General features: G+C 63.5%; 51 protein-coding genes and 1 tRNA gene (1 of these 52 only partly in view). 28 read left to right on the top strand and 24 right to left on the bottom strand.

From position 1 onward, the window contains the following. The 3 genes from clpB to rluD form a co-directional block, all read right to left on the bottom strand. Positions 1 to 191, bottom strand: partial view of an ATP-dependent chaperone ClpB gene (gene clpB / locus J9885_RS19670; protein ID WP_210550495.1) — the start only. It extends 2,383 nt beyond the left edge of the window; only the first 191 of its 2,574 coding nucleotides appear in the window; the start codon lies at positions 189 to 191; its stop codon lies beyond the left edge, outside the window. A 168-nt stretch (positions 192 to 359) separates the two neighbouring features. Next, positions 360 to 1,097, bottom strand: coding sequence for a peptidoglycan editing factor PgeF (pgeF, locus tag J9885_RS19665; RefSeq protein ID WP_210550494.1), 738 nt, complete (start codon positions 1,095 to 1,097; stop codon positions 360 to 362). Positions 1,098 to 1,208: 111 nt separating this feature from the next. Then, complete coding sequence (gene rluD, locus J9885_RS19660) at positions 1,209 to 2,189, bottom strand: 23S rRNA pseudouridine(1911/1915/1917) synthase RluD (protein WP_134694287.1); 981 nt, start codon at positions 2,187 to 2,189, stop codon at positions 1,209 to 1,211. Between the two features lie 116 nt (positions 2,190 to 2,305). Between rluD and J9885_RS19655 the strand changes: the two genes are divergently transcribed. After that, complete coding sequence (locus tag J9885_RS19655; RefSeq protein WP_043764005.1) at positions 2,306 to 3,061, top strand: outer membrane protein assembly factor BamD; 756 nt, start codon at positions 2,306 to 2,308, stop codon at positions 3,059 to 3,061. A 73-nt stretch (positions 3,062 to 3,134) separates the two neighbouring features. On the opposite strand, the gene J9885_RS19650 is transcribed toward J9885_RS19655, so the two are convergent. The 4 genes from J9885_RS19650 to yqhD form a co-directional block, all read right to left on the bottom strand. Then, positions 3,135 to 4,427: an L-serine ammonia-lyase, iron-sulfur-dependent, subunit alpha gene (locus tag J9885_RS19650; protein ID WP_134694286.1), complete on the bottom strand. Its 1,293-nt coding sequence runs from the start codon at positions 4,425 to 4,427 to the stop codon at positions 3,135 to 3,137. Between the two features lie 320 nt (positions 4,428 to 4,747). Beyond that, positions 4,748 to 6,232 (bottom strand): Re/Si-specific NAD(P)(+) transhydrogenase subunit beta, encoded by a 1,485-nt coding sequence (pntB, locus tag J9885_RS19645; protein ID WP_210550493.1) that lies wholly within the window; start codon positions 6,230 to 6,232, stop codon positions 4,748 to 4,750. Between the two features lie 11 nt (positions 6,233 to 6,243). Next, positions 6,244 to 7,770 (bottom strand): Re/Si-specific NAD(P)(+) transhydrogenase subunit alpha, encoded by a 1,527-nt coding sequence (locus tag J9885_RS19640; protein WP_043764008.1) that lies wholly within the window; start codon positions 7,768 to 7,770, stop codon positions 6,244 to 6,246. A 506-nt stretch (positions 7,771 to 8,276) separates the two neighbouring features. Further along, the gene (yqhD, locus tag J9885_RS19635; RefSeq protein WP_210550492.1) at positions 8,277 to 9,440 is read right to left on the bottom strand and encodes an alcohol dehydrogenase; all 1,164 of its coding nucleotides are present in this window, start codon (positions 9,438 to 9,440) and stop codon (positions 8,277 to 8,279) included. Positions 9,441 to 9,558: 118 nt separating this feature from the next. On the opposite strand from yqhD, the gene J9885_RS19630 reads away from it, so the two are divergent. Together J9885_RS19630 and J9885_RS19625 are read left to right on the top strand one after the other, a co-directional pair. After that, entirely contained in the window at positions 9,559 to 10,482 is a 924-nt protein-coding gene (locus J9885_RS19630; protein ID WP_134694283.1) for an AraC family transcriptional regulator, read from the top strand. After that, a complete protein-coding gene (locus J9885_RS19625; RefSeq protein WP_210550491.1) occupies positions 10,483 to 10,986 on the top strand; it encodes a lipocalin family protein in 504 nt (167 codons plus the stop codon). Between the two features lie 276 nt (positions 10,987 to 11,262). Here J9885_RS19625 and J9885_RS19620 read toward each other — a convergent pair whose 3' ends face one another. After that, positions 11,263 to 12,174 carry a LysR substrate-binding domain-containing protein gene (locus tag J9885_RS19620; protein ID WP_043764012.1) on the bottom strand — a complete coding sequence of 304 codons (912 nt, stop codon included), beginning with the start codon at positions 12,172 to 12,174 and terminating at the stop codon, positions 11,263 to 11,265. Between the two features lie 103 nt (positions 12,175 to 12,277). Here J9885_RS19620 and J9885_RS19615 point away from each other — a divergent pair, with 103 nt between their 5' ends. Then, a complete protein-coding gene (locus tag J9885_RS19615; RefSeq protein WP_210550490.1) occupies positions 12,278 to 12,874 on the top strand; it encodes a LysE family translocator in 597 nt (198 codons plus the stop codon). Between the two features lie 54 nt (positions 12,875 to 12,928). Here J9885_RS19615 and J9885_RS19610 read toward each other — a convergent pair whose 3' ends face one another. Further along, complete coding sequence (locus J9885_RS19610) at positions 12,929 to 13,756, bottom strand: alpha/beta hydrolase (RefSeq protein ID WP_210550489.1); 828 nt, start codon at positions 13,754 to 13,756, stop codon at positions 12,929 to 12,931. Between the two features lie 343 nt (positions 13,757 to 14,099). After that, positions 14,100 to 14,176: transfer RNA gene (locus J9885_RS19605), tRNA-Trp, on the bottom strand. Positions 14,177 to 14,378: 202 nt separating this feature from the next. Here J9885_RS19605 and J9885_RS19600 point away from each other — a divergent pair. From J9885_RS19600 to J9885_RS19580, 5 genes are all read left to right on the top strand, one after another. Continuing rightward, positions 14,379 to 14,921 carry a hypothetical protein gene (locus J9885_RS19600; RefSeq protein WP_210550488.1) on the top strand — a complete coding sequence of 181 codons (543 nt, stop codon included), beginning with the start codon at positions 14,379 to 14,381 and terminating at the stop codon, positions 14,919 to 14,921. 99 nt (positions 14,922 to 15,020) lie between these two features. Next, positions 15,021 to 15,215 carry a hypothetical protein gene (locus J9885_RS19595; RefSeq protein WP_167576489.1) on the top strand — a complete coding sequence of 65 codons (195 nt, stop codon included), beginning with the start codon at positions 15,021 to 15,023 and terminating at the stop codon, positions 15,213 to 15,215. After that, positions 15,196 to 16,116, top strand: a complete 921-nt coding sequence (pyrB, locus tag J9885_RS19590) for an aspartate carbamoyltransferase (RefSeq protein WP_043764030.1) — start codon at positions 15,196 to 15,198, stop codon at positions 16,114 to 16,116. Before J9885_RS19595 ends, pyrB begins: the two co-directional genes overlap by 20 nt. Before the next feature lie 16 nt (positions 16,117 to 16,132). Next, on the top strand, positions 16,133 to 16,597 hold the full coding sequence (gene pyrI, locus J9885_RS19585) for an aspartate carbamoyltransferase regulatory subunit (RefSeq protein WP_043764016.1): 465 nt from the start codon (positions 16,133 to 16,135) through the stop codon (positions 16,595 to 16,597). 214 nt (positions 16,598 to 16,811) lie between these two features. After that, positions 16,812 to 17,303, top strand: coding sequence for an ArgR family transcriptional regulator (locus tag J9885_RS19580; RefSeq protein ID WP_043764017.1), 492 nt, complete (start codon positions 16,812 to 16,814; stop codon positions 17,301 to 17,303). A gap of 131 nt (positions 17,304 to 17,434) precedes the next feature. Here the strand turns inward: J9885_RS19580 and J9885_RS19575 are convergent, their stop codons facing one another. The 4 genes from J9885_RS19575 to arcA form a co-directional block, all read right to left on the bottom strand. Then, positions 17,435 to 18,841, bottom strand: coding sequence for a YfcC family protein (locus tag J9885_RS19575; RefSeq protein ID WP_210550487.1), 1,407 nt, complete (start codon positions 18,839 to 18,841; stop codon positions 17,435 to 17,437). Positions 18,842 to 18,964: 123 nt separating this feature from the next. Then, on the bottom strand, positions 18,965 to 19,969 hold the full coding sequence (gene argF, locus J9885_RS19570) for an ornithine carbamoyltransferase (RefSeq protein ID WP_042025270.1): 1,005 nt from the start codon (positions 19,967 to 19,969) through the stop codon (positions 18,965 to 18,967). 72 nt (positions 19,970 to 20,041) lie between these two features. Beyond that, entirely contained in the window at positions 20,042 to 20,968 is a 927-nt protein-coding gene (locus tag J9885_RS19565; protein ID WP_210550486.1) for a carbamate kinase, read from the bottom strand. Between the two features lie 61 nt (positions 20,969 to 21,029). Next, complete coding sequence (arcA, locus tag J9885_RS19560; protein WP_043764021.1) at positions 21,030 to 22,250, bottom strand: arginine deiminase; 1,221 nt, start codon at positions 22,248 to 22,250, stop codon at positions 21,030 to 21,032. Positions 22,251 to 22,997: 747 nt separating this feature from the next. Here arcA and J9885_RS19555 point away from each other — a divergent pair. Beyond that, complete coding sequence (locus J9885_RS19555; protein ID WP_134694276.1) at positions 22,998 to 23,174, top strand: hypothetical protein; 177 nt, start codon at positions 22,998 to 23,000, stop codon at positions 23,172 to 23,174. Between the two features lie 768 nt (positions 23,175 to 23,942). Here J9885_RS19555 and J9885_RS19550 read toward each other — a convergent pair. The 7 genes from J9885_RS19550 to J9885_RS19520 form a co-directional block, all read right to left on the bottom strand. After that, a complete protein-coding gene (locus tag J9885_RS19550; RefSeq protein WP_210550485.1) occupies positions 23,943 to 25,676 on the bottom strand; it encodes a methyl-accepting chemotaxis protein in 1,734 nt (577 codons plus the stop codon). A 58-nt stretch (positions 25,677 to 25,734) separates the two neighbouring features. Then, a complete protein-coding gene (mglC, locus tag J9885_RS19545; protein WP_043764024.1) occupies positions 25,735 to 26,745 on the bottom strand; it encodes a galactose/methyl galactoside ABC transporter permease MglC in 1,011 nt (336 codons plus the stop codon). Between the two features lie 14 nt (positions 26,746 to 26,759). Continuing rightward, on the bottom strand, positions 26,760 to 28,280 hold the full coding sequence (gene mglA, locus J9885_RS19540; protein ID WP_043764025.1) for a galactose/methyl galactoside ABC transporter ATP-binding protein MglA: 1,521 nt from the start codon (positions 28,278 to 28,280) through the stop codon (positions 26,760 to 26,762). Between the two features lie 54 nt (positions 28,281 to 28,334). Then, positions 28,335 to 29,321 (bottom strand): galactose/glucose ABC transporter substrate-binding protein MglB, encoded by a 987-nt coding sequence (mglB, locus tag J9885_RS19535; RefSeq protein WP_043808467.1) that lies wholly within the window; start codon positions 29,319 to 29,321, stop codon positions 28,335 to 28,337. Positions 29,322 to 29,539: 218 nt separating this feature from the next. Next, positions 29,540 to 32,614 carry a beta-galactosidase gene (locus J9885_RS19530; RefSeq protein ID WP_210550484.1) on the bottom strand — a complete coding sequence of 1,025 codons (3,075 nt, stop codon included), beginning with the start codon at positions 32,612 to 32,614 and terminating at the stop codon, positions 29,540 to 29,542. Between the two features lie 185 nt (positions 32,615 to 32,799). Further along, a complete protein-coding gene (locus J9885_RS19525; RefSeq protein ID WP_210550483.1) occupies positions 32,800 to 32,940 on the bottom strand; it encodes a hypothetical protein in 141 nt (46 codons plus the stop codon). 336 nt (positions 32,941 to 33,276) lie between these two features. Continuing rightward, positions 33,277 to 34,281, bottom strand: a complete 1,005-nt coding sequence (locus J9885_RS19520) for a substrate-binding domain-containing protein (RefSeq protein ID WP_210550482.1) — start codon at positions 34,279 to 34,281, stop codon at positions 33,277 to 33,279. 216 nt (positions 34,282 to 34,497) lie between these two features. On the opposite strand from J9885_RS19520, the gene galE reads away from it, so the two are divergent. The 6 genes from galE to bacA all read left to right on the top strand — a co-directional run bounded on the left by galE (position 34,498) and on the right by bacA (position 40,856). After that, positions 34,498 to 35,511 carry a UDP-glucose 4-epimerase GalE gene (gene galE, locus J9885_RS19515; protein ID WP_210550481.1) on the top strand — a complete coding sequence of 338 codons (1,014 nt, stop codon included), beginning with the start codon at positions 34,498 to 34,500 and terminating at the stop codon, positions 35,509 to 35,511. A gap of 49 nt (positions 35,512 to 35,560) precedes the next feature. Continuing rightward, positions 35,561 to 36,607, top strand: coding sequence for a UDP-glucose--hexose-1-phosphate uridylyltransferase (locus J9885_RS19510; protein WP_210550480.1), 1,047 nt, complete (start codon positions 35,561 to 35,563; stop codon positions 36,605 to 36,607). Then, positions 36,604 to 37,752, top strand: a complete 1,149-nt coding sequence (gene galK, locus J9885_RS19505) for a galactokinase (protein WP_210550479.1) — start codon at positions 36,604 to 36,606, stop codon at positions 37,750 to 37,752. Before J9885_RS19510 ends, galK begins: the two co-directional genes overlap by 4 nt. Next, the gene (locus J9885_RS19500) at positions 37,749 to 38,759 is read left to right on the top strand and encodes a galactose-1-epimerase (RefSeq protein ID WP_210550478.1); all 1,011 of its coding nucleotides are present in this window, start codon (positions 37,749 to 37,751) and stop codon (positions 38,757 to 38,759) included. Before galK ends, J9885_RS19500 begins: the two co-directional genes overlap by 4 nt. 22 nt (positions 38,760 to 38,781) lie before the next feature. Beyond that, on the top strand, positions 38,782 to 39,777 hold the full coding sequence (locus J9885_RS19495; protein ID WP_210550477.1) for an aldo/keto reductase: 996 nt from the start codon (positions 38,782 to 38,784) through the stop codon (positions 39,775 to 39,777). A 263-nt stretch (positions 39,778 to 40,040) separates the two neighbouring features. Then, positions 40,041 to 40,856 (top strand): undecaprenyl-diphosphate phosphatase, encoded by an 816-nt coding sequence (bacA, locus tag J9885_RS19490; RefSeq protein ID WP_210550476.1) that lies wholly within the window; start codon positions 40,041 to 40,043, stop codon positions 40,854 to 40,856. A gap of 64 nt (positions 40,857 to 40,920) precedes the next feature. Here the strand turns inward: bacA and J9885_RS19485 are convergent, their stop codons facing one another. The 3 genes from J9885_RS19485 to J9885_RS19475 form a co-directional block, all read right to left on the bottom strand. Next, positions 40,921 to 41,586: a ChrR family anti-sigma-E factor gene (locus J9885_RS19485; RefSeq protein WP_210550475.1), complete on the bottom strand. Its 666-nt coding sequence runs from the start codon at positions 41,584 to 41,586 to the stop codon at positions 40,921 to 40,923. Next, complete coding sequence (locus J9885_RS19480; protein WP_210550474.1) at positions 41,579 to 42,148, bottom strand: sigma-70 family RNA polymerase sigma factor; 570 nt, start codon at positions 42,146 to 42,148, stop codon at positions 41,579 to 41,581. Before J9885_RS19480 ends, J9885_RS19485 begins: the two co-directional genes overlap by 8 nt. A 120-nt stretch (positions 42,149 to 42,268) precedes the next feature. Further along, positions 42,269 to 42,835 carry an LON peptidase substrate-binding domain-containing protein gene (locus J9885_RS19475; protein WP_043764042.1) on the bottom strand — a complete coding sequence of 189 codons (567 nt, stop codon included), beginning with the start codon at positions 42,833 to 42,835 and terminating at the stop codon, positions 42,269 to 42,271. Between the two features lie 314 nt (positions 42,836 to 43,149). Here J9885_RS19475 and argS point away from each other — a divergent pair, with 314 nt between their 5' ends. The 12 genes from argS to nirC all read left to right on the top strand — a co-directional run. Next, on the top strand, positions 43,150 to 44,895 hold the full coding sequence (argS, locus tag J9885_RS19470; protein WP_210550473.1) for an arginine--tRNA ligase: 1,746 nt from the start codon (positions 43,150 to 43,152) through the stop codon (positions 44,893 to 44,895). A gap of 3 nt (positions 44,896 to 44,898) precedes the next feature. After that, positions 44,899 to 45,747: an SPOR domain-containing protein gene (locus J9885_RS19465; RefSeq protein WP_210550472.1), complete on the top strand. Its 849-nt coding sequence runs from the start codon at positions 44,899 to 44,901 to the stop codon at positions 45,745 to 45,747. A 185-nt stretch (positions 45,748 to 45,932) separates the two neighbouring features. Continuing rightward, positions 45,933 to 46,466, top strand: coding sequence for an ATP-dependent protease subunit HslV (gene hslV / locus J9885_RS19460; protein ID WP_134694266.1), 534 nt, complete (start codon positions 45,933 to 45,935; stop codon positions 46,464 to 46,466). A 54-nt stretch (positions 46,467 to 46,520) separates the two neighbouring features. Next, the gene (gene hslU / locus J9885_RS19455) at positions 46,521 to 47,849 is read left to right on the top strand and encodes an HslU--HslV peptidase ATPase subunit (RefSeq protein ID WP_134694265.1); all 1,329 of its coding nucleotides are present in this window, start codon (positions 46,521 to 46,523) and stop codon (positions 47,847 to 47,849) included. A gap of 161 nt (positions 47,850 to 48,010) precedes the next feature. Further along, positions 48,011 to 48,643, top strand: coding sequence for a TetR/AcrR family transcriptional regulator (locus J9885_RS19450; RefSeq protein WP_210550471.1), 633 nt, complete (start codon positions 48,011 to 48,013; stop codon positions 48,641 to 48,643). Next, the gene (gene hlyD, locus J9885_RS19445; RefSeq protein ID WP_210550470.1) at positions 48,640 to 49,608 is read left to right on the top strand and encodes a secretion protein HlyD; all 969 of its coding nucleotides are present in this window, start codon (positions 48,640 to 48,642) and stop codon (positions 49,606 to 49,608) included. Before J9885_RS19450 ends, hlyD begins: the two co-directional genes overlap by 4 nt. Further along, positions 49,605 to 51,377: an ATP-binding cassette domain-containing protein gene (locus J9885_RS19440; RefSeq protein WP_210550469.1), complete on the top strand. Its 1,773-nt coding sequence runs from the start codon at positions 49,605 to 49,607 to the stop codon at positions 51,375 to 51,377. The genes hlyD and J9885_RS19440 overlap by 4 nt, the downstream gene beginning before the upstream one ends. Further along, positions 51,374 to 52,489: an ABC transporter permease gene (locus J9885_RS19435; protein WP_210550468.1), complete on the top strand. Its 1,116-nt coding sequence runs from the start codon at positions 51,374 to 51,376 to the stop codon at positions 52,487 to 52,489. The genes J9885_RS19440 and J9885_RS19435 overlap by 4 nt, the downstream gene beginning before the upstream one ends. 2 nt (positions 52,490 to 52,491) lie before the next feature. Next, the gene (locus J9885_RS19430) at positions 52,492 to 53,580 is read left to right on the top strand and encodes an ABC transporter permease (RefSeq protein ID WP_210550467.1); all 1,089 of its coding nucleotides are present in this window, start codon (positions 52,492 to 52,494) and stop codon (positions 53,578 to 53,580) included. Positions 53,581 to 53,880: 300 nt separating this feature from the next. Beyond that, a complete protein-coding gene (gene nirB, locus J9885_RS19425) occupies positions 53,881 to 56,427 on the top strand; it encodes a nitrite reductase large subunit NirB (RefSeq protein ID WP_210550466.1) in 2,547 nt (848 codons plus the stop codon). Next, positions 56,427 to 56,744 carry a nitrite reductase small subunit NirD gene (nirD, locus tag J9885_RS19420; protein ID WP_195879425.1) on the top strand — a complete coding sequence of 106 codons (318 nt, stop codon included), beginning with the start codon at positions 56,427 to 56,429 and terminating at the stop codon, positions 56,742 to 56,744. The genes nirB and nirD overlap by 1 nt, the downstream gene beginning before the upstream one ends. A gap of 51 nt (positions 56,745 to 56,795) precedes the next feature. Further along, positions 56,796 to 57,423, top strand: a 628-nt coding sequence (gene nirC, locus J9885_RS19415) for a nitrite transporter NirC (RefSeq protein ID WP_210550465.1), incomplete at its 3' end; no start/stop codon positions are given.

Below are 57,423 nucleotides of genomic sequence, written 5' to 3'. Positions count from 1 at the left end.
AGGCGAGAACGCAGGGCATTGATGTCCATCCCGGTCAGGGTCAGCAATGGACGAATGGAGCCGCCATCCTGGTTGATCAGGGCAGACATCAGGTGGACGGGTTCGATGAATTGATGGTCACGGCCCAGAGCCAGAGACTGGGCATCGGAAATAGCAATCTGGAATTTGCTGGTCAGGCGATCGAGGCGCATTGCACTCCCCCTTCAAACAGACGCCGCTTGCGCGGCAACGACATAACTTTCTGAGATGAAAGATGAGGCCCGTACGGACTATTTCAAGGGGTGAGTCTGGTTATTTTTTCTGCAGATGCAGGCGTGAGGGGATCACGGCCCCTTGGCAAACAAGGGGCCGCTGAGTGTTTATTCGGCCAGCCAGATAATCGAGGCCATGCGGCCGGTCTGGCCGTCGCGACGATAAGAGTAGAACTGCTCGCTGTCGCTGAAGGTACAGCATTCGCCGCCATAGATGGCGGTGACGCCGGCGCGGGCGAGGCGCAGCCGGGCCAGCCGGTAGATGTCCGCCAGCCACTTGCCCTCGTTGGGGGATGGCACGAAGGCCGCCACCGCCTCGGCCTGCTCCGCCAGAAAGGCGTCGCGCACCTCGCCACCCACCTCGAACGCCGTGGGGCCGATGGCGGGGCCGAGCCAGGCCAGGATCTCGGCCGGCTCGCAGCCCATGGCATTAATGCTCTCCTCCAGCACACCGGCATGCAGCCCGCGCCAGCCGGCATGGGCGGCGGCTACCCGGGTACCGGCGCGATCGCAGAACAGCACCGGCAGGCAGTCGGCGGTCATCACGATACAGGCCAGCCCCGCTTCATGGGCGCAGGCGGCGTCCGCATCCGGCGCACGCTCATACCGGTCGCTGACCGGATGCACGGCGATGCCATGCACCTGGTTGAGCCAGTTGAGGGGGCCAGGGATCGCGGCTTCCTGCTGCAGCCGGGCCCGGTTGGCCTCGACACGCGCGGGTTCGTCCCCCACGTGGGCCCCCAGATTGAGGCCGGCGAAGACCCCCTCGCTCACGCCCCCGTCCCGGGTGGTCGACAGGGCCCTGACATTGCCCGGTGCGGGCCAGTCGGGTTGGATCCAGTTCATCTGCGACTCCTTCACTTCACGAATATGAAAACGGGGCTCCTAGAGAAGGAGCCCCGCTTGATGCGTCATCCAGACCCGCTTACGGCAGGAATCGACGCAGGTCCGACGAAATCAGTTCCAGACCAGATCGTCCGGATTGGCCAGGGTGTCGGCCCGCAGCACTTCCATCAGCTCCACCATGTCCTGGGGCGTGGGGGAGTGCCACTCCATCACTTCACCCGTGATGGGGTGGGCCAGCTTCAGCATGGTCGCGTGCAGCGCCTGGCGGTGGAAGTTGCGCAGGGCCTGAGTCAGCTCCGGGGTGGCATTGCGCAGCAGGCGAAGGCGGCCACCGTAGGCCGGATCCCCCACCAGGGGATGCTTGATGTGAGCCATGTGGACACGGATCTGGTGGGTACGACCGGTTTCCAGACGCAACCGCAGACGGGTGTGACCACGGAACTTCTCGTGCACCCGGTAGTGGGTGACGGACTCGCGGCCATTGGGCACCACAGCCATGTGGGTACGCTGGGTCGGGTGGCGGCCGATGGGGGCATCGACGGTGCCGCCGGCAGTCATGTGACCGATGGCGATGGCTTCGTACTCACGGGTGATCTGGCGCGCCTGCAGCGCCTCCACCAGGTGGGTCTGGGCCGGAATGGTCTTGGCGACCACCATCAGGCCGGTGGTGTCTTTATCCAGACGGTGCACTATGCCGGCACGGGGCACCTCGGCGATGCCGGGGTAGCGGTGCAGCAGGGCGTTGAGCACGGTGCCGTCCGGGGTGCCGGCGCCCGGGTGAACCACCAGGCCAGCCGGCTTGTCGATCACCAGGATGTGTTCATCTTCATAGACGATGTTCAGCTCGATGTTCTGGGCATCCCAGCGGGTATCGTCTTCCAGTTCGACATTCACATGTACCTGCTGCCCGGCCACCACTTTCTCGCGCGGGGTATTGGCAACCTGACCGTCCAGGGTCACTCTGTCCTGTAAAATCCACTCCTTGATGCGGGTCCGGGAGTAGTCGGGAAACAATTCGGCCAGGGCCTGGTCGAGTCGCTGCCCGAATTGGTGATCCTGAAATTCGCCTGTCAGTTCAATATGCTGGCTCATGTATGGTCTCTTGAGCGGGGGTATCAATTCGAAATAATCCGGGTATTCTAGCTTTTCTTTTAGCCAAGCATAACGGATACTTTGCCAATTTCGTGGAAATGGACCGGATGTTGTTGATGGGAAAGAAGTCTCACCTGCTGATGTCGCTCGCCTTGGTTGCCACCCTGATCACAGGCTGTTCCAGCACCAAACCCAAGGTTCCCGATGAACCGCCGGAAGTTCTGTATCAGAAGGCCCGCCTCAAACTGGATACTGGCAACTACCTGAACGCCATCGAATTGCTGGAGGCGCTGGACTCCCGTTATCCGTTCGGTGCCTATTCCAGCCAGGTGCAGCTCGATCTCATCTATGCCTACTACAAGCAGGACGACACCGCCCAGGCGATCGCCAACATCGACCGCTTTATCCGTCTGAATCCGGCGCACAAGAACATCGATTACGTCTTCTATATGCGCGGTCTGACCAACATGGCGGCGGACTACAACTTCTTCCAGGACTTCCTGGGCATCGATCGGGATGACAAGGACCCCTCCTACGCCCGTCAGGCCTTCCAGGACTTCAAGACCCTGCTGCAGAACTATCCCAACAGCCAGTACGCCGCCGATGCCCGTGCCCGCATGATCGGTCTGAAGAACCGTCTGGCTCGCTACGATCTGAACGTGGCCGAGTATTACGTCAAGCGTGATGCCCTGATCGCCGCCGCCAACCGTGCCAAGCTGGTCGTCGAGACCTACCCCGACACCGCCGAGACCGAGAAGGCGCTGGAGATCATGGTCAACGCCTACGACACCCTCAAGATGCCGACCCTGGCCCGCCACGCTCGCGAAGTGCTGGCCAAGAACTACCCGGACAATCGCCTCGGCCGCGGCTGAATAGCGGATGGACAATAAAAAAACCGGAGCCACTGGCTCCGGTTTTTTTATGCCCGACGGTGGCCCCCCGAGGTTATTGGTGCTTCCCCTGCTGCTTGGCCCGCATGATGTTGATGATCTCGATGTCGGTATCCAGCATCCCCTCCCTGGAGAGACGCCCCAGGTTCGCGATGGTCTGATCCACGTCATCCGAGACGATCCCCTCGCTCTGGGGCACCCGCAGGTTGTTGATGGCCATGAGGGAGGATTTCACCGCCGCCGAGGTGGAGGTAGAGACCTTCATGGAGCAGGCACTCCCCGCCCCATCGCAGATGATGCCCGAGACGTCACCAATCATGTTGTTGATGCAGTGGCTGATCTGCTCGAACTGACCGCCCAGCAGCCAGGTGATGGCGGCGCCCGATCCCATGGCGGCGGTGCTGGCGGCACACAGGGCAGAGAGCTTGTTCTGGTAGGCCTTGATGTAGATGGCCACCAGGTGGCTCATCACCAGCGCCCGGGCCAGCTGCTCGTCATCGGCCTTGAGGAAGCGGGCGGCGGCGACCACCGGCATGGTGGCGGCAATGCCCTGATTGCCCGACCCCGAGTTGGACATGGCGGGCAGCATGGCGCCGTCCATCCGCGCATCGGAGGCGGCGGAGGAGAGACGCATAGCCAGGGTCATCAAGTCATCGGAGAGCAGCTTGCGCTCCACCTGTTCGGTCAGGATCTTGCCGATGCGCAGGCCATAGCCCTGCAGCCCTTCATCCGCCAGGGCCTGGTTCATGGTGGCCGCCTCGCGGATGAAGTCGATCTCGGCGAGCGGCGCCTGCAATGCGAAGTCGACGATCTCCCGCAGGGACATGGCGGGCTTGTCGGACTTCGCGGGCTGGATCTGCACACCCGGGGCGCTGTCCTGCGCCATCAACACCTCGCCATCCTTCTCCATCAGCACGATGCGGGTGTGATCCGTGCAGATCACCACCCGGGCACTGTGGCCCTCCACCTCCGCCAGCACCTCGGCGTAGAGGACATCAGGCACGTCCTTCACGTCCACCGTGATGGTCGGCAGCAGTGCCCTGGCTGCCTCGACCTGCTCGGCGGTGAGTCCCTTGAGCACCTCCAGCCCGGCATCCGGGTTGCCCCCGGTGATGCCGACGGCCGCCGCTACCGGCAGGCCTATCATGCCGGTGCCGGGCACCCCGACCCCCATACCGTTCTTGAACAGATTGCCGCTGACCCAGACGCTGGTGCGGGTCGGCGCCTGTCCCAGCAGCTTGCGGCAGTTGGCCGCCGCAAGGGCGACCGACATGGGTTCGGTACAGCCCAGGGCCGGCACCACTTCACGCTTGAGCAGGGTAATAAAGTCGGTCCATTGTGCTTTCATCTGTGGTTTCTCTGGTTCACTGTGCCGCGGGCATCTCTTCACGGTGTCGGGTCAGGCCTCGGGGTAGCCCGCCGGGCACCCGGTTCATGCAACTTGATTTGATTCTAACGGGGTGGGCATCAACTAAAATTGAACCTCCCCGCCTTTTGCCGCCATTATGCCTTCCCTCTGGGGCAAGGTCACCGGATTGCTGAGCCGCGCCGACGGGCATGTCTCGTCATGTCAACCGAACCTCTTTGTCATCAATGCCTTGCCTCCGGTAAAAACAGGCAATAAAAAAAGGAGGCCGAAGCCTCCTCTTTGTTTCATCCCAGCGACGCTTAGAGCGCCTTCAGGATGGCCTCGACGCTGGCCTTGGCATCGCCAAACAACATCTGGGTGTTGTCCTTGAAGAACAGCGGGTTCTGCACACCGGCGTAGCCAGTGTTCATGGAGCGCTTGAAGCCGATGACGTTCTGCGCCTTCCACACTTCCAGCACCGGCATGCCGGCAATGGGGCTGCCCGGATCTTCCATGGCGGCCGGGTTCACGGTGTCGTTCGCACCGATCACCAGCACCACGTCGGTGTCGCCGAAGTCCTCGTTGATCTCGTCCATTTCCAGCACGATATCGTAGGGAACCTTGGCTTCCGCCAGCAGCACGTTCATGTGACCAGGCAGACGACCGGCAACCGGGTGAATACCGAAGCGCACCTTGACGCCGCGGTCACGCAGCTTCTGGGTGATCTCGGCCACCGGGTACTGAGCCTGCGCCACCGCCATGCCATAGCCCGGGGTGATGATGACGGAGTGAGCGTTCTTCAGCATGTCCGCCACGTCTTCGGCGTTGGTCTCGCGGTATTCGCCCAGCTCCTGCTCGGCGGTGGAGGCCACGCCGTCGGAGCCGAAGCCACCAGCGATCACGGAGATGAAGGAGCGGTTCATCGCCTTGCACATGATGTAGGACAGGATGGCACCGGAGGAGCCCACCAGGGCACCGGTGACGATCAGCAGGTCGTTGGAGAGCATGAAGCCCGCCGCCGCCGCCGCCCAACCGGAGTAGGAGTTCAGCATGGAGACCACCACCGGCATGTCGGCGCCGCCGATGGAGGCCACCAGGTGCCAGCCGAAGGCGAAGGCGATCAGAGTCATTACCAGCAGGGCGAAGGTGGAGCCACCCGCGTTGACGAAGTGGATCATCAGCACCAGGGACACGATCACGGCCAACAGGTTCAGCTTGTGGCGGTGCGGCAGCATCAGCGGCTTGGAAGAGATGAGGCCACGCAGCTTGCCGAACGCCACCACGGAACCGGTGAAGGTCACCGCACCGATGAAGACGCCCAGGAACACTTCCACCAGGTGGATGTTCAGCATGGCGCCGGAGAGGTGCTCGACCTGGGCGACACTGGCCGCCTGCTCGAACGCCGCCCGGGCGGCTGCCAGGGTCGCATCCAGGTTGGAACCGACGGAGACGACGACTTCAGCCGGCGCAGAGGGGTGCAGATCGATGAAGCTGTTGAAGCCCACCAGCACGGCCGCCATGCCCACGAAGCTGTGCAGCACGGCCACCAGCTCGGGCATCTCGGTCATCTCGACCTTGAGCGCCAGACGCACGCCGATGGCGCCGCCGATGACCATGGCCAGGATGATCCAGTGAACGCCACTGGTTTCCGGGTTGAAGACGGTGGCGAGCAGGGCGATGGCCATGCCCGCGATACCGAACAGGTTGCCATGCTTGGCCGTTTCTTGCTTCGACAGTCCCGCGAGACTGAGGATGAAGAGCACGGCGGCAACGATATAGGATGCTGTTACCAGTCCTTGAGACACGTTAAACCCCCTTAATCCTTACGGAACATCTTCAGCATGCGCTGGGTGACGGTGAAGCCACCGAAGATGTTGATACTGGCAATCAGCACGGCCACGAAGGCCAGAACGGTGACCAGGGTCGACCCTTGCCCAATCTGCAGCAGGGCACCGACCACGATAATGCCGGAGATGGCATTGGTGACCGACATCAGCGGCGTGTGCAGGGCGTGAGAGACATTCCACACCACGTAGTAACCGACCACACAGGCCAGGATGAAGACGGTGAAGTGGGACAGGAAGGCGGCAGGCGCCACGGCAGCAACCCAACCGAAGGCGGCGATGCCGAGGGCACCGAACACGAACTTCTTGTTGGAGGGCTTGGCCTCTTCCTTCTTGGCGGCCACTTTGGCGGCAGCCGGTTTCTGCGGAGCGGCAGAGACGGAGATCGCGGGGGGCGGGAAGGTCACTTCACCGGCCTGGACCACGGTCATGTTGCGCTGCACCACGTCTTCGAAGTCGATGGCGACGTTGCCGTCCTTCTCCTTGCACATCAGCTTCATCAGGTTGACCAGGTTGGTCCCGTAGAGCTGGGAGGATTGGGCAGGCAGACGACCCGGCAGATCGGTGTAGCCGATCACCTTGACGCCGCTGTCGGTGACATGCAGTTCACCCGGCACAGTGTATTCGCAGTTGCCGCCGGCCTGGGCCGCCATGTCCACGATGACGGAGCCCGGCTTCATGCTGTCCACCATCTCTTTGGTGATCAGCTTCGGAGCCGGCTTGCCCGGGATCAGGGCGGTAGTGATGATGATGTCCACTTCCTTCGCCTGCTGGGCGAACAGCTCCATCTCGGCCTTGATGAACTCTTCGCTCATCACCTTGGCGTAACCATCGGAGGAGGAACCATCCTCGCCACCGAAGTCCAGCTTGAGGAATTCCCCACCCATGGACTCGATCTGCTCGGCCACTTCCAGACGGGTGTCGAACGCACGCACGATGGCACCGAGGGAACCGGCAGTCCCGATGGCGGCCAGACCGGCCACGCCGGCACCGATGACCAGCACCTTGGCGGGCGGTACTTTACCGGCGGCGGTGATCTGCCCGGTGAAGAAGCGACCGAACTGGTGCGCGGCTTCGACCACGGCGCGATAGCCACCGATGTTGGCCATGGAAGAGAGGGCATCGAGGGACTGGGCACGGGAGATCCGCGGTACCATGTCCATCGCCATCACATTGATGTTGCGCTCGGAAAGCTTCTTGACCAGCTCGGGGTTCTGGGCAGGCCAGATGAAGCTCACCAGGGTGGCACCATCCTTAATTTGTGCGATTTCGGCCTCGGTCGGCGCGTTGACCTTGAAGATAAGGTCGGCTTGCCAGACGTTCGGTACCACGCTGGCACCGGCAGCCTCGAAGGCGGCATCGTCGAAGCTGGCTCGCAGGCCGGCACCGGCCTCGATGGCAACCTCGAAGCCGAGCTTTTTCAGCTGCTCGACGGTAGCCGGGGTCGCTGCGACCCGGGTTTCACCGGCGAGACTCTCTCTCGGTATTCCAATCTGCATGACTATTCCCTGATGGTTAATAAACAATCATTGCCCAGTCTCTCATGTCTGAGGGGACAAGGCATGATCAAAGTGCAGGTCACGGGCCCTTTGTTATGAAAATCAGCAGGCTTCACCTCGACCTCCTGTCACGGTCAGGCCCCCGCTTTTCAGGCGCGAGGGTGATTAGTATCAAATTTTGGAGTTTTATTACAACCACGGCCCCGAGCGAGCGGGTACAGAATTCAGCCCATCCCGGCCCATGATTAAAAAAAACAAACCAAATTAGGGGCTTATATCAGCAAAAAGCGCCAAAAAAAGTGATCCAACCAGTCAAAAAAAATGTTTTGTCCCACCTCTACCTTAGCGTTTTTTGTTCTTATGAAATCTGCCCCTGGCTCACCAGATGAAACGAAATCGGAAAAAATAACCATTTTGTAACGATCAGGGGGCCGATCCCCCGCCATCTGGCAGGTGTCGGCCCCCTCGTTCAACCCCGGCCAGAACCGGGGTCCATTGCTCGCCTCTTACCAGGCCGCCTCATAAATATGCCGGCTCTGTGCCAGGTCGATGTCGCCGTGCTCACCCAGGCTGGTCATGCCGTGCTCCTCGAGCTTGGCCAGCAGGGCGTCGATGCCGGCGTCCGCCATGCCGTAGTCACGCAGCCGGGTCTTGACCCCCATGCGCTCGAAGAAGTCGCGGGTGGCAGCGATGGCCCCGTCGATGCGCTCCTCCTCGCTGCCGCTGCGCAGATCCCAGACCCGCTCGGCGTATTGCAGCAGCTTGGCATGCTTCTGTTCACGCTTGGCCTGCAGCAGGGCGGGCAGTACCACCGCCAGGGTCTGGGCGTGGTCCAGGCCGTGCAGGGCGGTCAGCTCGTGGCCCAGCATGTGAGTGGCCCAGTCCTGGGGCACGCCGGCCCCGATCAGGCCGTTGAGGGCCAGCGTGGCGCTCCACATGATGTTGGCGCGCACGTCGTAGTTCTCCGGCTCCACCAGCGCCTTGGGGCCCTCTTCGGCCAGAGTCAGCAGCAGACCCTCGGCGAAGCGATCCTGCACCTTGGCGTTCACCGGGTAGGTGAGGTACTGCTCCAGGGTGTGGATGAAGGCATCCACCACGCCGTTCGCCACCTGGCGCGCCGGCAGGGTGTAGGTGAGCACGGGATCCAGCACGGCGAAGCGCGGCATCACGAAGGGGGAGAAGAAGTGCTGCTTGTCACCCGTGCTCTTGCGGGTGATGACCGCCCCCATGTTCATCTCCGAGCCGGTGGCCGGCAGGGTCAATACGGTACCGAGCGGGATGGCGGAACCCACCTCGCCCCCGACAGTCTCGAGGATGTGCCAGGGATCCCGGGCCGGATCGTAGTGGGCCGCCGCCGCGATGAACTTGGTGCCGTCCAGCACGGAGCCGCCGCCGACCGCCAGCAGGAAGTCGACCTTCTCGGCACGGGCCAGCTCGACGGCCCCCATCAGGGTCTCGTAGGCGGGGTTGGGCTCGATGCCGCCGAACTCGAACAGGGTCATGCCGGCCAGCTCGCTGCGGATCTGGGCCAGCAGGCCGCTGCGCACCACGCTGCCGCCGCCATAGGTGATGAGCACGCGGGCATCGCCGGGGATCTGGTCACGGAGCTGGGCTACCTGGCCCTTGCCGAACAGCACCTTGGTCGGGGTGTGCAGGATGAAGTTGTTCATGGGATCTCCTCGGGTAGGAATGGTCGCTATGGGATGAGTTGCATTTTTCTCCTGTCGAGGCTTACCATCAAGGGAACATTCTGCCAATTTTTTGCCTATTCCTACTAAGCCTGGAAAAATGAGCACAATTCAGCCCCCTGCGACGACACACCAGTCCACCCTGGCTGCCCGGCTCGCCGCCCTGGCGCCACGCCAGGGCATCACGCCGGCCCCGGTGCCCGGTGTGCACCTCATCTACACCACGGAGCACCACGACCGCATCCCGGTGCTCTACCGCCCGCGCATGATCATCATCCTGCAGGGGCACAAGGTGGGTTACCTCTCGGACTTCACCTTCCGCTACGACCCCGATCACTACCTGATGATGACCCTGCCGCTGCCCTGCGAGTGCGAGTGCTTCGCCTCTCCCGAGGCGCCCCTGGTCGGCCTGTCGCTGGAGATCGACGTGGCGGCCCTGCAGGCCCTGCTGCTGGAGATGGGGGATGCGGCCCCCGCCCCGGCCGAGCCGGGCCGCGGCGTGGTGTCGGTCCCCCTCTCCGAGCTCATGCTGTGCGCCGTGGAGCGCCTCATCGACGTGATGGACAAGCCCCTGCACGCCCGGGTGCTGGGCCCCCAGATAGTGCGCGAGATCCTGTTCCACGCCCTGCACGACGGCGGCGGGCCTGCCCTGCTCGCCATGGCCAGCCGCCACAGCCAGGTGAGCCAGATAGCCCGGGTGCTGCGTATCATGGAGCAGCGCTTTACCGAGAACCTGACGGTGGAGGAGCTGGCGGGGGAGGCCAACATGAGCGTGTCGGCCTTCCACCACCACTTCAAGTCGGCCACCGCCACCTCGCCCCTGCAGTACATCAAGACCCTGCGCCTGCACCGGGCGCGCATGATGATGCTGCACGACGGCCTCAAGGCCGGGGTGGCGGCCGGGCGGGTCGGCTACGAGAGCGGCTCCCAGTTCAGTCGCGAGTACAAGCGCTTCTTCGGCAACACTCCGAGCGAGCACGCGGCGCGTTTTCGCGAGGGACAACTTCGTATCGTGGAGGGATAGATGCGCGTATTGGTTTTGGGGATGCTGGCCCTGCTGGTCAGCGCCTGCACCGGCATTCCGCAGGGGCACCAGGTGGTCAGGCCGTTTTACCTCGATCGCTACCTCGGCACCTGGTACGAGATAGCCCGCCTCGACCACGGCTTCGAGCGCGGCCTGAACCGGGTCACCGCCACCTACAGCCTGCGGGATGACGGCGGGGTCAGGGTGATCAACCGGGGTCAGGAGCCCGACGGCAGCTGGCGCGAGGCCGAGGGGCGCGCCTACTTCCTGGGGGCAAAGGACGAGGGGCGCCTCAAGGTAAGCTTCTTCGGCCCCTTCTACGGCAGCTACAACGTCCTCGCCACCGACTACGAGCTCACCCTGGTGAGCAGCTACAACCTGCAGTACCTCTGGATCCTGTCGCGCACCCCAGAGCCCCCCGAAGCCGGAGTCCAGGCCCTGATCGCCCGGGCCCGCGCTCTGGGGTTCAATACCGACGCGTTGATCCGGGTCAGTCAGCGCTAGGGGCCCGCCACGGGTTCGCGACGGGCGATCCCGGCACCCCTTCACCGCGGGCTTTCAGATCGAGCCCGCAGCATGACACAAGGCGACCCGAGGTTGCCTTGTGTCGCTGTCCTGCCGGCTCGTCTCTGGAGCCGGAAGCGCTCAATCTCCCGCTCCAGCCGCTCGGTCAGCGGCCTGAGATCGGCGGTGGCGTCGTGAACCCGGCACAACATAACCCGCAGTAAAACGTCACCTGACCGGCAGCCTCTACTGAGTTTTGGATTTATCGCGGCGTATTCACGAAGAGATCGGCTCAGAAGGGAGCCCCGCCAGCTCGGTCAGCAGCAGATCGAGCAGGGCGGGAGGCCGCTCCCGATGCCAGGCCAGCGCCGTGGTCACCACCTGCACCTCCCCCGCCAGCGGCAGGATGACCACGTTGGCGGGGGCGCTCTTGTGCAGCGTCTCCGGCACCAGCGCCACCCCCTGGCCACAGCCGACGAAGGCCACCTGGGAGGCCACGGTGCGCGCCTCGTGCAGCACCCTGGGAGCGAACCCGGCCCCGTGACAGCAGGCCATCAGGGTGTCGAAGTAGGTCGGATTGAGGGCGCGGGGGAACAGCACGAAGGGGGTTTCCGCCAGGGCGGCCAGGGGCACGACCGACTCACACGCCAGCGGATGGGTGGCCGGCAGCGCCACGGCCAGCCGATCCTGCTTGAGGGGGTGCACCCGGATGCTCCCCTCCTGCTGCTCGGCCAGCCGCACCAGCGCCAGATCCAGCTCGCCGCTCTCCAGCGCCGGAATGGCGTCGGCACTGTCTATCTCCCGCACCGAGACGGTGACCCCGGGGTGGCTTAGCTTGAGGCGCTCGATCACCCTGGGCAGCTCGTCCAGCATGGCGGAGGTGATGGCCCCTATGGTCAGCACCCCCACCTGGCCCGCCGCCGCCTCCCGCACCGTCAGCTCCAGGTGCTCCAGGTGATCCGCCAGCCGCCGCACCGCCGGCAGGATCGCCTGCCCCGCCGGCGTCAGCTGCACTCCCTTGGGGGTGCGATCGAACAGCTTCACCCTCAGGGCGTGCTCCAGCACCTTGATCTGCTCGGTCAGGGGCGGCTGGGTCATGCCGAGGCGGCGGGCGGCCCGCCCGAAGTGTCGCTCCTCGGCCACCGCTAGGAACAGCCATAGGTGCCTGACGAGTCGGAAATTGATCATGTTCCATAGCCTCTACGAATCGTCTCGTTACTTTCTTTGGATTTTACGTATAGGGCAGCGCGCCGAACAATACGCCGTCCCCGTCAACTCTACTGGAGTCCCCGTGCACCTCTACCTGATGTTTCTCGCCCTGGCGGCCCTGACCATACTGAGCCCAGGCCCCAGCACCCTCAAGTCCCTTACCAACGCCCTCAACCACGGGCTGGGCCCGGCTCTGGTGGGCATGGCCGGCCTCACCTTCGGCGTGCTCGCGGTCGCCACCCTGTCGGCAACCAGCCTGGGGGTGCTCATCGCCGCCTCTCCCACCACCTTCGAGCTGGTGCGCTATGGGGGCAGCCTCTATCTCCTCTGGCTCGGCATCAAGCTGTGGCGCTCCGTCCCCGCCCTGCCGGGAGACGCGCCCCCGGCGGCGCACCGCCACCTCTTTCTGGAAGGGGTCATGCTGCAATTCTCGAACCCCAACGCGCTGATCTTCTTTCTCTCCATACTGCCTCAGTTCATCGATCCGCAGCGCGCCTACCTGCCGCAGTTTCTGCTACTGGTCTCCAGCTTCTGCCTGCTCATGATGATGGTACACGGCGGTTACATCCTCTCGGCCCGCAAGGCGCGGCGCTGGCTGCAAGGAGGGGGTGGGCGCCTGTTCAACCGCATCAGCGCCCTCGCCTTTCTGCTGCTCGCCATCCTGCTGCTGCGGAGCTAGACCGTTCGCGCCATGGTCCCGGGAGCCGGCCTAGCTCCCGGGATAAAACGCCGCCTAGCGGTCGAGGCGGCGCTCACTCTCCTCGAAGAATTCGGCCAGCGCCCACCACATCAGCACGGGGTTGGAGTACATGGGGAAGTGGCCGCACTGGGGGATGGAGGTCAGACGAACGCCCTCCCGCGCCAGCGTATCGAGGTAGGAGAGGTGGGCATTCTGCTCGCCATACATGAAGTGAACCGGGCAGGGCAGCCCCAGGAACTTGTCGAGCAGCGCTCCCTCGTCCGAGCAGGCCACCATGGAGCGAAAGATGGGGCGCACCGCCCCGGCGCGCACCTTGTGGCGCAGGGAGGCCGCATAGAGGGTGCTCGCCAGATCGCGCCCGTGGCGGGTCCGCTCGATAAAGGCGGCAAAGAAGACCTCGTCCTCCTGCGCCGGGTGCTCGTGCACCTGACGGCTCAGGAAGCAATCCTCCGGCGCCAGGTTGCCCTCTATGCTGGTGAAGCTCAACACTCGCTCCGGCCTCAGGTGCGCCAGCAGCAGGGCCGTCAGCCCGCCCATGGAGTGCCCCACCAGGTGGTATTGCCCCCAGCCCCGGCTGTCGATCATCGCCGCCGCAGTCGCCGTCGCCACCAGCAGGGGCAGGTCGATGCGCGCCGGATTATCTATGGTCGTGGCGCCGCAGCCGGGGGCATCCCAGGCCAGGAAGGGGCGGTCATCGAAGTCCGGGTGATGGACCACATCGGCGTAATCCTCCTTGGTGGAGCCAAAGCCGTGCAGGAAGACGACAGGGGCTCGCCGACCGTCGCGGCCGATGGCGGAAATGTCGAGCCGGACCTCCCCCAGGTGCAGGGGCTGGGTCCATTCGGTAAAGCGGGGGGACATGGGATCTCCTTGATACGGGTCTGCCACCATGGGCTGGCCCCCGATTATCACCAGACAGGGTGACAGAGAGAATTTTGTTCCGGGTATCGACCCCATTCGCTCAGGCTATGAAGATGACGAAGTTCATTCGAATTGCCGGATCATCGCCGGATGAAGACCCGCAATGAAGAGCAAGTAGAGAAGAGAACGCCAGGCAAGATGCCATCACCGTGAGCGACATACTGACGCCTAGTCAGGACAGGGGGCGAGCAGCAGGAGGTGGCGACGCAAGAGGGTACACGGGAGTATATCGGGAGAGCAGAAATGCGAAAGGCCAGCTCAATGAGCTGGCCTCTCTGAAAAATGGCAGGGGCGGCAGGACTCGAACCCGCAACCATCGGTTTTGGAGACCGCTGTTCTACCAATTGGAACTACGCCCCTGCAACAAACGAGGCGAATTATACAAAGCCGGGATCAAAGGTAAAGGCTTTTTTTCTCACTTTTGATGCGATCGAACAAATGACGAGCAAATCGTCGCACTTCCAGCAAGAAACAGGGATAAGCCGCTGTATTTGCAGCCTCAACAGGGTAGGAATGGGACACAAATGGGGGTAGGGTGAACTCAGGTAGAGGGAGGTCGCCCATGCTCAATTACCGATTGCTGCAACAACTTGCGCCGCTCAACTTCAGGGACGAGCGCCAAACCGAGTCCCTGACCGACTATCTCGCCCGGGTCTCCCCCCTGGTGCCCTTCATCCCCGAGAACGTGCTCACCCAGTGGATTTACCGCCATTGGCGCGGTTTTGAATCCAACTGGAGCTTTATCGATCTCGCCAGCCACGGCTTCGAGTGTGAACGCTGGTCCACCGCCCGCATTGTGGGCGAGATAGACTCCCGCCACATGGAGGTGATCGACCGCTGGGGCGAGATGCTGCGCCACAACCGTTACGTGCGCCGCTCCTGGCTCGGGGAGAAGATGTTGAGCGAAGGGAGCTGGCCAGAACCGGTCATCGTGCTGGCATCGACGGCAGGGGACAGCTACCCGAACGGGCAACCCCTGCCCTCCCCCTATTGCCTGCTGGAGGGGCACCACAGGCTCGGCTATCTGCGCGCCATGGCGCAGGATGGCGAGCCACTGCGGGCGCAGCACCAGGTGTGGGTTTGCCGACCCGTTCGCAACACTTAAACGTTTTTCCGCGCAAATATTGCCTTTGAAATAAATTTTTGACAATTCAAAAAGCGACTCTATAATCTGTCCGGTTTGAAAAAAGGTCGGGACAGGACGATGCCGTTTTTGATGAAAAAAGCAGCCTTGCAGACGGGTGGAGCGCACCAGAGCGGCCCCGTTGTTTCCGGTTCCCGACCCACAGATCCCCAATTGTTTTTAAAAAAAGCCCCTGTTTCAGGGGCTTTTTTTTGTGCCGGAAAAACCTTCATTGATGTCAAAGGGAATGCAGACGATGACCAATCCACTCTATAACAAACACGTCATCTCCATCTCGGACCTGACCCGGTCTGACATGGAACTGGTGGTCGCCACCGCTCAGCGGTTGAAGGCCGAACCCGACACCCGCCTGCTGAAAGACAAGCTGGTCGCCAGCTGCTTCTTCGAGGCCTCCACCCGTACCCGCCTCTCCTTCGAGACCGCGGTCCAGCGCCTGGGCGGCAACATCATCGGCTTCGCCGACGGCGGTAACACCAGCGCCAAGAAGGGCGAGACCCTGGCCGACTCCATCAAGATCATCGGCTCCTACTCCGATGCGGTGGTGATGCGTCACCCGAAAGAGGGCGCCGCCCGCCTCGCCTCCGAGTTCTCCCGGGTACCTGTCATCAACGGCGGTGACGGCTCCAACCAGCATCCGACCCAGACCCTGCTCGACCTCTTCTCCATCCACGAGACCCAAGGGCGCCTGGACGGCCTCAACGTCGCCTTCGTCGGCGACCTGAAATATGGCCGCACCGTCCACTCCCTGGCCCAGGCCCTGAGCCTGTTCAACTGCCGCTTCTTCTTCATCTCCCCGGAGGCGCTGGCCATGCCGGACTACCTGTGCGAGGAGCTGGAAGAGAAGGGCATCCAGTTCAGCGTGCACGAGACCATGGAAGAGGTAATGCCGGAGCTCGACATCCTCTACATGACCCGCGTCCAGAAAGAGCGTTTCGACGAGACCGAGTACAAGCACATGGCCGCCAAGTTCGTGCTGGAACTGGCCACCCTGGAAGGGGCCAAGCCCACCATGAAGATCCTGCATCCCCTGCCCCGGGTCGACGAGATCGACGTGGCCGTCGACAAGACCCCTCACGCCTACTACTTCCAGCAGGCAGAGAACGGGGTCTATGCGCGCCAGGCTCTGCTGGCACTGGTACTGAACGAAACCGTATAAGGGAAAGGGGAACATCATGTCCGAGAAGAACCAACTGCAAGTCGAAGCCATCCGTCACGGCTCCGTCATCGACCACGTCCCCGCCGGCCAGGGCATCAAGATCCTCAAGCTGTTCCAGCTGATCGAGACCCAGGAGCGGATCACCGTCGGCTTCAACCTGAAATCCGGCGCCCTGGGCAAGAAGGATCTCATCAAGATAGAGAACACCCGCCTGACCGAACAGCAGGCCAACCAGCTGGCCCTGTTCGCCCCCAAGGCCACCGTCAACATCATCGAAGACTTCGTGGTGGTGAAGAAACACCAGCTGGCGCTGCCGGAGTTCATCGCCGGGGTGTTCCACTGCCCCAACTCCAACTGCATCTCCCACAACGAGCCGGTGGACAGCTACTTCCGCGTGCGCGAGGTGAAGGGCGCGGTGCGCATGAAGTGCAAATACTGCGAGAAGTCCTTCACCCAGGACATCGTCAGCGAGCGCTACTGATACCCCGTCAAAAATATCCATGTGGGCCCCTCCGGGCCCATTTTTGACTCCTGTCACATCACTTTTTCCCCCTTTGGTTATAATTTGCCATCTCATAACGGCTAGGCATCGCTCATCCCCTGCGGGAAGGCTCGTCATCAGTGTTTTTTGCTATGAAAAACAGGAATGACAGACTGGGCGAGATAGCCATCGCTCATCATCAAAGGAAGTCGCCATGGTCAAGACCCTCAGCCGCCCCCTGGATCAAGAGTCCGACCAGGCTCAGCTCGATGCCTGCCGCCAGATCATCGGCCAGCACTGCTACAGCACCCAGGAGGAGATCCGCCGCGAGCTCTCCGTGCGCGGTTTCGCCGACATCAGCCAGTCCACCATCTCCCGCCTGCTGCGTCGCCTCGGTGTCGCCAAGGCCCAGAATGCCAACGGCAAGAAGGTCTACACGCTAGTGGAGGAGCAGCTGGAGCCCGCCGGCAGTACCCGCTCCGTGCACGACATGGTGCGCGCCGTGGTGCACAACCAGCAGATGGTGCTGGTGCACACCACGCCGGGCGCAGCCACCGTGGTCGCCCGCCTGCTGGACCGCCATGCCGATCCGGAGATCCTGGGGGCCGTGGCCGGCAACGACGTGGTGCTGATCGCCCCGCGCCACATCAGCCGCACCCGCCAGGCCCATGCCGCCGTGGTGCGCACCCTGGAGCGGGCACGCTAGGCCCCTCCCCCGCATGCAGCAAGGCGACCCTGGGGGTCGCCTTTTTATTGTCCGTGGTTTGCCGGGGATCAGGCCGCCATCATAAAAAAAACGGGAGCCCCTGGCTCCCGTTTGCGGTGTCGATCTCAGCGTCATGCCAGCATGGCGCCCAGGCTCAGGCAGGCCACGATCAGCACGGTCAGCAGGCCGAGCAGCGGGGCCACCCACTTCAGGTAGCGCACATAGGGCACCTTGGCGATGGCCAGGCCGCCCATGACCACGGCGGAGGTCGGGGTCACCAGGTTCACCAGGCCGGAGGCGGACTGGTAGGCGGTAACCACCAGCTCGCGACCCACGTTGGCGAAGTCGGCGAGCGGCGCCATGATCGGCATGGTCAGCACGGCCAGGCCGGAGGAGGACGGCACCAGGAAGGAGAGCACCACTTCCAGCGCGAACATCACGTTGATGAACACCACGGTGGAGAGGCCGGTCACTATGCCTTCCGCACTGTGCAAGATGGTGTGGGTGATCATGCCGTTGTCCATCACCACCACGATACCGCGGGCGATACCGATGATGAGGGCCACGCCGAGCAGGTCACGGGCACCGTCGATGAAGTTGGAGGTCAGCTCTTCCTCGCTCATGCGGGAGATGAGGCCGACGATGATGGCGGAAGCCAGGAAGACACCGGAGATCTGCGCCATCCACCAGCCCAGTACGGCCACCCCGTAGATCATCACGGCGAAGGCGGCGACGAAGATGCCCAGCACGATCTTGCGGGTCAAGGTGAACTCCAGCATCTGGTCACTCTTGTTGCCGAGGAAGTGGGCGCGGTTCTCTTCCCACTTGTCGGCCACCAGGGACTTGCTCGGATCGTTGCGCACCATCTTGGCGTAACGCATCACGTAGGCGACACAGAGGATCCAGCCGGCCACCAGCATGGCCACGCGCAGCCAGATGCCGTCGGTGAAGGAGATGCCGGCGGCGTTGGCGGCGATCACGGTGGCGAACGGGTTGATGGTGGAGCCCAGGGTACCGATGCCGGCCCCCAGCAGCACGGTGGCGGCGGCGACGACAGGGTCAAAGCGGGCGGCCATCATCACGGGCACCAGCAGGGTGTAGAACGGCAGGGACTCTTCGGCCATGCCGTAGATGGTGCCCCCTGCGGCGAACAGCGCCATCAGGATGGGGATCATCCACTCCTCGCGGCCGCGCAGGCGGTCGGTGACGCGCTCGATGCCGGCGTCGATGGCCCCCGTCTTGGTCACGATGCCGAGGAAGCCACCGATGATCAGGATGAAGAGGGAGACGTCGATGGCGCCAGCCTCATAGGTGTCGTGGTTGTAGAGGCCGTCGATGGGTGCCAGCAGCACGTCGACGATGCCCTGGGGATTGGCATCCACCAGCTTGTAGGTACCGGCCACCGGCACTTCCTTGCCGAGGGCCTCGTTCATGGTCATCTCGTATTTGCCGGCGGGCACTATCCAGCTCAGGGCGGCCACCAGGGCGATCAGCACAAACAAAATCGTGTAGGCTGACGGGAACTTGAATTTGGTCATGGTCCAGCTTCCTTCTGTGGGTGTGGTATCCATGCAGGCTGCGGGTCGTAGGGTTAGAGGTGTTGTTCCGCTGTCACATGGTCGAAAAGCCGGGGGTCACCCCCCGGCACCACTACTGCGACCTCAGTCGCCCAGCGTAGCAACCATCACTGCCTTGATGGTGTGCATCCGGTTTTCGGCCTCGTCGAACACGATGCTGTGCTCGGACTCGAACACATCCTCGGTCACTTCCAGGCCTTTCATGCCGTATTTGTCGGCCACTTCCTTGCCCATGGTGGTCTCGTCGTTGTGGAAGGCCGGCAGGCAGTGCATGAACTTCACGTCCGGGTTCTTGGTGGCGTTGATGACGTCCATGTTGACCTGATACGGGGTCATCAGTTTCACGCGCTGATCCCAGGCCTCTTTCGCCTCACCCATGGAGACCCAGACGTCGGTGTAGAGGAAGTCGGCACCCAGCACGCCCTCTTTCACGTCTTCGGTCAGGTGGATGCGCGCACCGGTCTCTTCGGCGATCTGGCGGCACTGGGCAACCAGCTCCTCTTCCGGCCAGAAGGCCTTCGGTGCGACCAGGCGGATGTCCATGCCCATCTTGGCGGCGCCGACCATCAGGGAGTTGCCCATGTTGTTGCGGGCGTCACCCAGGTAGGCGAACTTGATCTGATCCAGGCGCTTGCCCTTGCCGTGCTCCAGCATGGTCATGAAGTCGGCCAGGATCTGGGTCGGGTGGAATTCGTTGGTCAGGCCGTTCCAGACCGGCACGCCGGCGTAGGCACCCAGCTCTTCCACGATCTCCTGGCCGTAGCCACGGTATTCGATGCCGTCATACATGCGGCCCAGTACGCGGGCGGTGTCCTTCATGGACTCCTTGTGACCGATCTGGGAACCGCTCGGGCCGAGGTAGGAGACCTGGGCGCCCTGGTCGAAGGCCGCCACTTCAAAGGCACAACGGGTGCGGGTGGAGGTTTTTTCGAAGATCAGGGCGATGTTTTTGCCGACCAGATGCTTGCGCTCATAGCCACCGTACTTGGCCTTCTTCAGGTCGATGGCCAGATCGATCATGTATTGGATTTCGCGCGGGGTGAAGTCCAGCAGTTTCAGGAAGTTACGGTTACGCAGATTAAAAGCCATGATGAGTTCTCTCTATATTTGTTCAGACCAATTGGGGCAGTAGTGTTGACTACGCAAAATTTGTTCGGTTACTCAGGCATTCACTGTGTTGGTGGCAACGATATTGGTGCCGGCTTCGCCTCTGAGGATGGCCAGACCATCTTCCAGGGAACCGATCCCCACCATGCCGCCGGTGGCTTTCACAAATTCACAGGAGGCTTCGACCTTGGGCCCCATGGAGCCGGCATCGAACTTGACCCCGGCCAGCTCGTCCGGGCTGGTGACCCGCAGCGGGCGCTGGGTCGGTTTGCCCCAGTCCAGGTAGACGGCATCGGCATCGGTCAGGATCAGCAGGGCGTCGGCCTTGATCTGCTTGGCCAGGTAGGCGGCAGACATGTCCTTGTCGATGACGGCTTCGATGCCGGTCAGGCTCTGGCCATCCCAGGTCACCGGGATGCCGCCACCACCGGTACAGATGATGAGGTGGCCTTGGGCGATCAGGGTTTCGATGGCGTCACCTTCGACGATGCGCTGGGGCAGCGGAGACGGCACCACGCGGCGGAAGAACTTGCCGTCGGCCTTGACCGACCACTGCTTCTCGGCGGCCAGGGCGCGGGCTTCCGCCTCTTCGTAGACGGGACCGATAAACTTGGTCGGGTTGGCGAACGCCGGATCCTCGGGGTCGACCTGCACCTGGGTCAGCAGGGCGGTGACGTTGCGGCTCGGCATCAGGTTCTTCAGTTCCTGGATCAGCATGTAGCCGATCATGCCCTGGGACTCGGCGCCCAGCACATCCAGGGGATAGGGGGAGACCTTGGTATAGGCGCTGTTCTGCAGGGCCAGCAGGCCGACTTGCGGGCCGTTGCCGTGCACCAGCACCACGTTGTAATCCTCGGCGATGCGGGCGATGGTCTTGGCGGCGGTGGCGATGTTCTTGCGCTGGATATCCGCTTCGAGCGGTTCGCCACGACGGAGCAGGGCATTGCCCCCCAGGGCGACGACGACAGTTGGTTTTTTCATGATGTTACTCTCGAGTCTTGGTCTGTGTGGCGCCAGCCTCTGCCGGCGCCACGCCGTCTTGTCAGATGCCGTCGCGTTCCATCGGGCAGCTCATGCAGCGGGCGCCGCCGCGGCCACGTCCCAGCTCTTCGCCCGGGATGGGCAGCACAGTGATGCCAGCCTTGTCGTACTTCTCGTTGGTGTAGGTGTTGCGCTCGTAACCCACCACCACGCCGGGACGCACGGTCAGCACGTTGTTGGCGTCGTTCCACTGCTCGCGCTCGGCCTCGAAGCTGTCACCGCCGGTGGTGATGAGCTTGAGCTGATCCACGCCCAACGCCTTCTCGATGGCGGTCACGAAGTAACCCTCTTCCTTGATGTTCATGCCGGTGGCACCGCCCGGGGTCAGGCTCCAGCAGTTCACATCCTTGCGGATGACTTCCGGATAGACGGAGAAGGTGTCTATGTCCATGTGGGTCATGACGGTATCCAGGTGCATGCAGCTGCGGTGTTTCGGCAGCTCCATGGCGATGACCTGTTTGGCCTGGCCGTGCTTGAACAGGCTGCGAGCCAGGTGCTCGACCCCTTGCGGCGTGGTGCGCTCGGACATGCCGATGAGCACGGCGCCGCGGCCGATGACCAGGACGTCACCCCCTTCGATGGTGGAGTTGTCGTAGTCGCGGTCTTCGTCACCGAAGTACTTGATGAAGTCCTGACCGGCAAACTGCGGGTGCCAGCGGTAGATGGCCTTCACATGGTTGGTCTCGCGACGACGGGCGGCCTTGGCCATGGGGTTGATAGAGACGCCGCCATAGACCCAGCAGGAGGTGTCGCGGGTGAAGAGGTGATTGGGCAGCGGCTCGATGATGAAATCGGTCGGGGCGTGCATGCCGACCACCATGTTGACGCCGCTGTAGGGCATCTCGGAGTAGGTCAGGCCGCCGGAGAGAATGCGGGCCAGCTCGCGATGGGGCATGTCCGCCAGGAAGCAGCGCACGTCGTTGGCCAGCGCGGTGCCGAGACGATAGTCGGAGACCTGATGCTGCAACAGCCAGGCTTTGGCTTCCGGCACGTCCAGGGTTTCCGCCAGCAGATTGGTCAGCAGGAAGACTTCGACATTCTGATCGCGCAGTACCTGAGCGAATTTGTCGTGCTCCTGACCGGCGCGTTCCACGGACAGGACGTCATCGAACAGCAGATCCTGGCAGTTGGAAGGAGTCAGACGCTTCAGACTGAGGTTGGGGCGGTGCAACATGACGCGGCGCAACTGGCCAACTTCAGAACCTACATAAAATTTGCTCATGATTATATTCCGTCTAGCAGTGGTCCCTGCGAGTGATTGAATAGATTCCTTCTATTCTGGCTCGTGGCTAAGGCGGGATATTCTTTATATAGGGTATTCAGCTTGTGTTCTATCCTGCCCTTGCCTTTCGATGCAGAGATTAGGACTGGCAGCCACACCAAACTTGGACATTGATCACATTCAACCGAGACTGCATAAATTCAGGAGTTAATTTATGACGGAGTGTACATAAACGATATTTGCCATTGAGCAAACACGGCATAAACAAGCAAAAATCCCCATAAAAATCCCAGCAAGATAGCGTTTTCATTCATTTAAGCTATCCATAAAGAGATATCCATGATTTTAAAATATCTTTATAATCAATCAGATAAAAAAGATTTTTTTAGTATTTGAATTTTTTATATCCATCCATGAATTTATCGTCATTCATCCCCCTGAGAGTCACCACATAAATAGTCACTTTCTCCATTTCGGTTGAATAATCCGTTTTTTGTTCCAGATCATGGCATCTGTGCCAGGTCGCGCGGCAACGCTCCCACCCTCCCGTCATGCCCCCATCTCGCTTATATGAATATGCATTTTGGGCGCTTCCTGACGGCGTTTCTCTCACCCGCCTCATTGCAGGCGGGATTTAAAGTTTTTTCATTAGTTGAATTTTTTGCATCACCTTGCACCAGGCCATGGTTCGCCTTAACTCAGAAAGTGACTTGGATCACACCAAATTCCCTTACCAAGGAGATAACCATGAAGATCAAGCCGCTGTTTCTGTTCGTCGCCCTGGTCCTTCCCCTGGCCCCGGCCCTGGTCCACGCCCAGGGAGCCCCCGCCATGCCGCTGGTGGTATGCCATGTTGACCAGGCCCCCCAGATGCTGATCCCCGCCTACCTCTGCCAATGGTATGGTGGTAGCCAGCACCACTGATCCGCTCACCCAGGGGGAGATGTCCTCCTCTTGGGTGGAAGCCCGAGTCCGACACCCTCCACTCGGCGCCTCCCCACTCAGCTGGTACCCAGCCGCTCACACCACAGCCCTGCCAGTTGCCGTATTCGCTGCCGCATTGCCCGCTCATTGGCGGGATCGGCCCCCGGTCATCCCATTTCCCTTCGATACTCCAGGATGTGCTCATCTGCGATCGACACCTCTCTTCACGTCATTTCTGAACCCCAGTTAAATGGCTTGTAAGACATTCGCCATAGAATGCGTAAGCAAACATCCCACAAAGCTCTCGCCATAGTCGGAAGATAAGCGCGAAAAACCCGCAGATAAAATCTTCAAGATGATGATTAATAACAAAATAATCGTTATTTCATTTCGCAAGAAACGAGTTTCGCAAAAACGTTTTTCAACATGCTGTTGTCGCCCTGCGGGAAATCCTTATAGTTACTCCTGCACGGACGCAATGAAGTCGGTCAGGATGACTGGCTGCCAGGGTTGGGCAAATGGACTCACCACAGGATGTGGTAAAGGACACCTCCCAGGACGGAGAAAGTGCGGCGGGAATGGATGACTCGTCAGGCCATGATGGCTAAAGGACACCCCAAAGGATTGGGAAGGGGAAACCTAAAGGAAGAGGTATAGTCAGGGATTGCAGGGAGCAACTTCGTTCAAGGATATGAGCGATAAGACTATCGGGGGCGACGCAAGTCGCCCCCATCTTTTTTGGCCGTTTTTTGCCTCGGCCAACGTCTCTCACTCCAGCCGGAAGTGCCCCACTATCTCCCGCAACCTGTCATAGGTGTGCTGCATGGCGTTCGAGCTGTGCACCGTCCGCTCCCCATTGCCCTTGAGCTGGGTAATCACCTCGGCAATGGCGCTCATGTTGCGGTTGATCTCCTCGGCAACGGCGCTCTGTTGCTCCGCCGCAGTGGCGATATGGCTGATGAGATCGTTGATCTCCACCACCTCCCCCGCCATCAAATCCAGCGACGCATTCACCTTACCGGTGTTTTCTGCCGCATCCTGACAACTCTGACGGGTGTTGCCCATGGCCACCACCACTGTCTGGGCGCCTCGTTGCAGCCGGGTCAGCATGGTCTGGATCTCGGCGGTACTCTGCTGGGTGCGGCCCGCCAGGGAGCGCACCTCATCGGCCACCACGGCGAATCCGCGTCCCTGCTCACCGGCCCGGGCAGCCTCGATGGCGGCGTTGAGGGCCAGCAGGTTGGTCTGCTCGGCGATGCTGCCGATGACCCCGAGTATGGAGCCAATCTGCTGCACATCCTGCTGCATGGCCTCGATGGAGTGGGCCGTGGCCTCCACCTCGGTCACCAGGGCGGTCACGCTGGCCATGGCCTGATCCACGACCTGGCGTGACTGGCTTGCCAGCTGCTGGCTCTGGCCGGTCAGCTGGGCCGTGCTGGCCGCACTCTCCGACACCGAGACGGCGGTGCGGCTCATCTCGTTGATCGCAGTGACGACCTGCTCCGTCTCCCGCACATGCTCGGCCAGCAGCCCCTGGGCCGCCCCCGTCTCCCGCGCGAGATCCGAAATCCCGTCGTTGAGCTGGCCGCTGGCGTGCCGCACCTCCCCCATCATCTCCTGCAGTCGCTCGATGAAGCGGTTGATGCCCGCCGAGATCTGGCCGAGGTCATCCTTGCTGGTCACGGTGAGCCGGCGAGTCAGGTCACCATTGCCCTGGGACAGCTCCTGCACCAGGTCGCGCAGGGAGAGAATCGGGCGATAGGCCAGGTTGAGCGCCACCATGGAGATTGCCAGCACCAGGGCTGCGACCCCGAGCAGGGCCAGGGTGATCTTGCCGTTGAGGGCCTGGGTCATGGCCCGGATATGGTCGAGATCCACGTACCCGGTCAGGGTCCACTGACTGCCCCGGATGTCGAGCTTGTTGGGGCGGCTCTCGACCTCTCCACCGGGCTTGCTGCTGTAGAGCACCTGGCCCTGGCTGTCGGTGAGGGAGAAGTAACGCCCCTCTCCGCTCACCTTCGCCAGCAGCGTTTTGAACTCGCTCATGTCGAGGTAATAGAGGTAGGCGGAGTCGGCCCCTCGCGGCACCAGAATGGAGATGACCGGCTTGTCGTCCAGCTGCTCCAGCGGGCTCACGGTGATCTGGTTGTTGGCGGCGGGGATCTGCTTGCGCAGGGCATCGACCCTGGCCTTGTCGTCGATGACGCCATTTGCGTCGAACGCCATGTCGCCAATCACCTTGACGATGTTGTGAAAGCCGGTCTCCTGCAGCGCCTTCTTGACGCTGGTGACCCCGAGGTTGAGGTTGGCGGCCAGCAGTACTTTCTGATTGATGTCGTCCGCCAGTTTCTCCCTGACCAGGGTGATCTGTTCGTTGATGTTCTGGGTCGCCTGGGTGCGGATGTAACTGCTGATGAAGTGATTGACGCTGAACCAGGCGGTGCCGATGGTAGCCAGGATGGCGAGCAGCAGGAGGACGTTGATCTTGACTTTGAATGGCATGGGATGGGTCCCTCCAAATGAAGAGGGCTGGAATTGCTCCAGCCCTCTCTGCCAATGCTTACTTCTTCTTGGCGTACTTCATGGAGTCCAGCGCGACCGCCAGGATGATGATGCCGCCCTTGATGATGAACTGCCAGTAAGGGCTGACCCCGATGTAGGTCAGACCGTAGTTGATCAGTGTGAAGATGAGTACCCCGGTGATGACACCGGCCACCGTCCCCACACCACCGGCAAATGACACCCCGCCCACCACGCAGGCCGCGATGGCGTCGAGCTCATACATGAAGCCCAGGTTGTTGGTGGCACTACCGATACGGCCCGCTTCCAGCATGCCGCCGAAGGCATAGAAGACGCCGGCCAGGGCATAGATGATCACCAGGTTGACGGCGACGTTGACGCCGGACACCTTGGCCGCTTCCGGGTTGCCACCGATGGCGAAGATATTCTTGCCGAAACGGGTCTTGTTCCACAGCACCCAGACGAAGACGCTGGCGATGGCCGCATAGAAGGTCAGATACGACAGCTTGAATCCGCCTATCCGGATGAACCCCTGTGCGAAGCTGGAGAAGCGGGGATCGAAGCCGGCCACCGGAGAAGCCCCCACGGAGTCGAAATACAGCGAGTTGATGCCGTAGACGATGATCATGGTGCCCAGCGTGGTGATGAAGGGCGTCACGTTCAGGTAGGCCACGATCAGGCCGTTGATGAGGCCGATCAAGGCACCCACGGCGCAGACCAGCAGGATCACCGCCGGGATGGGCACTTCACCCAGAGAGGGGAACACCTTGTTGACGTTGGTCAGGGCCTGCAGCATGGTGGCCGCAATGAGCGCAGCCAGGCCGACCTGACGACCGGCCGACAGGTCGGTCCCCTGGGTGATGATGATGCCCGCCACCCCCAGCGCGATGATGATCCGCACCGAGGACTGGGTCAGGATGTTGCTGAAGTTGGTGAGACTGAGGAAGGAGGGCTCCTTGATCACGATGACCATGAGCAGCACCAGCAGTACCACATAGATGCCGTTCTCTTTGAGCGCCTGCATCAGATTGAATTTTTTAGCCGACTCCATAATGTCTTCCTGTCTTATAGGTACAGAGATGCCAGGCGCAGGATCTCGCTCTGGTCAGTTTCTTTGGTGTTGACGATCCCCGCGACCCGGCCATTGCTCATGACCAGGATGCGATCCGTGATGCCGAGCAGTTCGGGCATCTCGGAGGAGATGATGACGATCCCCTTGTCCTTCTTCGCCAGCTCGAGGATGAGCTGGTAGATCTCGAACTTGGCCCCCACGTCGATGCCGCGGGTAGGTTCATCCAGCATCAGGATCTCGGGCTGGGTCAGCAGCCAGCGGCCGATGATGACCTTCTGCTGGTTGCCGCCGGAGAGGCTGCCGATCTGGGTCTGCTGGGTCGGTGTCTTGACCCGCATGGAGTCGATGACCCACTGGGTGTCGCTCTTCATCTTGTTGTCGCTGAGCAGCCCCATGGAACCCTTGTAGTTGTCCATGTTGGCGATCAGGGAGTTGAAGGCGATGTCGAGACGGGAATAGATACCGGTGGAGCGGCGCTCCTCGGTCACCAGGGCGAAGCCATTCTGGATCGCCTCGTGGGCATTGTGGTTCGCCACCTCTTTGCCGTGCAGCTTGATGGTCCCCTCGCTGCGTTCGCGGATGCCGAACAGGGTCTCGACGATGTCCGTGCGCTTGGCCCCCACCAGACCGGCGATGCCGAGGATCTCCCCCTTGTGCAGGTTGAAGGTCACATCCTGGATGGAAGGCTGGTTCTTGGCCGTCAGGTGCTCGACTTCGAGGATCACCTCTTTGGGCTGGTTGGTTTTCTCCGGGAAGCGCTGGGTCAGCTCGCGACCGACCATCATGCCGATGATCTGATCCATGGTCATGCCCTTGAGTGGCTGGGTCGCCACCCACTGCCCATCCCGCAATATGGTGATCTCGTCACAGAGCTGGAAGATCTCTTCCATCTTGTGGGAGATGTAGACGATGCCGCAGCCTTTCTCCTTGAGCTTGTTGATGATCTTGAAGAGGTGGTTGACCTCTTTCTCGGTCAGGGAGGAGGTGGGCTCGTCCATGATGACGATCTTGGCGTCATAGGAGAATGCCTTGGCGATCTCGATCATCTGCATCTGGGAGACGGAGAGGGTACCGACCTTGACCCTGGGGTCGATGTCGATGTCCAGTTCGTCGAAGATCTGCTTGGTCTCTTCATACATCTTGCCGTGATCGATGAACCACCCCTTGGTGGGGTAGCGGCCGAGCCACATGTTGTCCATCACGGTGCGTTGCAACACCAGGTTCAGCTCCTGGTGGACCATGGAGACACCGTTCTCCAGCGCCTCCTTGGAGGAGGTAAAGTTGATCTCCTCCCCCTTGAAGAAGATCTTGCCCTCATCCTTCTCGTAGATGCCGAACAGGCACTTGAGCAGCGTGGACTTGCCTGCGCCATTCTCGCCCATCAACGCATGCACAGAATGAGGACGGACCCGTAAATTGACTTTATCGAGTGCCTTGACGCCAGGGAAACTCTTACTGACGTCAATCATCTCCAACAGCCATTCTGATTGTTGCCGTGTTGTCATATCAGCCATCACATCTGGTTGGAACAGAGGGCAAGGGGATCACCCTTGCCCGGGAGGAGGGAATTACTCGAACTGGGACAGGTTGTCTTTATCCACGCCCACGTAAGGAACACGCACGATCTTGTTGTCGATCTTCCAGTTGGTGCCTTCACCGGCCGGCTTGCCTTCGGCCAGGTTCTTGGACAGATCGAAGGTCGCCTTGGCCTGGTTGGCCGCGTCGTTCAGCACGGTACCCGCCATGGCGCCGCTCTTGACCATGGCCAGGGCTTCCGGCAGGGCGTCAACGCCGAACACCGGGATGGCGCTCTTGCCTTGTGCCTTCAGGGATTCAACAGCGCCCATCGCCATGCCGTCGTTGTTGGCGATGACCACTTCGATCTTGTTGGCGTTCGGGCCGGAGATCCAGGCGTCCATCTTGTCCTTCGCCATGGCGGTATCCCACATACCGGTATCCATGTGCAGCTGCTCGGTCTTGATGCCGCCGTCGTTCAGGGTCTTGACGACGTAGGTGGTACGGGCTTCCGCATCCGGGTGGCCAGGCTCACCCTTGAGCAGCACGAACTGGATGACGCCATCCTTGTTCAGATCCCAGGCCGGATTGGCTTTCCAGTGCTTGGCGATCAGCTGACCCTGGATGATACCGGACTCTTTGGAGTCGGTACCCACGTAGTAGGCCTTGTCATAGCTGGCCATGTCCGCCGCGCTCGGTTCCTTGTTGTAGAACACGACGGGGATCTCGTCGGCACGGGCCTTTTCGATCACGACAGAGGCCGCAGCCGGGTCGACCAGGTTGATGGCCAGCGCTTTCACACCCTTGGCCAGCAGGACGTCGATCTGGTCATTCTGCTTGGACTGGTCGTTCTGGGAGTCGTTCATCAGCAGCTCGACACCCGGGTTGGCTGTCGCTTCCTTCTCGATGGCCTTGCGCACCACGGCCATGAAGTTGTCGTCATACTTGTAGACGGTGACACCGATACGGGTATCGGCCTGGGCTTGGGCTCCCGCCATCAGTCCCATCAGCAAGGTGGCAACTGTCGTGAGTTTTTTCATTGTTATGCTCCGATCTCTATCTGTTTTTGTAGGGAATGCTGTACACCATGTGAACTGGCGCCAGCCTAATGTAATCAGTTTGTTGTGTGACGGTCTGTGATCATGGCAACAAAATGAAAACGTTTACACTCTGTTACATAGCGACAATATTGTTAAAAATTAAATAGTTATGCCCATAGCAGCCTCCTTCGAGGCCTTGCCATAAGAGACTAGACTATCTAGCGCAAAATGCAGTTCCAGCTGTAACTTCCAGGCAACAACCAGAATTCGGGCCGCACACTCTGGCTCCAGGAGTCATCCCCGCCCACCCCCATATGGAAGCCATCGAGGCAGAGGTGAGTCCCCCCTAGGGCCACCAGATCGGTCTGGTGACGGGCCTGAGCGAGCTGCTGCTGGCTGTAGCGGCTGACGCTGAAGTGGAAGCGTCCCTCCACCGCCAGATCCCCCAATTGCAGCTGACGGGTATCGCAGCGCAGGCCGTTGTCGGTCGGGAAGACATAGGGGGTGTGCAGGGCCGAGGCGGGCCGTTGCCAGCGCTGCACGTCGGCGGCCAGCAGCCTGTCCGGGTAATTCTCGTGGGGACCGCGTCCCAGCCAGCTCACCTCGTCACCGTCAGCCAGCTCGTCAGCCAGCCAGAGCCGGGCACCGATGCGCGGCAAGGAGGGCATGTCACCGGCCACCTCCACCTCGATGGCGAGGTGCATGGCTCCGTCGCTGGCAAACTTGTGGTGCCAGCGGGTCAGCAGCTTGAGTTCGGCCCCGACGAAGTAGCCGTGTCGCACCGTCACCGTCCCTTGATCAGGGCTCACCGTCAGGTCGAGACAGCGGTGCGCCAGTGCGTTGAGTCCGGATTCCTGCCAGCGGGCGATCCAGGCGTTGGGATCGGCGTGATCCGCCTCGCTGGTGCCGATGTCGTTGTCGAGTGGTGCCCGATAGAAGTGGTCGGCAATGGCGTCTTTCAGCCGCTCCCGACCCTGCTTCTGCCAGCTCGCGACTCGGCCGCTGGCCTTGTCGAGCTGCCACTCTCCCCCTGTCGTACGCACTTGCCAGTGATCACCCTGTTCGCTCAGGGTGGCGGGGCTGAACGCCGCCGGGATGGCCAGGGGCGTCGGCAGCATGCATTGCTGGCGCGCCACCTCGTGCCCCGCCTCGGCCCAGGCCGTGGCGCCGTGCTGTACGATGGCGAGATCCAGCCACGCAAGGCTCCCCGCCGCAAAGGCAGGCAAGCGCTCCAGCAGGGTCAGGGTCACGCAGTCCAGGGGCACCAGCTCAAGCGAGCACTCACCCTGACTCACCACCATGCCGTCCTCGCACAACCGCCAGTGCAGCGTTTCGTTGTCCGTCCTGCGGAACAGGTACTCGCTGGTGATCGCGACCTTGAGCGGCTGCTGGCTGACCAGGGTCAGCACGAAGGGCTGCTGGGCACGCTTGGCCTCGAACAGCGACGGATGGGGCGTGCGATCGGGGAATAACAGGCCGTTGCAGCAGAACTGGCGGTCATTGGGGGTATCGCCGAAGTCTCCCCCATAGGCCCAGAAGTGGCGGCCGTCGTCGGTCTGTTTGTCCAGCCCCTGATCGACCCAATCCCAGACGAAACCGCCCTGCAGGCGGGGATGATCGCGAAACGCCTGCCAGTAGTGGGCATAGCCCCCCAGGCTGTTGCCCATGGCGTGGGCGTATTCACACAGGATCAGCGGCCGGGTTTCCCCCGGCAGGCCGATCCACTTGGCCAGCGCCCACTTGGGCACGGCCGGGAAGGGTTGATCCTGATGGGTCCGGGCATACATGGGGCAGATGATGTCGGTGGCCTGGGTATCGGCCCCGCCCCCCTCGTACTGCACGGGACGGCTGGGGTCGCAGCCCTTGACCCACTGGTACATGGCGTCGTGGGCCGGGCCGTAGCCGGATTCATTGCCGAGGGACCAGATGATGATGCTGGGGTGGTTGAAGTCCCGCGCCACCATGCGGGTGACCCGCTCGAGGAAGGCGGTGCTCCAGGCGGGATCCCGCGCCAGCCGCCCCATGGGGGTCATGCCGTGGGTCTCCAGGTTCGCCTCGTCCACCACGTAGAGACCGAGCCGGTCGCACAGGCGATAGAGCTCGGGGTGGTTGGGATAGTGAGAACAGCGCACCGCGTTGAAGTTGTGCCGCTTCATCAGCAGCAGATCCTGCTCCATGTCGGCAGGCGTCACCGCATGCCCGGTGGCGGGGTGGTGCTCGTGGCGGTTGGCACCGCGAATGAGCAGGGGCTGGCCGTTGACCCGCAGCAGACCGCCGCGGATCTCCACCGCCCGAAAGCCCACGTCATAGGCCTCGCTCTCGATGGACTCCCCCTGCTCGTCCAGCAGGGTCAGGGTCAGGCGGTAGAGATGGGGGGTCTCGGCGCTCCACTTGTGCGGTGCCGCCACCTCCAGCCAGACCTCGCTCCTGTCTCCGTAGGCCCCCTTCTCGTCGATGGCCCCGGTGCCGAGCGGCTGGCGTCGCTCGGCGATCAGCGTCTCACCGAAATAGAGCCTGGCCTCCACAGCCAGTCCGGTGCCCTCATTGACCTGCAGATCGATCTTGAGGCGTGCATCCCGGTAGCAGGCGTCCAGCACCGGCGTCAGCCGTATGTCCAGCAGGCGGCGCCCGGGTTTGTGCAGCAGGCTGACGGAGCGGAAGATGCCGCTCATGCGCCACATGTCCTGATCCTCCAGGTAGGAGCCATCGGACCAGCGCAGCACCAGGGCCGCCAGCCGGTTTTGGCCGGCCTGCAGGAAGGGAGTCAGATCGAACTCGGCGGGCAGCCGGCTGTCCTGGGAGTAGCCGACCCAGCGGCCGTTGCAGAACAGGTGGAAGGCGCTGTCCACCCCGCCGAAGATGATCCGGGTCTGGCCGCCGGCCAGCCAGCCGGCAGGCAAGTCGAACACGCGGGAGTAGCAGCCGGTGGGATTCTCGGCGGGCACCCGGGGCGGATCGCAGGGGAAGGGGTACTTGATGTTGGTGTAGATGGGCACATCGGTCACAGGCCGCAACCCTGGGTAGGCCGCATCCAGCTGCCAGTTGCCCGGCACCAGGATAGCGGTCGCGTCCCCCAGATCCTCGTTCACCCAGGACTCGGGCACCGACTCCGGCGCATCGAAGAAGGAGAAGCGCCACTCGCCGTCGAGCAGCAGGCAGGAGGGGGAAGGCAAGCCGGCCCGCGCCTCGGCCTCGTCACGCCAACTGGACAAGGGGGTATGGGCGGGCAGCCGATTCACCGACGTAATCGCCTGGGTCTGCCAGTCCTGACGGGCCACTATCTCCCTGAGCATCTCTTTCTCTCCCTGCATGAGCGCTGAAAACCATTGCAGTGTAGGGAAGTTTTGGCCGTGGATCGGCGATCCCGCTCACAACGATGTAAACGATTACACTCATTTTGTTAAGTAAAACGGAGTAAAAATAGGATAAATGCTGGTAAAAGCCCGTTCCGGTCAGCACGGGGGTAAAAAGCGGGGATTCACGGCTCGGAGACCGGGAGCTGATGGTTGATAAAGATGCGGGCAGGGATGAGTTCTTGCCGCCGCCATCCCGCCGCCGGGGTGACCGCATCGGACAGGGGATCGGAGCCGCCGCGCAGAGGCAGGGGGCGAACGACCACCTCTTGTTACCGCCATCCCCACACCCGGGCCGCAATAGTGGCAAGGGAGCAACACCTAGGTGGATCTCGTGAAAGGGCAATACGATGCCCACCGCCCGGTGGCGGCATCCGCCGTGAGATCGGGGCAGAAGGACAGTACGTGGCTCGGTGCGCTGTCGACAGGCGAGGACGCCCATCACCACCAGGTAGCGGCATCAGTCGATCTGGACGGAGAACAATGCGCAGATAAGGGTGCAGGCGGCAATCAGGGAGGCGAGGCCGCCACCCCGTCACCAGGGTGGCGGCAACGGGGTCGGGACCGCATGGCAGGCTTGAAAGAAGGTGGGCAGCCCGGGATCAGAGCCTGACGGGCGCCACTGAGTGGCGGTTGATCAGGGTCGGGGTGTAGATGCGGCTCTGCACCGACTCGCCCTCCCCGGCGGCGAGTTGCAACGCCAGCTTGGCCGCCTGGGCCGCCATCAGCTCGATGGGATAACGCATGGTGGAGAGCTTGGGCCGCAAGTATCTCGCGTAGATGATATCATCGAACCCCACCACAGAGACCTCTTCCGGCACCTTGAAGCCGTTGTCAGCCAGCACCGAGATGGCCCCCGCCGCCATGGCATCGTTGTAGGCCACCACCGCCGTGATGGGCAGCCCCTTGGCCAGCAGGTTGAGCATGGCGCGCTCACCACCCTCTTCATTGGGCATGCCGCTCTCCACCAGCTCGGGATCGGTGCTCAGTCCCGCCTCCGCCAGCGCATCCTGATAGCCCTGATGGCGCAACAGGGCATCCTCGATGGCGTGATCCGAGCTCAGGAATGCGATGTGGCGATGACCCAGATCCAGCAGATGGCGGGTCGCAGTCGCCGCCCCCAACCGGTTGTTGAGGGCGATACAACGCCCCCTCAGGCTCGGAATGTCGCGGTTGATCAGCACCATGCCGGGCGCCCGCAGGGCATAGTCGATGAGCTCTTCATCGTCGAGCGCCTTGCTGTGCACCACCAGCGCCTCGCAACGCTTGCCGATGAGCAGCTCGATCGCTTCCCGCTCCTGCTGGGCACGGTGAAAACCATTACCCATCAGCAAGTGCAGCCCCTGCTCCACCGCCACCGCGGCCACCCCCTTGACCAGGGCACCGAAGAAAGGATCCGCCACGTCGCCCACCACCACGCCCATGGTGTCACAGGTCTGGCTGACCAGAGCCCGGGCGTTGGCATTGGGGGTGTAGCCCAGTTCGGCCATGGCTTTCAGCACCACCTCGCGGGAGGCGGCGCTGGCCTTGGGTGAGTTGTTCATCACCCGTGAAACCGTTGCCACCGAAACGTTGGCCAAACGGGCGACATCCTTGATGGTGCTCATGCTGTTTTCACTTATTTCACGGTTCGATAGATCGCATTATACCGGTCAATGTCCCTGATAACAGTGGAAAAAGTCATATCACGATATTCATGACGACAAAAAATGGTGTAATCGTTTACACGTATTTGTTAAGCGGCTCACAGTTTGCCCGTCTGCCCCTCGGCTAGACTCCTCCTCAGGCTTTTCCTGTGTGAGGAAACGAGGGTGGAGAAGAGGATGAAAGTACTGGTGACCGGCGGTTGTGGCTACATCGGCAGCCACACCTGTCTGGCCCTGCAGGCCGCGGGCATGGAGCCCGTGGTGGTGGACAATCTCTGCAACAGCAAGGCCGGCGTGCTGACCCGTGTCGCCGCCATCAGCGGGCAGGCTCCCCGCTTCTATCAGGGGGACATCCGCGACGCGGCCCTGCTGGATCGCATCTTCACCGAACAGGAGATAGGGGCGGTGATCCACTTCGCCGCCCTCAAGGCGGTCGGGGAGTCGACCCGCATGCCGCTGGACTACTACGACAACAACCTCGGCGGCACCCTGGTGCTGCTGCAGACGATGAAGCGGGCAGGGGTACACAACCTGGTCTTCAGCTCATCGGCCACCGTCTACGGCGACCCGGCCAGTACCCCCATCAAGGAGGCGTTCCCACGCAGCGCCACCAACCCCTACGGCCGATCCAAGCTGATCATCGAAGAGATCCTCGAGGATCTGCAGGCTGCCGAGCCCCACTGGAGCATGACCCTGCTGCGCTACTTCAACCCGGTAGGGGCCCACGAATCCGGCACCCTGGGGGAAGATCCCCAGGGCATTCCCAACAACCTCATGCCCTTTTTAACCCAGGTCGCCATCGGCCGCCGCGACAGCCTCTCGGTCTTTGGTAACGATTACCCTACCGTGGACGGCACCGGGGTACGCGACTACATCCATGTGATGGATCTCGCCGAGGGGCACGTCAAGGCGCTCCACCACTGCGCCGGCCGGGGGGGCGTCCACCCCTACAACCTGGGCACGGGCCAGGGCCAGAGCGTGCTGCAGATGTTGGCGGCGTTCGAGACAGCCTGCGGCCGTCCTCTGCCCTATCGCATCGAGCCCCGGCGTCCCGGCGACATCGCCGAGTGCTGGGCAGATCCGGCCAAGGCCGCACGGGAACTGGACTGGCACGCCAGCCGGGATCTCGCGACCATGTGTGCCGACAGCTGGCGCTGGCAGTCCGCCAACCCCAATGGTTACGAGGAGTAGGCCCAGGCCTGCGCCTCCGGATTTCTTCAACTCATAGACTGGAGTGATGATGTTCAACCCCGTTGATCACCCCCACCGCCGCTTCAACCCGCTGACCGGCCAGTATGTGCTGGTCTCTCCCCACAGGGCCAAGCGCCCCTGGCAAGGCCAGGTCGAAAAAGTCAGCCAGGCGCCGAGCCAGGCCCATGATCCCGACTGCTTCCTCTGCGCGGGCAACAAGCGGGTCACTGGTGACATCAACCCCGAGTATCAGGGCACCTTCGTCTTCACCAACGACTTCGCCGCCCTGATGCAGGACACCCCGCCGAGCGATGCGGCGCCGGATCCCCTGCTCAAGCTGGAGGCCGCCCGCGGCACCAGCCGGGTCATCTGCTTCTCGCCGGATCACGGCAAGACTCTCCCCGAGCTGCCCCTGCCCGCCATCGAGGGGGTGATCACCACCTGGATGGATCAGGTGGCCGAGCTGTCTGCCCAGTGGGCGTGGGTACAGGTCTTTGAAAACAAGGGCGCCGTCATGGGCTGCTCCAACCCTCATCCTCACGGCCAGCTGTGGGGCAGCGACTTCCTGCCCAACGAGATCGCCCGGGAAGAGGAGCACCAGCGCGCCTGGCTGGCCGAGCACGGCCGCCCGCTGCTGGTCGACTACGTGGAGCGGGAGCTGGCGGATCGCTCGCGCATCGTGGTGGAAACGGAACACTGGCTGGCTGTGGTCCCCTTCTGGGCCGCCTGGCCGTTCGAGACCCTGCTGCTGCCCAAGCGCCACGTCCCCTCCCTGCTCGACCTCACTCCCGAGCTGCAGCAGGACCTGGCCATCGCGCTCAAGGAGCTCACCAGCCGCTACGACAACCTGTTCGAGTGCAGCTTCCCCTACTCCATGGGCTGGCACTTTGCGCCCCCCCGCACCGATTGCCCCGAAGCGTGGCAGTTGCATGCCCACTTCTACCCGCCTCTGCTGCGTTCGGCCACGGTGCGCAAGTTCATGGTGGGCTTCGAGATGCTGGCCGAGACCCAGCGCGATCTGACGCCGGAGCAGGCCGCAGAGCGCCTGCGCGCCCTTTCCCCCGTTCATTACAAAGCCAGTGAGGTGACCCCATGACCCCGAGCCAACGCGTCAGCGCCGTCTTTGCCGAGCAGTTTGAGCAGCAACCCGATCTGCTGGTGCGCGCCCCGGGCCGCGTCAACCTCATCGGCGAGCACACCGACTACAACGACGGCTTCGTGCTGCCCTGTGCCATCGACTACGAGACCTGTGTCGCCATCGGCCTGCGGAATGACAACCTGGTGCACGTGGTCGCCGCCGACTACGGCAACCAGCGCGACCTGTTCGATCTGGACAAACCCATCACCCATCACCCGGACCAGCGCTGGAGCGATTACATCCGCGGGGTGGTGAAACATCTGCAGGGGCGTGGTTATGCCCTGCGCGGTCTCAACCTGGTGGTCTCCGGCAACGTACCCCAGGGAACCGGGCTCTCCTCCTCCGCTTCCCTGGAGGTGGCCATCGGCCAGGCCTTCAAGGAGGCCCAGGGACTCGACATCAGCCAGGCGGAGATCGCCCTCAACGGCCAGCAGGCGGAGAACCAGTTCGTCGGCTGCAACTGCGGCATCATGGATCAGATGATCTCCGCGAGCGGCGAGAAGGATCACGCCCTGCTGCTCGACTGCCGCTCCCTGGAAACCCGTCTCATCCCCATGCCCGCGGATCTGGCGGTGCTCATCGTCAATTCCAACGTGCGCCGCGGCCTGGTGGACAGCGAATACAACACCCGTCGCCAGCAGTGCGAGAGTGCCGCCCGCCATTACAGGGTCAAGGCGCTGCGCGACCTGGATCTGGCGACCCTGGAAGCGGGCAAGGCCGGGCTGGACGAGGCCTGCTATCGCCGCGCCCGCCACGTGGTCGGGGAGAACGCCCGCACCCTGGCGGCCGCCGATGCGCTCGCCTCCGGCGATCTGGTGCGCCTCGGCGCCCTGATGGCCGAGTCCCACGCCGCCATGCGGGATGACTTCGAGATCACCGTGCCCGCCATCGACGGCCTGGTGGAGATCATCAAGGCCGAGATCGGCACCGAGGGGGGCGTGCGGATGACTGGCGGCGGCTTCGGTGGCTGTGTGGTCGCCCTGCTGCGCCCCGAGAAGGTGGCCGAGGTGATCGCCGTGGTCGAGGCCCAATACCCGGCCAAATTCGGTCTCAAGGCGGACTGCTACGTCTGTCGCGCCAGCGCCGGGGCAGGCAAGCTATGACCTCCTTCGAACTGGAAAACGAGGAGGGGCTGCGCCTGCGCGGCCTCGACTTCGGGGCCACCCTCACCTCCCTCAGCCTGCCGGTGGCCGGTATGCGGCGGGAGGTACTGCTGGGCTGCAGCGATGCCGCCTACCCCGACCAGCAGGTGTGGCTGGGGGCCGTGGCTGGGCGTTTCGCCAACCGCATCGGGGGGGCCGAACTGGTGCGAGGGGACGACCGCTGGCCCCTGGACGCGAATCAGGGGGCCAACTGCCTGCACGGCGGGCGCGAGGGCTTTCACCGCCGCCACTGGCAGATCAAGGAGCAGGAGGCGGACAGGGTCAGGCTGGCCCTGATCTCACGGGCGGGGGATCAGGGCTTTCCCGGCAATCTGAGAGTGACCCTGGAGTACCGTCTGGAGCACCACGATCTGGTGGTCGACTTCAGCGCCAGCACGGATGAGGCGACCCCGGTCAGCCTCACCAGCCACGCCTACTTCAACCTGGACGGGGACGGCGACATCCGCAGTCACAGCATCAGCCTCAACGCCGACCGCTTCCTGCCCACCGACGAGCAGAGTCTGCCGCTGGCCATCACTCCGGTGGAGGGTCCCTTCGATCTGCGGGCTCCGCGCCTCATCGGCCAGGAGTGGATGAGCCATCCCCAGCAGCGGCTGGCCAAGGGGTATGATCACGCCTTCCTTCTCAACGCCGACCCGGCCCCCCATCAGGGCAATGCCCTGCCCGACAGCCCCGATCAGCCCTGGGCGGCCAGGGTGGTCTCGGGGGACGGCAAGCTGGCGATGGTGGTGCACACCAACCAGCCCTCGCTGCAGTTCTACAGCGGCAACTGGCTGGCCGGCACGATGGATCGCAATGGCCAGCCTTATCGGGACTACGACGGTTTCTGCCTGGAGGCGCAGCAGCTGCCCGACAGCCCGAACCGGCCGGCCCTCGGCGATCCCTGGCTGCTACCGGGGGAGCGCTATCGCCACCAGACCCGCTACCGCTTCTTCCCCAGCCCCTGATCCGAACACGCAAGGAGTCGTTATGGATGAACACTACCTCGCCGCGCCCGACCGCTACCAACGCCAGGCCTATCGACCCGCCGGTCGCCACGGTCTGCGCCTGCCCGGCATAGGTCTCGGGCTCTGGCACAACTTCGGGGAAGGATGCGACCCCGCCACGGCGAAAGCCATGGTGCACCGGGCGTTCGATCTGGGCATCACCCACTTCGACCTCGCCAACAACTACGGGCCGCCGCCGGGCAGCGCCGAGATCACCTTCGGCAAACTGCTCAAGGGCAGCCTGGCGCCGTATCGGGACGAGCTCGTCATCGCCAGCAAGGCGGGCTACGTGATGTGGGACGGCCCCTACGGGGATGGGGGCAGCGCCAAATACCTGTTTGCCAGCCTGCACCAGAGCCTGCGCCGGCTCGGCCTCGACTACGTGGACATCTTCTATCACCACAGGCCCGACCCCCGCACCCCGCTGGAGGAGACCTGCCAGGCGCTGGCACTCATGGTGCGCCAGGGCAAGGCGCTCTACGTCGGCCTCTCCAACTACCCGGCCGAACTGGCGGCGAAGGCCGCGACCCGGCTGGCGGAGCTCGGCACCCCCTGCCTGGTCAACCAGCTCAAATACTCCCTGTTCCAGCGCGACATCGAGGCCGAGACACTGCCGGTTTGCCGCGAACACGGCATGGGCGTGGTCGCTTTCTCCCCCCTGGCCGGCGGGCTGCTGAGCGATCGCTACCTGGCCGGCATTCCCGCCGATTCGCGCGCCGCCAGCGGCAGCCCCTTCCTCAAGCCCGAACAGCTCACCGATGAGAGGCTCGCCAGGATCCGTGCCCTGCACGAACTGGCGCAGCAGCGGGGACAACCCCTGTCACAGCTCGCGCTGCAGTGGGTGTTGCGCGACCCCGTGGTGAGCTGCGCCCTCATCGGTGCCAGCAACCCGCAGCAGATCGCGAGCGCCGTCGACGCCCTGGCCCAGCCGCCCCTGGAGGAGGCCCTGCAGCAGCAGATCCTGTCCGTGCTGACATAACGGGATGAGCCGCCGGCCCGCGCCGTCAGTCCGCACAAAAGGTCATGTCAGACAATGACGTGACCATGGCGGCGCCGGCCCCGCTCCCCGGAAAACAGGGGAGCTACCTACCCCGCCCCTCTCCCACAAGAGGGGTCGGCCGGGTTCGCAGACACGGCCCCCAATAATCTCTGGTTGCCCGCGCGATTTTCCGCCATCATTGGCCGCCCCGACCCTGATCGGGGCTGATTTTATCCAGACACATCAACCAAGAGATCTGCACCATGACCGAATCCTACGCCCTGTTTGTCGCCTTCGTGCTGGGCATAGTGGAAGGCCTGACCGAATTTTTGCCCGTCTCCTCCACCGGCCACATGATCATCGTCGGCCACCTGCTCGGGTTTGAAGGCCCCAAGGCCGCCACCTTCGAGGTGGTGATCCAGCTGGGCTCCATCCTGGCGGTGGTCGTCATGTTCTGGCGCCGCCTGTTTGGCCTCATCGGCATTCATTTCGGCCAGAAGCCGCCGCAGGGCCAGGCCACCCTGACGCTGGTGCACGTCATCCTCGGGATGCTGCCCGCCGTGGTCATCGGGCTGCTGGTCCACAGCTGGATCAAGGCCTATCTGTTTGGCCCCCAGACCGTGATGTATGCCCTGGTGGCCGGCGGCATCCTGCTCATCATCGCCGAGAAGTTCCGCCCTGCGGTGCGCGCCGAGACCCTGGACGACATCAGCTACAAGCAGGCGTTCGGCATCGGCCTGTTCCAGTGCCTGGCGCTCTGGCCCGGCTTCTCCCGCTCCGGCGCCACCATCAGCGGCGGCATGCTGATGGGGATCAGTCGTCATGCGGCGGCCGAGTTCTCCTTCATCATGGCGGTGCCCATGATGATCGCGGCCAGCGGCCTGGACCTCTACAAGAGCCGCGACTTCCTCTCCATGGCCGATTTCCCCATGTTCGCGGTAGGCTTCGTCACCGCCTTCGTGGTGGCCATGATCGCCATCAAGACCTTCCTGGCGCTGATCCGTCGCCTCGACTTCATCCCGTTCGCCATCTACCGCTTCGTGGTGGCCTTCGCCGTCTACCTGGTCTTCGTGGCCTGACAGACTGCGGAATGCACAACAAAAAAGGGACCTCTTGGTCCCTTTTTTCATGATGGCGGGCGCCTCAGTAGAGGCGATGACTGATGCCGTTGAGCAGCCGCGACAGCCCCTTGGTGAACTGTACGGGCGCGTTCTGCACCGTGTAGCAGAGGCAGCCGTCCGGCGTGTGCGGGCTGTGGGCATGGCTGGCGTCGCGCCAGATGAAGTCCCCCACCTGATAGCGGGTGTCGCCATCTTCGATGGTGCCCGCCAGCAGCAGGGTCAGCTCATAGCCCTTGTGGGTGTGCTCCGGAATGCGCCCCCCCGCCTCGATGTGCAGCAGGCTGGCGCGAGCCCCCATCTCGTCGAGCGGCAGGCTGTGCTGACGAATGGCGCCGAGGTGGCGCCACCTGGGGTCATGGTGCCTGGCCAGCACCCGTGGCAGGCGGTAGCTCTGGCCCGCCACCCTCAGCTCGGGGGCCGACAGCCCATGCCGCTCGCGTGTGCTCACAGGGGGGGCGGGTTGCTGCAGTATCCCGGCGAGCATGGCATCGAACCCGGGCGGCAGCGCCTCGTCCGGTTCGTCGGGCGTCAGGTGTTCCCGGGCCAGCTCTTTTTCGCACTCCTTGACCCGGGCGGCACAGTCGGGGCAGAGCTCGCAATGGGCGGAGACGCCGACGGCCAGCGGCAGGGGCAGCTCGTCGGCGGCAAAGGCGCGCAGCATGAGTGCAGTCGGATGGGTCTTAATCATGGCCTTGCTCCACTTGTTCCTTCAGTTTCTGTAATGCCAGACGGAGGCGGGACTTGATGGTGCCGAGCGGCACGCCGAGGCTGTCTGCCAGCTCCTGCTGGGAGAGCTCCTGCAGATAGAGGCCGCGCACCACCTGCTGCTGCGGTTCCGGCAGGGTGGCCACATAACGGGCCATCTGGCGGGTCAGCACGGCGTCTTCGCCCCCGCTCAGGTGTTCTTCCTCCGCCCTGAACTCCAGCAGGGGCCACAGCTCCTCGGCGCAGAGCTCCTCCTTGCTGGCACGGCGGCGGCGCAGCATGTCGAAGCTCTGGTTGCGCATCACCGTGTAGATCCAGGTGGTTGGCGCCCCCTTGTCGGGGTGGTAGAGGCGTGCCTTCTGCCAGACCAGCAGCATGGTCTCCTGGACCAGCTCCATGGCGTTGGCCTCGCTGCCGAGGTGGCGCAGCCCGTAGCCGCGGATGCGCGGGGCGAAGTGGTGAAACAGGGTGGCGAAGGCAGCCTTGTCGCCCTGCTCCGCCACCCGGATGAGAAGAGAAGTCAGATCGCCATCTGGGTTATCCATGGGGGGCGATGTCCTGCGTGGAGCCGATTGTGGTTGGCCAGTATATGCCATTGCGCCATCCCTCGCGTGTCGTGGTCTTCACCAGTACGCGCGGGAAGGGAAAAGGATCACCCTGACGTGTCAGTGGCTCGCGACCAGCAGGCCACTCAACAGGGAGAGGGCTGGCTGGTTGTCCTTGGCCGCCACCAGCCACTGCTTCTGCTCCACCGGAATGGGCAGCACCTCCAGCCAGCGCTGGGCCACCCAGCTCGCGTCCTCCCAGTCCGGCGCGGGGTAGAGAGCGGCATACTCGGGGTAGTCGTTGAACACGTCCTGCAGCGCCTTGGCCAGGGAGTGCTGATCGGCCTTGAGCCGGGCGCTCTGCCAGGGGGGCAGGGGTTCCACTTCGCCGACCCGCAGGCCGTCGGATTCCTGCCACAGATCGGTGATCCGCACCCGCTCCACACCGAGCACGGTAATGCCGAGCAGGCCGTCCGGCAGCAGATCGAAGTCGATGATCCGCACCCGGGTGGCGATGGGATACATGTTGCGCAGCGCATCGGGCTGACGAGGGTCCAGCATGCAGAGCGCAAACTCCCTCTCCCGGGACTCGGCGACCATGCGCTGGTAGCGGGACTCGAAGATGCGCAGCGGCATGATGCCGCCGGGCAGCAGGTGAGCAGAGAGCGGGAACAGCGCCAGTTTCATCGAAATCGTCCTCCATCGGCTTCCTCTAAGGATACGACCGTCGTGCGAGGCGGGATCATTCAGATCGAATCGGTCTAAATAACCCCTTAACAATCAGGGGAAAATAGCCTGGACAAGCCGCTTCGATATGCAGTAAAAATGGATAACCACCACTTACCCAAATCAATATCCTGCAATGTGGTGGAAAACGCAGTGAAATATCCGCCACACCCATGGGTGCGGGCCGTTCCTATAGTTTTCTCGGCCCGATGCGGGTAAAATTCACGCCCTTATCCAGTCTGTCATTTTTCGACGCGCAACCTCGGTGGTCAGTTATGAAAGAGCATATTCATCATCTACTTGAACAAACGGTAGCCAATCTCAAGTCAGCGGGCATCCTGCCGGCGGACCTGGAAGCCCGGGTGCAAGTAGACCGATGCAAGGAAAAGGCTCACGGTGATCTGGCCACCAACCTGGCCATGCTGCTGGCCAAACCGGCCCGCAAGAACCCCCGCGAGCTGGCTGCCGCCATCATCGAGCACCTGCCCGCCTCCGATCTGATCGCCAAGGTCGAGATCGCCGGCCCCGGCTTCATCAACTTCTTCTTCGACCCGAGCTGGCTGGCCGGTCAGGTCGAGGCCATGGTGACCTCCGCCAACGCCAACGTGAAGCTGCCGACCGCCCAGACAGTGGTGGTGGACTACTCCGCCCCGAACGTGGCCAAGGAGATGGCGGTGCACCACATCCGCTCCACCGTCCTCGGTGACGTGGCTGCCCGTGCCCTGGAGTTTCTCGGCCACAAGGTGATCCGCGCCAACCACATCGGCGACTGGGGCACCCAGTTCGGCATGCTGATCGCCTACCTGGAGAAGATGGCCAACGAGCACGCCTCCGACATGGAGCTGCGCGATCTGGAAGCCTTCTACACCCAGGCCAAGCGCCACTACGACGAAGACGAAGCCTTCGCCGAGCGCGCGCGCAACTACGTGGTCAAGCTGCAGGGCGGTGACGAGTACTGCCGCGCCATGTGGAAGAAGCTGGTCGACATGACCATGGAACAGAACCAGCGCAACTACGACCGCCTGAATGTCTCCCTGACCAACAAGGACATCATGGGCGAGTCCATGTACAACGACATGCTGCCCCAGATCGTGGCCGACCTGAAGGCCAAGGGCCTCGCGGTCGAGAGCGAAGGCGCCACCGTGGTGTTCCTGGACGAGTTCAAGAACAAGGATGGCGAGCCCATGGGCGTCATCATCCAGAAGAGCGACGGCGGCTTCCTCTACACCACTACCGACATCGCCTGTGCCAAGTACCGCTATGAAACCCTGGGCGCCGACCGTGTCATGTACTTCATCGACTCCCGTCAGCACCAGCACCTGATGCAGGCCTGGACCATCACCCGCAAGGCGGGCTATGTGCCGGAATCCGTGCCCCTCGAACACCACGCCTTCGGCATGATGCTGGGCAAGGATGGTCGTCCCTACAAGACCCGCTCCGGCGGCACCGTCAAGCTGGTCGACCTGCTGAACGAGGCAGAAGAGCGCGCCGCCGCCCTGCTGGAGAGCCGCAACAGCGACCTTTCCGCCGATGAGAAGGCCCAGGTGGTTCACGCCATCGCCATGGGTGCGGTCAAGTACGCGGATCTCTCCAAGAACCGCACCACGGACTACATCTTCGACTGGGATCTGATGCTGTCGTTCGAGGGCAACACCGCGCCCTATCTGCAGTACGCCTACACCCGGATCCAGTCCATCTTCCGCAAGGCCGGCGTCGATGCCGATACCCTGAGCGGCAAGGTGATCCTGGCCGAAGAGGCGGAAGAGACCCTGGCCCAGAAACTGATCCAGTTCTCCGACGCGGTCAACGGCGTGGCGGACAAGGGGATGCCGCACCTTCTGTGCACATATCTCTATGAATTGTCTGGCAACTTCATGACCTTCTACGAAGCCTGCCCGATCAACAAGGATGGCGTCGACGAGGCCACTCGCCAGAGCCGTCTGCTGCTGTGTGCGGCCACCGCCAAGGTGCTCAAGCTGGGCCTGGGCGTGCTGGGCATCCACACCCTGGAGCGCATGTAATAGATGGCGACCCGGGATTACGTCGGCAACAGCCCGCGACGCAGGGCGGGTGGCCGTAACATCAAGAAAGCGGCGCCTCGCCGCTTTCCTGTTATCCCGGCACTGCTGGCCGGGGCCCTGGTGGTCGGCTTCGGCGCCTTCCTCTACCTCATCAACGGCAAGGGGGCCGACGCCCCCACCATCGAGGAACAGGTAAAGGCGAACAAGCCCAAGACGCAGGGCAATGGCCTGCCCCAGGAGAAGTGGAGCTACATCGAGCGGCTGGAGAACAAGCAGGTGGACGTCATCGAACCGCCGCCCCAGCCGGGCGTGCTGCCGCCACCGCCCGCGCCGACCGTCACTCTGCAGCCGGAGACACTGCCGCAGCCGGTGCCGACCGACATTCCCCAACCGGGCACCCCCATCGGCCAGACGAAGCCCTATCAGCCGCAGCCGGTGCAGCCGACCAAGCCGGCCACCGCCGCCCCGGTCGCCAGCGCCCGGGAGCAGGTGATCGACCAGAAGGCCGAACGTGAACGGATGGAGCGGGAGATCCGCGCCGAGCTGGAACGGGAACGGGCCGAGGCCGCCAGGGCTCAGGCAGCGACCCAGTCTGCACAGACGGCAGCTGCCGACGGCGGCCGCTACATGATGCAGTGCGCCGCCCTGCGCTCCCAGGACTCCGCGGAGTCGCTCAAGGCGCGCATCGCCTTTACCGCCGGACTCTCCTCCAGCCTGCAGGTGATCAACGGCGCCAACGGCACCGTCTACAAGGTGATGGTGGGCCCCTTCAACGGCAAGGCGGCGGCCGACGCGGCCAACCGCAAGCTGCAGGGCTCCGGCATCAGTGGCTGCATCCCCAGGAAGGGGTGATCGCTGCGTCCATGCACAGGGCCGGGTGGCAACACCCGGCCCTGTTTCTTTCGACGCCCTCCTGGCGCCCATCTCCCCCTCCCCGCCATCCGCACAATAAACAGGCTTGAAAAGCCGGTGCGCCATCCCCATCTTTGTTGCCATGCACAGTCAGGCCGTCATTCGGCTCAAGCGAGGTAAATGAAGTGACTACCATAGTTTCAGTTCGCCGCAACGGTCAGGTCGTCATCGGTGGCGATGGCCAGGTTTCCCTTGGCAACACCGTCATGAAGGGCAATGCCCGCAAGGTTCATCGCCTCTACAACGGCAAGGTGCTGGCAGGTTTCGCCGGCGGCACCGCCGATGCCTTCACCCTGCTCGAGCGCTTCGAAGCCAAGCTGCAGGCCCACCAGGGCAACCTGGAGCGCGCCGCCGTGGCGCTGGCCAAGGACTGGCGCACCGATCGCGCCCTGCGCCGCCTCGAGGCCCTGCTGGCGGTCGCGGACGAGCACAAATCCTTCATCATCACCGGCAACGGTGACGTGGTGCAGCCGGAGCACGATCTCATCGCCATCGGCAGCGGCGGCAACTTCGCCCAGTCCGCTGCCATCGCCCTGCTGGAGAACACAGAGCTGGATGCCAAGAGCATCGTCGAGAAGGCCCTCAAGATTGCGGGCGACATCTGCGTCTTCACCAACCAGCACCACACCGTCGAAGTGCTGGACTACAGCGCCAAGTAAGCGCCCCCCATTCTCCAGGGGCGGCCACGCCGCCCCCGACACAGGAATCCCATCATGTCCGAGATGACCCCGAGAGAAATCGTCCACGAGCTGGACCGGCACATCATTGGTCAGGCCGATGCCAAGCGCGCCGTGGCCGTGGCCCTGCGCAACCGCTGGCGCCGCATGCAGCTCAATGAAGAGATGCGCCACGAGGTGACCCCGAAGAACATCCTGATGATAGGCCCGACCGGTGTCGGCAAGACCGAGATCGCCCGCCGCCTGGCCAAGCTGGCCAATGCCCCCTTCATCAAGGTCGAAGCGACCAAGTTCACCGAAGTGGGCTACGTGGGCAAGGAAGTGGACAGCATCATCCGCGATCTGACCGATGTCGCCATCAAGCTGGTGCGCGAAACCGAGATGGAGAAGATGAAATACCGCGCCGAGGAAGCCGCCGAGGAGCGCATCCTCGACGCCCTGCTGCCGAACCCGCGCAACAGCTGGGGGGAAGAGGAGAAGGCCGACAACTCCAACACCCGCCAGATCTTCCGCAAGAAGCTGCGCGAAGGTCAGCTGGATGACAAGGAGATCGAGCTGGACCTGGCCGCCTCCCCGATGGGCGTCGAGATCATGACCCCGCCGGGCATGGAAGAGATGGCCAACCAGCTGCAGGGGCTGTTCCAGAACCTGGGCCAGGGCCAGAAGAAGAAGCGCAAGGTCAAGGTCAAGGAGGCCATGAAGGCGCTGATCGAAGAAGAAGCGGCTCGCCTGGTCAACCCGGAAGAGCTGAAGCAGAAGGCCATCGCCTCCGTCGAGAACAACGGCATCGTCTTCCTCGACGAGATCGACAAGATCTGCAAGCGCGGCGAGAGCTCGGGCCCGGATGTCTCCCGCGAGGGGGTCCAGCGCGACTTGCTGCCGCTGGTCGAGGGCTGCACCGTCAACACCAAGCACGGCATGGTCAAGACCGACCATATCCTGTTTGTCGCCTCCGGCGCCTTCCAGATCGCCAAGCCGTCTGACCTCATCCCCGAGCTGCAGGGCCGTCTGCCGATCCGGGTCGAGCTGACCGCGCTGACCACCGAAGATTTCGAGCGCATCCTGACCGAGCCGAACGCCTCACTGACCGATCAGTACCAGGCGCTGATGGCCACCGAAGGGGTCAAGATCGAGTTCACCAAGGATGGCATCCGCCGTCTGGCCGAGGCCGCCTGGCAGGTCAACGAGCGCACCGAGAATATCGGTGCCCGCCGTCTGCACACCGTGATGGAGCGCCTGATGGAAGACATCTCCTACGACGCCTCCGAGAAATCCGGTGAAACCTTCGTCATCGACACCGCCTACGTCAACGCCCACCTCGGCAAGCTGATTGAAGACGAGGATCTGAGCCGCTTTATTCTGTAAGGCCCGCTCCTCACGTTATCCAAACGCCTCCCTTTGTGGAGGCGTTTTTATTTTCTTTCTCTCTCCCTCCCTGCTCAAAAAAAGTGCTTCCTTCATTATCGGACTTGATTTATACATACGTATAACTTCGTGTATTCTTTGCACACCATGGGGATAACACAGTGCACCCGACCCGGCAAAAACTGCTCGATACCGGCCTCGCCATCGCCACCGACAAGGGGCTGCGCGGTCTCACGGTGCGCGAGCTGGCGGCCGCCGCCGGGGTAAACCTCGGCTCCTTCGTCTACCACTTTGGCAATCGCGACGCCTTTATCGACGAGCTGGTGGAGCTCTGGTACGCCCCCCTCTTTGATGAGCTCAAGGCGGTGGCCGCCCGCGGCGCCTACCCCGATGCCCTCACCCAGTTCGAGGCCACCATGCAGGCGCTGATCGCCCTGGTGGGGCGCCAGCGCGGCTTCATCAACCACCTGTTTGGCGATGCCCTGGCGGGCGAAGGGGCCGCCCAGCGCTTCCTGCTCAGCCTGCCGCGCCGCCACCCCCTGCTGCTGCTCGAGCAGGTACAGCGGGCCCAGGCCGAAGGTTCGCTGGTGGCGGGCAACCCGGTGCAGCTGATGATCTTCATCATGGGGGCGGTCGGCCTGCCCCTGGTGATCGCCGGTGGCGGGCGTCAGCTCGGCTGGCTGCCCGAGCAGGCCGCCCCCTTCCTCGCCCACATCGACAACCCCGAGGCCGCCCAGCAGCGGCTGGTCTGGGCCCTGCGCGGCCTGCGCCGTCCCCAAGGAGAACCCCTATGAAGCAACGCATCGCGCTTGTGGCCCTCGTACTGGTCCTGATCGGTGGCTATCTCTGGTGGCAGGGGCGGCCCGCCGACGGCTCCGTCCTCTACGGCAACGTCGACATCCGCGACGTGAACCTGGCGTTTCGGGTCGGTGGCCGCGTCGATCAGGTGCTGGTCGATGAAGGGGATAGTGTGAAGGCAGGCCAGCTACTGGCCCGCCTCGATCCAGCCCCCCTCATCCATAGCCGCGACAGCGCGCGGGCCAACCTGGCCGCGCTCACCGCCGCCAACGCCTTGATGCACAAGGGGTATCGCAGCGAGGAGACAGACCGCGCCCGAGCGTCCCTCAGCGCCGCCGAGGCTGCGGCCCTGGAGGCCGACAAGCAGTGGCGCCGCCAGAGCGCCCTGGCCGCCACCGGCGCCATCTCCCGCGGCCAGCTCGACACCGCCCGCTCCCAGCGGGATCAGACCCGGGCCCAGGTGCGCGCCGCCCGCGAGCAGCTGGCCCAGCTCGAGACCGGCTACCGTCCCGAGGAGATCGCCCAGTCCGATGCCCAGCTGGAGGGGGCCAAGGCGGCGCTTGCCAGCGCCGAGCTGGCCCTGGCGGACGCGACCCTGACCGCCCCGAGCGACGGCATCATCCTCACCCGCGCCGTCGAGGCGGGCAGCATGGTGCAGGCCGGCGCCACCGCCTTCAACCTGTCACTCACCACCCCGGTCTGGGTGCGTGCCTACGTCGAGGAGCCCTGGCTCGGCCACTTCCCGAGCGGCACCAGGGTGCAGCTCACCACCGACTCAAGGCCGGACCAGCCCTATCAGGGGGTGGTGGGCTTCGTGTCGCCCAGTGCCGAGTTCACACCCAAATCGGTAGAAACGCCGGACCTTCGCACCCACCTGGTCTACCGGCTGCGCATCGTGGTGCAGGATCCGGACCCGGCCCTGCGCCAGGGAATGCCGATCACCGTCAGGCTGGCCCCATGAGCGCCGCCATCCGGCTCGACGGGCTGACCAAGCGCTTTGGCGAGCGCGTCGCGCTGGATGCCATCTCGGCCACCATACCGGGCGGCGGCATCACGGGGCTGGTGGGGCCGGACGGGGCGGGCAAGAGCACATTGCTGCGCCTGCTCGCCGGCCTGCTGGTGCCGGAGGCCGGGCAGAGCCGGGTGCTCGGGCTCGATCCGGTGCAGGAAGGCGATGCCTTGCGCCAGCGCCTCGGCTACATGCCCCAGCAGTTCGGCCTGTATGAAGATCTCAGCGTGCTGGAGAACCTTACCCTCTACGCCGACCTGCGCGGCGTGGTGGAGCCCGAGCGCAGCCCGACGTTTGCCCGGCTGCTCGCCTTCACCGATCTTGCCCGTTTCACCGCCCGCCCGGCGGGCAAGCTGTCGGGGGGGATGAAACAGAAACTCGGGCTCGCCTGCGCCCTGCTCGGCCAGCCCGAGGTGCTGCTGCTGGACGAACCCGGGGTCGGGGTCGACCCCATCAGCCGCCGCGCCCTGTGGAAGATGGTGCGCGAGCTCGCCCAGGGGGGCATGACGGTGCTCTGGAGCACCGCCTATCTCGATGAAGCTGAGCTGTGCGATCACGTGCTGCTGATGGCGGAGGGCGCGGTGCGCACCAGCGGCACCCCGGCGGATCTGATGGGGGCCATGGCGAGCCGCTGCTGGCTGCTGGAGGCGGGCAACCTGGACGGGCGGGCCCGGCGCGCCCTGCTGCGCCGGGCCCTGGCCCACCCGGCGGTGATGGACGGCGCCGTGGCCGGGGAACGGGTGCGCCTGCTGCTGCGCCCCGATGCTGCGCCGCCTCCCCTCGACGAGCTGGGGCTCTCCGAGGGGGCCTTCACGCCGACCCCGGCCCGGCTGGAGGATGCCTTCATCGATCTGCTCGGCGGCGGGCCGGGCGGGGAGTCGAGCCTGGCCGCCACCATGGCCGAGGCCGAGCTGCCGGAGGGGGTCTCCCCCGAGGCGGTGATCGAGGCGCGCCACCTCACCAAGCGCTTCGGAGACTTTGCCGCCACCGACGACGTCAGCTTTGCGGTGCGCCGGGGCGAGATCTTCGGCCTGCTCGGCCCCAACGGGGCGGGCAAGTCCACCACCTTCAAGATGGAGTGCGGCCTGCTGCGCCCAAGCGGCGGCCAGGCCCTGGTGACCGGCATCGATCTCGCCCACAGCCCGTCGGCGGCGCGCCAGCACCTCGGCTACATGGCCCAGAAGTTCTCCCTCTACAAGCAGCTCACCGTGGCCCAGAACCTGTCGTTCTTCGCCGGCATCTACGGTCTGTTCGGCCGCGCCCAGCAGGCGCGCATCGACGCCATGGTGAAGGCCTTCGCCCTCGGCCCCTGGCTCGGCCAGCAGGCCGAAGCCCTGCCGCTTGGGCTGCGCCAGCGCTTATCGCTGGCCTGCGCCCTGCTGCACGCGCCGCCGCTGCTGTTTCTCGACGAACCCACCTCGGGTGTCGATCCGGTCACCCGGCGCGAGTTCTGGTCCCACATCAACGCCCTGGCCGATCACGGGGTGACCGTGCTGGTCACCACCCACTTCATGGACGAGGCGGAGTATTGCGACCGCATCGCCCTCATCTACCGCGGCAAGCTGCTGGCCCTCGGCACCCCGGACGAACTCAAGGGACAGGCGGCGCAGGCCATGCCCGTCAATTCGTCACACACCATGGCCTTACCCACCACCTCTTTGCCCACCATGGAAGAGGCCTTTATCATCCTGGTCGAGCGGGCCAGCGAGGAGGACGCATGAGCATCAGCCGCCGCCGTCTGCTGGCCCTGTGCCGCAAGGAGTCGCTGCAGATCGTGCGCGACCCGAGCAGCATACTGGTCGCCTTCATCATGCCGGTGGTGCTGCTGGTGGTGATGGGGTACGCCATCAACCTGGACGTGGACCACCTGCGCCTCGGGGTGTGGCGCGCCGACGGCGGGGCGCCGGCGATCCGCTTCGAGCAGGCCCTGCGCGGCTCGACCGCGCTGGAGGTGCACGGGGGCGCGAGCAAGGAGGCGCTGCTGGGAAGCCTGGCGCGCGGCGAGATCCGGGGGCTTTTGGTGATCGACGAGGGCTTCTCCCGCGCCCTGGCGGGCCAGGGGGGCAGCGCGCTGCGCATCGCCCTGCTCACCGATGGATCCGAGCCCAATACGGCGAACTTCGTCACCAACTATGTGCAGGGGATCTGGCAGGGTTGGCTTCTCACTGAGGGCAAGCCCCGGAGCCAGCCGGTGGAGCTGCGCACCCGCGCCTGGTTCAACCCGGCGCTGGTGAGCCGCAACTTCCTGGTGCCGGGCTCCATTGCCGTCGTGATGACCATCATCGGCGCCCTGCTCACCTCCCTGGTGGTGGCCCGGGAGTGGGAGCGCGGCACCATGGAGGCCCTGCTCGCCACCCCGGTGACTAAGGCCGAGCTGCTGCTCTCCAAGCTCATCCCCTACTACGGGCTCGGCATCGCCGCCATGTTCATCTGCCTGCTCTTCTCGGTGGCTGTGATGGGGGTGCCCTGGCGCGGCTCCCTGGCCGTCCTGTTCCTGGTCACCAGCCTGTTTCTTGGCAGCGCCCTGGGGCTCGGGCTGTATCTCTCCACCGTGATGCGCAGCCAGTTCAACGCCGCCCAGGCGGCCCTGACGGCGGCCTTCCTGCCGGCCATGATGCTCTCGGGCTTCGTGTTTGAAATCGCCAGCATGCCGCCGTTGCTGCGGGCCATCACTCACCTCATTCCGGCCCGCTACTTCGCGAGCTCCCTGCAGACTCTCTATCAGGCGGGCAACGTGCTCTCCATCTTGCTGGTCAACGCCCTCTGTCTGTTGCTGCTGGCCGCCTTCTGGCTGGCCCTCACCGCCCGCAAGACGCGGCGAACCCTGGAGTAAGCATGCTGACTCGACTCTGGTGGCTGGTACGAAAAGAGCTCTCCATCCTACTGGGCAACACCCAGGGGCGCTTCCTGCTGATCATGCCGGTGCTGCTGCAGACCGCCCTGTTCCCGTTCGCCGCCACCCTGGAGGTGACCGGCAACACCCTGGCCGTCTACAACCAGGACGGGGGCGCCGAGAGCCGCGAGCTGCTGGCGCGCCTGACCCACATGCCCGCCTTCACGACCGTGCTGCCGGTGGCGGGCGATGCTGGCGTGACGGCGGCGATCACCGAGCAGCAGGCCCTGCTGGCGCTGGTCATCCCCGCCAACTTCTCGCGCCGACTGGCCCAGGGACAGAGTGCGCCGCTGCAGCTCATCGTCGACGGACGCCGCTCCAACGGAGGCCAGGTCGCGGCGGGCTACATCAGCCAGGTGATCGCCCGCTGGCAGAGCGAGGGACGCGGCGCCCCCGAGCTGCTGGTGCGCCACCTCTACAACCCCAACATCGAGTTTCGCTGGCACGTGCTCCCCTCTCTGGTGGCCATCATCACCACCATCGGCTGTCTCATCGTCACCGCCCTGTCGGTGGCGCGCGAGCGGGAAGAGGGCACCTTCGACCAGCTGCTGGTCTCCCCCCTCACCCCGGGCTGGATCATGGCGGGCAAGGCGGTGCCCGGCATCCTGGTAGCGGTGGGGCAGGGCACAATCGTCGCGCTGGCGGCCCGCTTCGTCTACGCGGTACCGTTTTCCGGCAGCCTGACCCTGCTGCTGGCCGGCATGATCTGCTACGGCCTGGCGCTGGCCGGCATCGGGCTCTTCATCTCGTCCCTCTGCTCGACCCAGCAGCAGGCGTTTCTCGGGGTCTTCTGCTTCATGGTGCCGGCGGTGATCCTCTCGGGCTATGTCTCGCCGGTGGAGAACATGCCGCAGGTGTTCCAGTGGCTGGCCGCCATCGACCCCCTGACCCACTTCATCGTGCTGCTCAAGGGGGTCTTTCTCAAGGGTCTCGACTGGTCGGCGGCCTGGCCCCTGCTCTGGCCCCTGATCGCCATCGGCGGCATCAGCCTCTCCCTGGCCCTCGCCCTGTTCCGCCGCCACATCGCCTGACGGTGTCGACGCTCCACCAGGAGACCCGATGCAGGGCCTCCTGGTCCATGACGGCAATTTTCATCTTTTCCGTCAGGCAGATAAGGCCTCGCCTCCTCACCTTTCCCCCTTCCCTGACTGCCCTGATAGGGTTCCTGAATGAGCCTTCAATATACCCATTTATGTATATGCTTGAATTTTCGAGAATTACCCCTGAAGGGATATATAAACAGACACTTGATTTACATCAATTGCCCACCTCCCCTAACTGGATAGCCTAACGTCAGATTGATGTTTTATTACTCCAAACTTGAGGCAACCATGAGCAAAGTCAGACTGGTCGTTGTAGGCAACGGCATGGTGGGGCACCGCTTCATCGAAGAGTTGATCGAGCGGGCCGAGCCGGGCCGATACGAGATCACCGTCTTCGGTGCAGAACCCCGCCCCGCCTATGATCGCGTCCACCTCTCCTCCTACTTCTCTCACCACACCAGCGAAGATCTCTCCCTCGTCAAACCCGGCTTCTACGACAAGCACGGCATCCGCCTGCTGCTCGGCGAAGCGGTGAAAAAAATCGACAAAGCGGCCCGCGAGGTGCACTCCAACAAGGGCACTGTGGTCGGTTACGACAAGCTGGTGCTGGCCACCGGCTCCTACCCCTGGGTGCCGCCCATCCAGGGTAGCCAGCACCACGAGTGCTTCGTCTATCGCACCATCGAGGATCTGAAGGCCATCCGCAGCGCCGCCAAGAGTGGCAAGAGCGGGGTGGTGATCGGGGGCGGCCTGCTTGGCCTCGAAGCCGCCGGTGCCCTCAAGGCATTGGGTCTCGAGACCCACGTGGTGGAGTTTGCCCCGGTACTGATGGCCGAGCAGCTCGACGGCCAGGGCGGCCAGCTGCTGCGCCGCAAGATCGAATCCATGGGTGTGCAGGTGCACACCAGCAAGAGCACCAGCGAGATCCTGATGCATGGCGGCGAACAGGCGAAACACCGCCTCGCCTTCGCCGACGGCAGCACGCTTGAAGTAGACGTGGTGGTCTTCTCCACCGGCATCCGCCCGCAAGACACCCTCGGTCGCTACGGCGATTTGGCCATCGCCGAGCGCGGCGGCATCGTCATCGACGATCACTGCCTCACCTCCGACCCCGACATCTATGCCATCGGCGAGTGCGCCGCCTGGCAGGGCCGCTTCTTCGGCCTGGTGGCCCCGGGCTACAAGATGGCCCAGATCACCGTCGACCACCTGCTGGGCGGCGACAGCTGCTTCGAAGGGGCTGACATGAGCGCCAAGCTCAAGCTGCTCGGCGTCTCCGTCGGCTCCATCGGCGATGCCCACGGCCGCACCCCGGGCAGCCACAGCTATGTGTTCCAGGATGACCAGGCCGGCGTCTACAAGAAAATCGTGGTGAGCGAAGACAACAGCCGATTGCTCGGCGCCGTGCTGGTGGGTGACGTGGAGGATTACGGCAACCTGCTGCAGATGATGCTCAACGCTCTGCCCCTGCCGAGCCACCCGGACACCCTGATCCTGCCCGCCTATGCCGGTGCCAAGCCGACCCTGGGGGTGGATGCCCTGCCGGAAAGCGCCCAGATCTGCTCCTGCTTCGACGTCTCCAAGGGCGACATCGCCCAGGCCGTCGCCGAGGGCCACACCACCCTCGCCGCCATCAAGCAGCACACCAAGGCCGGTACCGGCTGCGGCGGCTGCGTGCCCCTCATCAGCCAGGTGCTCAACGCCGAGCTGGTGAAACAGGGCATCGAGGTCAACAACCACCTCTGCGCCCACTTCCCCCACTCCCGTCAGGAGCTGTTCCACCTGGTCAAGGTGGAGGGGATCAAGAGCTTCGACGAGCTGCTGGCCAGGCACGGTCAGGGTCATGGCTGCGAGGTGTGCAAACCGACGGTCGGCTCCATCCTCGCCTCCTGCTGGAACGACTATGTGCTGAGCCCGCTCAACACCCCGCTGCAGGACACCAACGACATCTTCCTCGGCAACATGCAAAAGGACGGGACCTACTCCGTCATCCCGCGCATGGCCGGCGGCGAGGTGACCCCGGAAGGGCTGCTGGCGGTGGCCGAAGTGGCCCGCGACTACAAGCTCTACACCAAGATCACCGGCGCCCAGCGCATCGGCCTGTTCGGGGCCCAGAAGGATGATCTGCCCGCCATCTGGCGCAAACTGCTGGCAGCGGGCTTCGAGACCGGTCAGGCCTACGCCAAGGCGCTGCGCATGGCCAAGACCTGCGTCGGCAGCACCTGGTGCCGCTTCGGCGTGCAGGACAGCGTCGGCCTCGGGGTCTTCCTCGAGAACCGCTACAAGGGCATTCGCACCCCCCACAAGATGAAGTTCGGCGTCTCCGGCTGTACCCGCGAGTGTGCGGAAGCCCAGGGCAAGGACGTCGGCATCATCGCCACCGACGCGGGCTGGAACCTCTACGTGGGCGGCAACGGCGGCATGAAGCCGCGCCACGCCGACCTGCTGGCGTCTGACCTCGACCGCGAGACCCTAATCAAGCTGATCGACCGTTTCATGATGTTCTACGTCATGAGCGCCGACAAACTGCAGCGCACCTCGGTCTGGCTCGGCAATCTGGAAGGGGGCGTCGACTACCTGCGCGAAGTGATCGTCGACGACAAGCTGGGGCTGGCCGAGACCCTGGAGCGCGATATCCAGACCCTCATCGACAGCTACGAGTGCGAATGGTCGCGCACCCTCAACGAAGAGCAGGCGTTGCAGCGCTTCAGCCACTTCATCAACAGCGACAAGCGCGATCCGGACGTCCAGTTCGTTGCCGAGCGTGACCAGCACCGACCGGCGACCCCGGCCGAGCGCATCCCCGTCTACCAGATCGAGGTGGAGACCAAATGATGAAACTTGCCTGCCAACTCAACGACATCCTGCCGGGCACCGGTGTCTGCGCCCTGCTGGAAGGGCGCCAGATCGCCCTGTTCCGCCCGAACGCGGCCGCCGAGGTGTTCGCCATCGACAACCGGGATCCCTTCTTCGCCGCCAACGTGCTGTCGCGGGGCATCCTCTGCGAACACGACGGCGAGCTCTGGGTGGCCAGCCCCCTCAAGAAGCAGCGCTTTCGCCTGAGCGATGGCCACTGCTTCGATAACCCGGCCATGTCGGTGCAGAGCTATCCCGTTGAAGTGCGCGACCAGCAGGTCTGGGTCGCCGTCTAACACCATGCATATCAGGGCTGCCCGCGGGCGGCCCTCTCGAAGGAAACAACGATGTATACAGAAACCATCAACAAGTGCGCCGCCAACGCGGCCCGCATCAACCGCTTCGAGCGCAGCGACAAGCTCGGCTTCTGGCTCAGCTCCGCCATGGCGGGGGCCTATGTGGGCCTGGGCATCATCCTCATCTTCACCCTCGGCAACCTGGTGGATCCCACCGTCCGTCCGCTGGTAATGGGGGCCACCTTCGGCATCGCCCTGACCCTGGTCATCATCGCCGGCTCCGAGCTCTACACCGGCCACACCATGTTCCTCACCTTCGGGGTGAAGACGGGCAAGATCACCATGGGTGACCTGCTGCGCATCCTGCCGCAGACCTGGGCGGGCAACCTGCTCGGCTCCATCGTCGTGGCGCTCATCTACTCCTACGGCGGCAGCCTGCTGCCGGATGCGGGCAGTCTGGCCCACAAGGTGGCGCTGGCCAAGACCCAGGCACCGGCCCTGACCCTGTTCATGAAAGGGATCCTCTGCAACTGGCTGGTCTGCCTCGCCATCTGGATGGCGCTGCGCACCGAAGGAGCCGCCCGCTTCATCGCCATCTGGTGGTGCCTGCTGGCCTTCATCGCCTCCGGCTACGAGCACTCCATCGCCAACATGACTCTGTTCGCCCTCTCCTGGTTCG

The organism is Aeromonas sp. SrichE-2G (assembly GCF_017939565.1).
Taxonomy (GTDB): domain Bacteria; phylum Pseudomonadota; class Gammaproteobacteria; order Enterobacterales; family Aeromonadaceae; genus Aeromonas; species Aeromonas taiwanensis.
This window is presented reverse-complemented; position numbering and strand designations above follow the sequence as displayed.

Excerpts from the sequence above, each read along its gene's own strand:
- J9885_RS19630 (WP_134694283.1), top strand. The coding sequence starts at position 9,559 with ATGAGCACAATTCAGCCCCCTGCGACGACACACCAGTCCACCCTGGCT.
- hlyD (WP_210550470.1), top strand. The coding sequence starts at position 48,640 with ATGAAGCAACGCATCGCGCTTGTGGCCCTCGTACTGGTCCTGATCGGT.
- mglA (WP_043764025.1), bottom strand. The coding sequence starts at position 28,280 with ATGGCTGATATGACAACACGGCAACAATCAGAATGGCTGTTGGAGATG.
- J9885_RS19655 (WP_043764005.1), top strand. The coding sequence starts at position 2,306 with ATGGGAAAGAAGTCTCACCTGCTGATGTCGCTCGCCTTGGTTGCCACC.
- J9885_RS19565 (WP_210550486.1), bottom strand. The coding sequence starts at position 20,968 with ATGAAAAAACCAACTGTCGTCGTCGCCCTGGGGGGCAATGCCCTGCTC.
- nirB (WP_210550466.1), top strand. The coding sequence starts at position 53,881 with ATGAGCAAAGTCAGACTGGTCGTTGTAGGCAACGGCATGGTGGGGCAC.
- J9885_RS19650 (WP_134694286.1), bottom strand. The coding sequence starts at position 4,427 with ATGAAAGCACAATGGACCGACTTTATTACCCTGCTCAAGCGTGAAGTG.
- J9885_RS19500 (WP_210550478.1), top strand. The coding sequence starts at position 37,749 with ATGACCTCCTTCGAACTGGAAAACGAGGAGGGGCTGCGCCTGCGCGGC.
- bacA (WP_210550476.1), top strand. The coding sequence starts at position 40,041 with ATGACCGAATCCTACGCCCTGTTTGTCGCCTTCGTGCTGGGCATAGTG.
- argS (WP_210550473.1), top strand. The coding sequence starts at position 43,150 with ATGAAAGAGCATATTCATCATCTACTTGAACAAACGGTAGCCAATCTC.
- J9885_RS19435 (WP_210550468.1), top strand. The coding sequence starts at position 51,374 with ATGAGCATCAGCCGCCGCCGTCTGCTGGCCCTGTGCCGCAAGGAGTCG.
- J9885_RS19510 (WP_210550480.1), top strand. The coding sequence starts at position 35,561 with ATGTTCAACCCCGTTGATCACCCCCACCGCCGCTTCAACCCGCTGACC.
- J9885_RS19520 (WP_210550482.1), bottom strand. The coding sequence starts at position 34,281 with ATGAGCACCATCAAGGATGTCGCCCGTTTGGCCAACGTTTCGGTGGCA.
- J9885_RS19440 (WP_210550469.1), top strand. The coding sequence starts at position 49,605 with ATGAGCGCCGCCATCCGGCTCGACGGGCTGACCAAGCGCTTTGGCGAG.
- J9885_RS19575 (WP_210550487.1), bottom strand. The coding sequence starts at position 18,841 with ATGACCAAATTCAAGTTCCCGTCAGCCTACACGATTTTGTTTGTGCTG.
- J9885_RS19595 (WP_167576489.1), top strand. The coding sequence starts at position 15,021 with ATGCCGTTTTTGATGAAAAAAGCAGCCTTGCAGACGGGTGGAGCGCAC.
- mglB (WP_043808467.1), bottom strand. The coding sequence starts at position 29,321 with ATGAAAAAACTCACGACAGTTGCCACCTTGCTGATGGGACTGATGGCG.
- yqhD (WP_210550492.1), bottom strand. The coding sequence starts at position 9,440 with ATGAACAACTTCATCCTGCACACCCCGACCAAGGTGCTGTTCGGCAAG.
- nirD (WP_195879425.1), top strand. The coding sequence starts at position 56,427 with ATGAAACTTGCCTGCCAACTCAACGACATCCTGCCGGGCACCGGTGTC.
- J9885_RS19555 (WP_134694276.1), top strand. The coding sequence starts at position 22,998 with ATGAAGATCAAGCCGCTGTTTCTGTTCGTCGCCCTGGTCCTTCCCCTG.
- hslU (WP_134694265.1), top strand. The coding sequence starts at position 46,521 with ATGTCCGAGATGACCCCGAGAGAAATCGTCCACGAGCTGGACCGGCAC.
- pyrB (WP_043764030.1), top strand. The coding sequence starts at position 15,196 with ATGACCAATCCACTCTATAACAAACACGTCATCTCCATCTCGGACCTG.
- galK (WP_210550479.1), top strand. The coding sequence starts at position 36,604 with ATGACCCCGAGCCAACGCGTCAGCGCCGTCTTTGCCGAGCAGTTTGAG.
- J9885_RS19475 (WP_043764042.1), bottom strand. The coding sequence starts at position 42,835 with ATGAAACTGGCGCTGTTCCCGCTCTCTGCTCACCTGCTGCCCGGCGGC.
- galE (WP_210550481.1), top strand. The coding sequence starts at position 34,498 with ATGAAAGTACTGGTGACCGGCGGTTGTGGCTACATCGGCAGCCACACC.
- J9885_RS19465 (WP_210550472.1), top strand. The coding sequence starts at position 44,899 with ATGGCGACCCGGGATTACGTCGGCAACAGCCCGCGACGCAGGGCGGGT.
- J9885_RS19530 (WP_210550484.1), bottom strand. The coding sequence starts at position 32,614 with ATGCTCAGGGAGATAGTGGCCCGTCAGGACTGGCAGACCCAGGCGATT.
- arcA (WP_043764021.1), bottom strand. The coding sequence starts at position 22,250 with ATGAGCAAATTTTATGTAGGTTCTGAAGTTGGCCAGTTGCGCCGCGTC.
- argF (WP_042025270.1), bottom strand. The coding sequence starts at position 19,969 with ATGGCTTTTAATCTGCGTAACCGTAACTTCCTGAAACTGCTGGACTTC.
- J9885_RS19495 (WP_210550477.1), top strand. The coding sequence starts at position 38,782 with ATGGATGAACACTACCTCGCCGCGCCCGACCGCTACCAACGCCAGGCC.
- pyrI (WP_043764016.1), top strand. The coding sequence starts at position 16,133 with ATGTCCGAGAAGAACCAACTGCAAGTCGAAGCCATCCGTCACGGCTCC.
- J9885_RS19580 (WP_043764017.1), top strand. The coding sequence starts at position 16,812 with ATGGTCAAGACCCTCAGCCGCCCCCTGGATCAAGAGTCCGACCAGGCT.
- J9885_RS19640 (WP_043764008.1), bottom strand. The coding sequence starts at position 7,770 with ATGCAGATTGGAATACCGAGAGAGAGTCTCGCCGGTGAAACCCGGGTC.
- mglC (WP_043764024.1), bottom strand. The coding sequence starts at position 26,745 with ATGGAGTCGGCTAAAAAATTCAATCTGATGCAGGCGCTCAAAGAGAAC.
- J9885_RS19600 (WP_210550488.1), top strand. The coding sequence starts at position 14,379 with ATGCTCAATTACCGATTGCTGCAACAACTTGCGCCGCTCAACTTCAGG.
- J9885_RS19610 (WP_210550489.1), bottom strand. The coding sequence starts at position 13,756 with ATGTCCCCCCGCTTTACCGAATGGACCCAGCCCCTGCACCTGGGGGAG.
- J9885_RS19430 (WP_210550467.1), top strand. The coding sequence starts at position 52,492 with ATGCTGACTCGACTCTGGTGGCTGGTACGAAAAGAGCTCTCCATCCTA.
- J9885_RS19485 (WP_210550475.1), bottom strand. The coding sequence starts at position 41,586 with ATGATTAAGACCCATCCGACTGCACTCATGCTGCGCGCCTTTGCCGCC.
- rluD (WP_134694287.1), bottom strand. The coding sequence starts at position 2,189 with ATGAGCCAGCATATTGAACTGACAGGCGAATTTCAGGATCACCAATTC.
- J9885_RS19625 (WP_210550491.1), top strand. The coding sequence starts at position 10,483 with ATGCGCGTATTGGTTTTGGGGATGCTGGCCCTGCTGGTCAGCGCCTGC.
- J9885_RS19550 (WP_210550485.1), bottom strand. The coding sequence starts at position 25,676 with ATGCCATTCAAAGTCAAGATCAACGTCCTCCTGCTGCTCGCCATCCTG.
- J9885_RS19620 (WP_043764012.1), bottom strand. The coding sequence starts at position 12,174 with ATGATCAATTTCCGACTCGTCAGGCACCTATGGCTGTTCCTAGCGGTG.
- pgeF (WP_210550494.1), bottom strand. The coding sequence starts at position 1,097 with ATGAACTGGATCCAACCCGACTGGCCCGCACCGGGCAATGTCAGGGCC.
- J9885_RS19480 (WP_210550474.1), bottom strand. The coding sequence starts at position 42,148 with ATGGATAACCCAGATGGCGATCTGACTTCTCTTCTCATCCGGGTGGCG.